Annotated in this window: 56 protein-coding genes (2 of these 56 only partly in view); 27 read left to right on the top strand and 29 right to left on the bottom strand. The window is 68.7% G+C overall.

The annotated features are described in order from the left end of the window. Positions 1-1,604: the 5' portion of a vWA domain-containing protein gene (locus tag JKL49_RS15705; RefSeq protein WP_249778099.1), read on the bottom strand. It extends 100 nt beyond the left edge of the window; only the first 1,604 of its 1,704 coding nucleotides appear in the window; it begins with the start codon at positions 1,602-1,604; its stop codon lies off the left edge, out of view. A gap of 298 nt (positions 1,605-1,902) precedes the next feature. On the opposite strand from JKL49_RS15705, the gene JKL49_RS15700 reads away from it, so the two are divergent. Both JKL49_RS15700 and JKL49_RS15695 read left to right on the top strand, forming a co-directional pair. After that, a complete protein-coding gene (locus tag JKL49_RS15700) occupies positions 1,903-3,360 on the top strand; it encodes a tetratricopeptide repeat protein (protein WP_215341561.1) in 1,458 nt (485 codons plus the stop codon). Continuing rightward, a complete protein-coding gene (locus JKL49_RS15695) occupies positions 3,357-4,862 on the top strand; it encodes a right-handed parallel beta-helix repeat-containing protein (protein WP_215341560.1) in 1,506 nt (501 codons plus the stop codon). The genes JKL49_RS15700 and JKL49_RS15695 overlap by 4 nt, the downstream gene beginning before the upstream one ends. Here the strand turns inward: JKL49_RS15695 and JKL49_RS15690 are convergent. From JKL49_RS15690 to JKL49_RS15680, 3 genes are all read right to left on the bottom strand, one after another. Next, positions 4,856-6,430: an amidase gene (locus tag JKL49_RS15690; protein WP_215341559.1), complete on the bottom strand. Its 1,575-nt coding sequence runs from the start codon at positions 6,428-6,430 to the stop codon at positions 4,856-4,858. The two genes, JKL49_RS15695 and JKL49_RS15690, sit on opposite strands and share 7 nt — an antisense overlap. Positions 6,431-6,588: 158 nt before the next feature. After that, positions 6,589-6,771 (bottom strand): CsbD family protein, encoded by a 183-nt coding sequence (locus JKL49_RS15685; protein ID WP_215341558.1) that lies wholly within the window; start codon positions 6,769-6,771, stop codon positions 6,589-6,591. An 80-nt stretch (positions 6,772-6,851) separates the two neighbouring features. Then, the gene (locus JKL49_RS15680) at positions 6,852-7,439 is read right to left on the bottom strand and encodes a TetR/AcrR family transcriptional regulator (protein WP_215341557.1); all 588 of its coding nucleotides are present in this window, start codon (positions 7,437-7,439) and stop codon (positions 6,852-6,854) included. A gap of 104 nt (positions 7,440-7,543) precedes the next feature. Here JKL49_RS15680 and JKL49_RS15675 point away from each other — a divergent pair, with 104 nt between their 5' ends. The 3 genes from JKL49_RS15675 (at position 7,544) to JKL49_RS15665 (ending at position 11,571) form a co-directional block, all read left to right on the top strand. Next, positions 7,544-7,867 (top strand): DUF8200 family protein, encoded by a 324-nt coding sequence (locus JKL49_RS15675; protein ID WP_215341556.1) that lies wholly within the window; start codon positions 7,544-7,546, stop codon positions 7,865-7,867. Between the two features lie 146 nt (positions 7,868-8,013). Then, positions 8,014-9,681 (top strand): energy-dependent translational throttle protein EttA, encoded by a 1,668-nt coding sequence (ettA, locus tag JKL49_RS15670; protein ID WP_215341555.1) that lies wholly within the window; start codon positions 8,014-8,016, stop codon positions 9,679-9,681. Positions 9,682-9,810: 129 nt separating this feature from the next. Continuing rightward, entirely contained in the window at positions 9,811-11,571 is a 1,761-nt protein-coding gene (locus JKL49_RS15665; RefSeq protein WP_215341554.1) for a calcium-binding protein, read from the top strand. Here the strand turns inward: JKL49_RS15665 and ygiD are convergent. From ygiD to JKL49_RS15650, 3 genes are all read right to left on the bottom strand, one after another. Beyond that, positions 11,568-12,341, bottom strand: a complete 774-nt coding sequence (gene ygiD, locus JKL49_RS15660) for a 4,5-DOPA-extradiol-dioxygenase (protein ID WP_215341553.1) — start codon at positions 12,339-12,341, stop codon at positions 11,568-11,570. The genes JKL49_RS15665 and ygiD overlap by 4 nt on opposite strands. Positions 12,342-12,416: 75 nt before the next feature. Next, positions 12,417-13,940 carry an L-piperidine-6-carboxylate dehydrogenase gene (gene amaB / locus JKL49_RS15655; protein WP_215341552.1) on the bottom strand — a complete coding sequence of 508 codons (1,524 nt, stop codon included), beginning with the start codon at positions 13,938-13,940 and terminating at the stop codon, positions 12,417-12,419. 161 nt (positions 13,941-14,101) lie between these two features. Further along, entirely contained in the window at positions 14,102-15,226 is a 1,125-nt protein-coding gene (locus JKL49_RS15650; protein ID WP_215341551.1) for a saccharopine dehydrogenase family protein, read from the bottom strand. 93 nt (positions 15,227-15,319) lie between these two features. Here JKL49_RS15650 and JKL49_RS15645 point away from each other — a divergent pair, with 93 nt between their 5' ends. Next, a complete protein-coding gene (locus JKL49_RS15645) occupies positions 15,320-15,772 on the top strand; it encodes an Lrp/AsnC family transcriptional regulator (RefSeq protein ID WP_249778098.1) in 453 nt (150 codons plus the stop codon). 75 nt (positions 15,773-15,847) lie between these two features. After that, on the top strand, positions 15,848-17,191 hold the full coding sequence (locus JKL49_RS15640) for a cytochrome P450 (RefSeq protein WP_215341550.1): 1,344 nt from the start codon (positions 15,848-15,850) through the stop codon (positions 17,189-17,191). 157 nt (positions 17,192-17,348) lie between these two features. Here the strand turns inward: JKL49_RS15640 and JKL49_RS15635 are convergent, their stop codons facing one another. The 6 genes from JKL49_RS15635 to JKL49_RS15610 form a co-directional block, all read right to left on the bottom strand. Then, positions 17,349-18,599, bottom strand: coding sequence for an MFS transporter (locus JKL49_RS15635; protein ID WP_215341549.1), 1,251 nt, complete (start codon positions 18,597-18,599; stop codon positions 17,349-17,351). A 312-nt stretch (positions 18,600-18,911) separates the two neighbouring features. Then, positions 18,912-19,349, bottom strand: coding sequence for an NUDIX hydrolase (locus JKL49_RS15630; protein WP_215341548.1), 438 nt, complete (start codon positions 19,347-19,349; stop codon positions 18,912-18,914). Between the two features lie 125 nt (positions 19,350-19,474). After that, a complete protein-coding gene (locus JKL49_RS15625) occupies positions 19,475-20,209 on the bottom strand; it encodes a general stress protein (protein ID WP_215341547.1) in 735 nt (244 codons plus the stop codon). A 22-nt stretch (positions 20,210-20,231) separates the two neighbouring features. Beyond that, complete coding sequence (locus tag JKL49_RS15620; protein ID WP_215341546.1) at positions 20,232-20,621, bottom strand: hypothetical protein; 390 nt, start codon at positions 20,619-20,621, stop codon at positions 20,232-20,234. Positions 20,622-20,710: 89 nt separating this feature from the next. After that, complete coding sequence (locus tag JKL49_RS15615) at positions 20,711-21,505, bottom strand: HAD family hydrolase (RefSeq protein WP_215341545.1); 795 nt, start codon at positions 21,503-21,505, stop codon at positions 20,711-20,713. A gap of 94 nt (positions 21,506-21,599) precedes the next feature. Next, entirely contained in the window at positions 21,600-22,388 is a 789-nt protein-coding gene (locus tag JKL49_RS15610; protein ID WP_215341544.1) for a class I SAM-dependent methyltransferase, read from the bottom strand. Positions 22,389-22,622: 234 nt separating this feature from the next. Here JKL49_RS15610 and JKL49_RS15605 point away from each other — a divergent pair, with 234 nt between their 5' ends. After that, positions 22,623-23,888: a peptidase C69 family protein gene (locus JKL49_RS15605; protein WP_215341543.1), complete on the top strand. Its 1,266-nt coding sequence runs from the start codon at positions 22,623-22,625 to the stop codon at positions 23,886-23,888. Between the two features lie 182 nt (positions 23,889-24,070). On the opposite strand, the gene JKL49_RS15600 is transcribed toward JKL49_RS15605, so the two are convergent. Further along, entirely contained in the window at positions 24,071-25,087 is a 1,017-nt protein-coding gene (locus JKL49_RS15600; RefSeq protein ID WP_215341542.1) for an aldo/keto reductase, read from the bottom strand. Between the two features lie 145 nt (positions 25,088-25,232). On the opposite strand from JKL49_RS15600, the gene aptA reads away from it, so the two are divergent. The 8 genes from aptA to JKL49_RS15560 all read left to right on the top strand — a co-directional run bounded on the left by aptA (position 25,233) and on the right by JKL49_RS15560 (position 34,558). After that, a complete protein-coding gene (gene aptA, locus JKL49_RS15595) occupies positions 25,233-26,558 on the top strand; it encodes an omega-aminotransferase AptA (RefSeq protein WP_215341541.1) in 1,326 nt (441 codons plus the stop codon). 36 nt (positions 26,559-26,594) lie between these two features. Then, the gene (locus JKL49_RS15590; protein WP_215341540.1) at positions 26,595-27,518 is read left to right on the top strand and encodes a 2-hydroxyacid dehydrogenase; all 924 of its coding nucleotides are present in this window, start codon (positions 26,595-26,597) and stop codon (positions 27,516-27,518) included. Between the two features lie 12 nt (positions 27,519-27,530). Beyond that, the gene (locus JKL49_RS15585) at positions 27,531-27,908 is read left to right on the top strand and encodes a VOC family protein (protein WP_215341539.1); all 378 of its coding nucleotides are present in this window, start codon (positions 27,531-27,533) and stop codon (positions 27,906-27,908) included. 31 nt (positions 27,909-27,939) lie between these two features. Beyond that, positions 27,940-28,911: an ArsR/SmtB family transcription factor gene (locus tag JKL49_RS15580; RefSeq protein WP_215341538.1), complete on the top strand. Its 972-nt coding sequence runs from the start codon at positions 27,940-27,942 to the stop codon at positions 28,909-28,911. Beyond that, positions 28,908-29,831 carry a methylenetetrahydrofolate reductase [NAD(P)H] gene (metF, locus tag JKL49_RS15575; protein ID WP_215341537.1) on the top strand — a complete coding sequence of 308 codons (924 nt, stop codon included), beginning with the start codon at positions 28,908-28,910 and terminating at the stop codon, positions 29,829-29,831. Before JKL49_RS15580 ends, metF begins: the two co-directional genes overlap by 4 nt. Then, positions 29,828-30,892: a homocysteine S-methyltransferase family protein gene (locus tag JKL49_RS15570; protein WP_215341536.1), complete on the top strand. Its 1,065-nt coding sequence runs from the start codon at positions 29,828-29,830 to the stop codon at positions 30,890-30,892. Before metF ends, JKL49_RS15570 begins: the two co-directional genes overlap by 4 nt. A 189-nt stretch (positions 30,893-31,081) precedes the next feature. After that, positions 31,082-33,727: a methionine synthase gene (metH, locus tag JKL49_RS15565; RefSeq protein WP_215341535.1), complete on the top strand. Its 2,646-nt coding sequence runs from the start codon at positions 31,082-31,084 to the stop codon at positions 33,725-33,727. Between the two features lie 138 nt (positions 33,728-33,865). Beyond that, positions 33,866-34,558 (top strand): M24 family metallopeptidase, encoded by a 693-nt coding sequence (locus JKL49_RS15560; RefSeq protein ID WP_215341534.1) that lies wholly within the window; start codon positions 33,866-33,868, stop codon positions 34,556-34,558. A 36-nt stretch (positions 34,559-34,594) separates the two neighbouring features. On the opposite strand, the gene JKL49_RS15555 is transcribed toward JKL49_RS15560, so the two are convergent. Next, a complete protein-coding gene (locus tag JKL49_RS15555; RefSeq protein ID WP_215341533.1) occupies positions 34,595-34,993 on the bottom strand; it encodes a PEGA domain-containing protein in 399 nt (132 codons plus the stop codon). A gap of 360 nt (positions 34,994-35,353) precedes the next feature. Between JKL49_RS15555 and JKL49_RS15550 the strand changes: the two genes are divergently transcribed. The 3 genes from JKL49_RS15550 to JKL49_RS15540 all read left to right on the top strand — a co-directional run bounded on the left by JKL49_RS15550 (position 35,354) and on the right by JKL49_RS15540 (position 37,570). Then, positions 35,354-36,013 (top strand): helix-turn-helix domain-containing protein, encoded by a 660-nt coding sequence (locus JKL49_RS15550; RefSeq protein WP_215341532.1) that lies wholly within the window; start codon positions 35,354-35,356, stop codon positions 36,011-36,013. 79 nt (positions 36,014-36,092) lie between these two features. Beyond that, positions 36,093-36,923 carry a CPBP family intramembrane glutamic endopeptidase gene (locus JKL49_RS15545; protein WP_215341531.1) on the top strand — a complete coding sequence of 277 codons (831 nt, stop codon included), beginning with the start codon at positions 36,093-36,095 and terminating at the stop codon, positions 36,921-36,923. After that, positions 36,923-37,570: a DUF2987 domain-containing protein gene (locus JKL49_RS15540; RefSeq protein ID WP_215341530.1), complete on the top strand. Its 648-nt coding sequence runs from the start codon at positions 36,923-36,925 to the stop codon at positions 37,568-37,570. Before JKL49_RS15545 ends, JKL49_RS15540 begins: the two co-directional genes overlap by 1 nt. A 6-nt stretch (positions 37,571-37,576) precedes the next feature. Here the strand turns inward: JKL49_RS15540 and JKL49_RS15535 are convergent, their stop codons facing one another. Continuing rightward, positions 37,577-38,230: a lysoplasmalogenase family protein gene (locus tag JKL49_RS15535; protein WP_215341529.1), complete on the bottom strand. Its 654-nt coding sequence runs from the start codon at positions 38,228-38,230 to the stop codon at positions 37,577-37,579. A gap of 148 nt (positions 38,231-38,378) precedes the next feature. Between JKL49_RS15535 and JKL49_RS21050 the strand changes: the two genes are divergently transcribed. Both JKL49_RS21050 and JKL49_RS15530 read left to right on the top strand, forming a co-directional pair. Continuing rightward, positions 38,379-38,486, top strand: a complete 108-nt coding sequence (locus JKL49_RS21050) for a hypothetical protein (protein ID WP_249778097.1) — start codon at positions 38,379-38,381, stop codon at positions 38,484-38,486. Positions 38,487-38,496: 10 nt separating this feature from the next. Next, entirely contained in the window at positions 38,497-38,745 is a 249-nt protein-coding gene (locus JKL49_RS15530; protein ID WP_215341528.1) for a hypothetical protein, read from the top strand. A 109-nt stretch (positions 38,746-38,854) separates the two neighbouring features. Here JKL49_RS15530 and JKL49_RS15525 read toward each other — a convergent pair whose 3' ends face one another. The 6 genes from JKL49_RS15525 to JKL49_RS15500 all read right to left on the bottom strand — a co-directional run bounded on the left by JKL49_RS15525 (position 38,855) and on the right by JKL49_RS15500 (position 43,144). Then, entirely contained in the window at positions 38,855-39,094 is a 240-nt protein-coding gene (locus JKL49_RS15525) for a hypothetical protein (RefSeq protein ID WP_249778096.1), read from the bottom strand. A 50-nt stretch (positions 39,095-39,144) separates the two neighbouring features. Beyond that, complete coding sequence (locus JKL49_RS15520) at positions 39,145-40,209, bottom strand: beta-N-acetylglucosaminidase domain-containing protein (protein ID WP_215341526.1); 1,065 nt, start codon at positions 40,207-40,209, stop codon at positions 39,145-39,147. Next, positions 40,206-41,012 carry a class I SAM-dependent methyltransferase gene (locus JKL49_RS15515; protein ID WP_215341525.1) on the bottom strand — a complete coding sequence of 269 codons (807 nt, stop codon included), beginning with the start codon at positions 41,010-41,012 and terminating at the stop codon, positions 40,206-40,208. The genes JKL49_RS15520 and JKL49_RS15515 overlap by 4 nt, the downstream gene beginning before the upstream one ends. Further along, positions 41,009-41,893: a LysR substrate-binding domain-containing protein gene (locus JKL49_RS15510; protein WP_215341524.1), complete on the bottom strand. Its 885-nt coding sequence runs from the start codon at positions 41,891-41,893 to the stop codon at positions 41,009-41,011. The genes JKL49_RS15515 and JKL49_RS15510 overlap by 4 nt, the downstream gene beginning before the upstream one ends. A gap of 388 nt (positions 41,894-42,281) precedes the next feature. Next, positions 42,282-42,746, bottom strand: a complete 465-nt coding sequence (locus JKL49_RS15505) for a hypothetical protein (RefSeq protein ID WP_215341523.1) — start codon at positions 42,744-42,746, stop codon at positions 42,282-42,284. A gap of 8 nt (positions 42,747-42,754) precedes the next feature. Then, positions 42,755-43,144, bottom strand: coding sequence for a YMGG-like glycine zipper-containing protein (locus JKL49_RS15500; protein WP_215341522.1), 390 nt, complete (start codon positions 43,142-43,144; stop codon positions 42,755-42,757). A gap of 131 nt (positions 43,145-43,275) precedes the next feature. Here JKL49_RS15500 and JKL49_RS15495 point away from each other — a divergent pair, with 131 nt between their 5' ends. Beyond that, positions 43,276-43,668: a hypothetical protein gene (locus JKL49_RS15495; protein WP_215341521.1), complete on the top strand. Its 393-nt coding sequence runs from the start codon at positions 43,276-43,278 to the stop codon at positions 43,666-43,668. A 105-nt stretch (positions 43,669-43,773) separates the two neighbouring features. Beyond that, entirely contained in the window at positions 43,774-45,267 is a 1,494-nt protein-coding gene (locus JKL49_RS15490) for a sensor histidine kinase (protein ID WP_215341520.1), read from the top strand. Positions 45,268-45,390: 123 nt separating this feature from the next. Here JKL49_RS15490 and JKL49_RS15485 read toward each other — a convergent pair whose 3' ends face one another. Further along, a complete protein-coding gene (locus tag JKL49_RS15485; protein ID WP_347340394.1) occupies positions 45,391-45,777 on the bottom strand; it encodes a response regulator in 387 nt (128 codons plus the stop codon). 142 nt (positions 45,778-45,919) lie between these two features. Here JKL49_RS15485 and JKL49_RS15480 point away from each other — a divergent pair, with 142 nt between their 5' ends. Continuing rightward, the gene (locus tag JKL49_RS15480) at positions 45,920-46,543 is read left to right on the top strand and encodes a nucleotidyltransferase domain-containing protein (protein ID WP_215341519.1); all 624 of its coding nucleotides are present in this window, start codon (positions 45,920-45,922) and stop codon (positions 46,541-46,543) included. Between the two features lie 73 nt (positions 46,544-46,616). Here JKL49_RS15480 and JKL49_RS15475 read toward each other — a convergent pair whose 3' ends face one another. Further along, on the bottom strand, positions 46,617-46,901 hold the full coding sequence (locus tag JKL49_RS15475) for a hypothetical protein (RefSeq protein ID WP_215341518.1): 285 nt from the start codon (positions 46,899-46,901) through the stop codon (positions 46,617-46,619). A 182-nt stretch (positions 46,902-47,083) separates the two neighbouring features. Continuing rightward, positions 47,084-47,854, bottom strand: coding sequence for a TIGR00266 family protein (locus JKL49_RS15470; protein ID WP_215341517.1), 771 nt, complete (start codon positions 47,852-47,854; stop codon positions 47,084-47,086). Between the two features lie 79 nt (positions 47,855-47,933). On the opposite strand from JKL49_RS15470, the gene JKL49_RS15465 reads away from it, so the two are divergent. The 3 genes from JKL49_RS15465 (at position 47,934) to JKL49_RS15455 (ending at position 50,451) form a co-directional block, all read left to right on the top strand. Beyond that, on the top strand, positions 47,934-48,311 hold the full coding sequence (locus tag JKL49_RS15465; protein ID WP_215341516.1) for a VOC family protein: 378 nt from the start codon (positions 47,934-47,936) through the stop codon (positions 48,309-48,311). A gap of 2 nt (positions 48,312-48,313) precedes the next feature. Next, positions 48,314-49,153 carry a 5'-methylthioadenosine/S-adenosylhomocysteine nucleosidase gene (locus JKL49_RS15460; RefSeq protein WP_215341515.1) on the top strand — a complete coding sequence of 280 codons (840 nt, stop codon included), beginning with the start codon at positions 48,314-48,316 and terminating at the stop codon, positions 49,151-49,153. 374 nt (positions 49,154-49,527) lie between these two features. Then, on the top strand, positions 49,528-50,451 hold the full coding sequence (locus JKL49_RS15455; protein WP_215341514.1) for a phytanoyl-CoA dioxygenase family protein: 924 nt from the start codon (positions 49,528-49,530) through the stop codon (positions 50,449-50,451). Positions 50,452-50,560: 109 nt separating this feature from the next. Here JKL49_RS15455 and JKL49_RS15450 read toward each other — a convergent pair whose 3' ends face one another. The 4 genes from JKL49_RS15450 to JKL49_RS15435 all read right to left on the bottom strand — a co-directional run. Next, on the bottom strand, positions 50,561-51,466 hold the full coding sequence (locus tag JKL49_RS15450) for an alpha/beta hydrolase (RefSeq protein ID WP_215341513.1): 906 nt from the start codon (positions 51,464-51,466) through the stop codon (positions 50,561-50,563). Between the two features lie 88 nt (positions 51,467-51,554). Then, positions 51,555-52,733: a pentapeptide repeat-containing protein gene (locus tag JKL49_RS15445; RefSeq protein WP_215341512.1), complete on the bottom strand. Its 1,179-nt coding sequence runs from the start codon at positions 52,731-52,733 to the stop codon at positions 51,555-51,557. Positions 52,734-53,149: 416 nt separating this feature from the next. Continuing rightward, on the bottom strand, positions 53,150-54,322 hold the full coding sequence (locus JKL49_RS15440; RefSeq protein WP_215341511.1) for a pentapeptide repeat-containing protein: 1,173 nt from the start codon (positions 54,320-54,322) through the stop codon (positions 53,150-53,152). A gap of 120 nt (positions 54,323-54,442) precedes the next feature. Continuing rightward, on the bottom strand, positions 54,443-55,283 hold the 3' portion of the coding sequence (locus JKL49_RS15435; RefSeq protein ID WP_215341510.1) for a BaiN/RdsA family NAD(P)/FAD-dependent oxidoreductase. It continues 338 nt past the right edge of the window; only the last 841 of its 1,179 coding nucleotides appear in the window; its start codon lies beyond the right edge, outside the window; its stop codon occupies positions 54,443-54,445.

The raw sequence follows: 55,283 nt of genomic DNA, 5'->3' as shown, positions 1-55,283 counted from the left end.
TGGGCCAGATCGCCCACGGAGGCCCAGCCGAAGCTGGAGGCGACCCACGGATCGCCACGCAGCTTCTGGCCAAAGCCCGCCACCGCCAGCGCCCAGCGGGTGGGCTCGGGCGCCTGGTCGAGACGGGCATAGGTGTCGGCCGGACCAATGGGGCGCTCGATCAGCTTGGAGGCCTGGCCGCCCGGCAGCTTGTAGCGGATCTTCAGGAAGGCGATCTCGCCGCTGGCGGCGACCGCCCGCGGGGCCGGGGCGCTGTAGCGCAGCGGATCGCTGGAGGCCCGTGCGCCGACCGGCGTCACCTCATAGAGGGCGGTGACCGAGGTTCCGGATCCCACTTCGCCGGCGTCCACCTGGTCGTTGTTGAAGTCCTCGCGGTTCAGCAGCCGGGTCTCGTAGCCGATCAGCCGGTACTCGCTGACCGCCTTGGGATTGAACTCCACCTGGATCTTCACGTCGTCGGCGATGGGGAACAGCGAGCCGGAGAAGTCGTCCCGGAAGGATTTCCGCGCCTCGTTGAGGGTGTCGATGTAGCCGGCGGTTCCGTTGCCGTTCTGAGCCAGGGCTTGCATCAGGGTGTCGTTGTAGTTGCCCTCGCCCAGACCGTAGACCGATAGATAGACCCCGGTCTTGCGCTTGGCGGCCACGAAGTCGGTGAGCTTGGACGGGTCGGCGACGCCGACGTTGAAGTCGCCGTCGGTCATCAGGATCACGCGGTTGACCGCCTTCGCATCGAAGTTCTGCACCGCCAGGTCATAGGCGAGCGCCAGACCCTGGCCGCCGGCGGTTGAGCCACCGGATTCCAGAGCGCCCAGGGCGCAGCGCATCTTCAGCTTCTCGCGGCCGCTGGTGGGGGCCAGCACCGCGCCGGCTGAGCCGGCATAGGCCACCATGGAGACCCGGTCCTGGGGCCGCAGCTGATCCACCAAAAGGTTCAGGGCTTTGCGAGCGAGCGGCAGCTTTTTCTCGTCGGACATGGAGCCGGAGGTGTCGATCAGGAACACCAGGTTCAGCGGCGGCTGCTGGGCGCGGGGGATGTCATAGCCCTGCAGGCCGATATGGACGATCTGCCGGTCTGCGGACCAGGGGGAGGGGGTCACCGCGACGAAGGGCTTGAACGGGACCTGGGGGTCGGTGGGCTTGGCGTAGCCGTAGTCGAAATAGTTGATCAGCTCCTCCACCCGGACCGCGTCGCGGGGCGGGCTCTGGCCGTCGTTCAGGAAGCGGCGGACATTGGCATAGGCGGCGGTGTCGACATCAACCGAGAAGGTTGAGACCGGCTCCTGGGCCGTCTGCTTGATGGGGTTGGCCTGGGCGTTGGGATAGCGTTCGGTGTTCACGTCGCCGGCCGCGGGCCCGGGCATGTAGGGCGAGACGCGGGCCATGCCTGTCACCGCCATCTCCTGCATCGGCGCGGCCTTCGGCGCCGGGAAGGGCGCGGGGGGCGGCGCCGGCGGCATGGCCATGGCGGGCGGGGCGTACATCGCGCCGCCGACCCTGCGGCCGCGGCGGCTGTAGACGTCCCGGCCATCATCCGGCTTGGGGAAGCCCAGCGCCTCGCAAGCGGCGGGGGTGGGCGCCCCGTCCCGAATCGCCGGGGCGGCCATCGGAACGGCCGGGGCCGCGCCAGATGCCACAACGGTAAGCAAGCAAAGCGAGACCCGACTTAAGTTTCGTACACCGGCCATGGTTCTCAGCGCTCCGAATAAGTCCCTCAAGGCGCAGCTTGGCGCGTCATCTGAGGCGAAAACGCGACGAACAGGGGGCTTGGCGATGTCGGCGTTGTTCACTCGCCATTCAGGCGAGTCTTTAGAGTTTGAAAGTTCACAGCCCCAAGCTTGACAGGGGGTGGGGGCGGGACGCTAGTGAACAGTTCAAGTATGGTTAACGCTGAAGGGGGAGCGCATGGCCATTTTCCATGAAGTCGCCCTCGGCGCGCGTCGTCTCGTTCGTAGGGGCCTGACCTTGGCGGTCTTGGCCGCCATCATTCCTCTGTCCGGCGGCTGCCAGCCCAAGGACGGTCCTGGGGGCGGCGGTGGCCGCTTCGCCGTGGGCGGTCCGGCCTGTCCGCGTCCGCAGCCGGCGATCGGCGTGCAGCCGCAGTTCAACGCCCAGGAACAGGAAATCCGCGCCCTGCGCCGGCAAGGCTTCCAGGGGGACTTCTTCGCGCAGATCGATCTGGCGCGGCGGTATACCGGTCGCGACGCCACGGAGAAGAACCTGGCCGATCCGGTGGAGTCGGCCGTCTGGTACGAGATGGCGCTGTCCAATCCCGACGGCTACGCCCCGATCATCGCCGGTGTGGACCCCAAGAGGGGCAGCCGCGGCGGCGCGGGCAACAAGCTGAACGACTGCCGCGCGGCCGAACGCCGGGGCGCATATCTCGCCCTCGACCGCATGCTGGACCGCATGAGCTCCGACGAGCGTCAGCAGGTCCGCGACCGGGTGATCTATGTGCTGTCCAGCCAGGGGGCCGCGGGCTTCCGCACCCTGGCGCGCCTGCATGACTCCGCCTTCGGTCCCTTTGGGGATCCTTCGGAGGGCTCGCCGGTGGACTCGCGCGACCTGAACCAGGTCAAGCCGCCGGCCGCCGCGACCCTGTTCACCCGCAATGACGTCGACGTCTATCTCTATAACTACCTGGCCGCCCAGGCCGGGGACGTTGCGGGCTACGTGATGCTGAAGGACTTCGAGAAATCCTCGGTGGAACGCGCCTCGCTCGGCTCCGACGCCGAATCGAAGGCCCGCCGCTGGGTGCCGCCCTACGAGTTCTATCCGCCCCAGGCGCCCGATAGCGGCGTGCCGCACTCCGACGAGGCCGCGACCCTGGGCGAAGCCGAGGGCGTGGCCCTATCGCGCATCGACGAGCTGCCCTTCCAGCACGTCGGCGCGGCCCTGGCCTATCTGCGGGTTATCCCGCAGCCGATAAGCTCGCTGAACCAGCTGTCGCCTGGCGACATCCAGACCTTCCAGGCCATGCTGGGCCGCTCCACGACCGGGGTGTTCACGCCGCTGGAGAAGGTGCGCGCCATCCAGTACGCGGCGGTGAACGGCTCGGCCCGCTCACAGCTGGCCCTGGCGGTGATGTACGCCGAGGGCGTGGGCGTGGCGCGGGACTATGCGCGCGCCTTCCACTGGTTCGCGGAGGCCGACAAGCAGGGCAGCCCCGAGGCCAAGTACGCCATGTCGACCTATTTCTCGCTGGGCGTCTCGGGCATCGCCGACCAGGACAAGGCCTCGGCCGTCTCCTACCAGATCGACGGCGCGCTGGCGGGCTTCAAGCCGTCGGCTCAGCGTCTGCGTGAAGTCCTGGCCCAGGTGGCCCGCACCCCGCGCCGACCCACAGAAGGAAGCTACCGGTGATCGCAAAAGCCCTTCGCCGCCTGGCGGGCCTTGGGGCCGCCGTCGCCTGTGTCCTCAGCCTTGGCGTGGCCGGTGAGGCCCAGGCCTTGCCGGACGCCAAGATCGACCAGCAGATCCGGCCGAACTTCGGTATCCTGCTGGCGCCGCCCCTGCGCCACACCTATCGCCCCGGCCCCTGGAAGCCTCGGCGCGGCGCCGGCGGCTACGGCGGCTACGGCAGCGACGGTTACGGCAGCGGCGGCTACGGCAATGGCGGCTATCCGGGGGGCGGCCGACGCCCCCTGTACTTGGACTCCATCACTGTCGATTGCGCCGACACCCGCGGCGGGCCCCACCAGTTGGCCGACGCGATCTACAATCTGGCCGACAACGGCGTGCTCTATATCCGCTCGCGCGGCGGGGTCTGCCGCGAGACTCTGGAGATCGACCACCCGGTGATCATCGCCGGTGAGGGCACGCCCGCCTTCGGCAATGTCGGCTCCGGCGTCGCCAAGCTGAGCCCACCCGACGGCGCGCCCTGCATCCGCATCGCGCCTGGCGTGAAGGGCGTGGAAATCCGCGACCTGACCATCGAGGCCAGCCAGGGCGGCCGCAGCGCCTGCATTGAGGCGCAGGACGCCGACGTTGCGCTGATCCGCTCGTCGGTCCGCTACCAGGGTGACGCCTCGGCGATCTTCGTCCAGGGCGGCAGCCTGATCATCCGCAACAGCGTGATCGAGGCCCGCACCAATGACGCCGCCATCATGGCCGACAGCGTGGCCGTGGACATTCAGCAGGCTCGGATCAGCGCCGACGTGCGCGGCCTGGACATCACGCCTGCCCCCGGCCAGAGCCGGCTGGTGCAGGTCGGCGTCATCTCGCCAGGCCCCGGCTTGCCGGGTTCCACCGCTATCACCGTGCGCGACCAGCGCAGCGGCGCCGGCAGCCTGCTGATCGCCAACAGCGTCATCCGTAACTGGGTCACCGGGGTCTATGTCGACCGCGGCGCCGACGTGGAGCTGGTCCACAACCGCATTATCCGCGTCCGCCGCGGGGTGCTGTCGGACTACGGCAAGGTGCGCGTGCGCCAGAACGCCATCGCTGCCGACGAGTACGGCGCCTACTTCTCCGGCGGCCGGCCCGAGGTCGGCGGTAACCGCTTCATCGGTTCGGGCATGAGCTATGAGCGCGGCGTCGAGCCGATCACCGAGCCCAACTACGTCTACTCCTCGCAAGGCTGCGGCTATCGCATGCCACCTGGCGCCTATTGCCGGCCGATGAGCGAGGCGCCTCGGGCGATCACCGACGAGACCGGCTTCGACTCCGCGGGCCGCTACGGCTGGGAAGTGGACGGCTACGAGCGCGGCTTCCAGCGGGACGGCATGCCGCAACCGCGCGCCTATGTGCCGCCCCCGGCGCCGCGCCGGTCGATGTTCGGCCCCCGGTCGGCGCCGCAACCGCCCGCCTACCCGCAGGGCGGATACTCCAGCGGCCCGCCGCTGATGGGGTCGTCGGGCTACTGAAGATCGAAGGCCGGTGAGCCGTTGACCGAGGCGGGGAAGGTGGGCGCGCGCCGGACCTTGGTCGCCTGTTCGAAGGCGTAGCCCAGGGACAGCAGGCGGGCCTCCGACCAGGCGGTTCCGATGAAGGACAGCCCCACCGGCAGGCCAGAGACATAGCCCATGGGCACGGTGAGGTGAGGATAGCCCGCCACCGCCGGAAGGCTCGACGGCGAGCCCAGCCCTCTCCCGCCATTTACGCGGTCCACCACCGAGGGTGGCCCGCCGCTTGCGGCGACCAGCACCTCGACCTTGGCGTCCTTCAGCAGCTTGTCGATGCCCTCGGGCCCGGCCAACCGCTTGGCGTCGGCCTTGGCCTTCAGATAGGCGGGGTCGTCGAGGCCGGGCGCGGCTTGCGCCTCCACGAATATCTCCTGGCCAAACAGCACGGTCTCGCGCGGTTCGGCGGCGTTGAAGGCGATCAGCTCGGCCAGGGTGCGGCTCTTCACCTGGGCCGGCGAGGTGGAGGCCAGGTAGGCGTTGAGGCCCGCCTTGAACTCGACCCGCAGCACCACGTCCTCCAGCTCGTCGATGGCCTTGCCGTCGGGGGCGGTCACCTCCACCAGCACGGCGCCGCCGGCCTTAAGGGCGGCGAGGGCAATCTCGAACACCGCGTCGGTCTGGGGCGAACGCCCGGCGGTGGCGCGCATCACGCCGATGCGGACGCCCTTTAGCGCCTTGGCGTCGAGGGCTTTCAGATAGTCGGCCTTGTGGATGTCGGCGTCCGCCGTCGCCGGGTCGGCCGAATCGGAGCCGGCGATGGCGGTCAGCACGGCGGCGGCGTCGGCGACGCTGCGGGTCATCGGCCCCGCGGTGTCCTGGCTCGCGGAGATCGGGATGATGTGGGTGCGGGAGACCAGGCCGACGGTGGGCTTCAAGCCGACGATGCCGTTCATCGCCGCCGGGCAGGTGATGGAGCCGTCCGTTTCGGTGCCGATGGCGGCTACGGCCAGGCCCGCCGCCACCGCCGCGCCGGAGCCGGCGCTGGAGCCGCAGGCGCTGCGGTCCAGGGCGTAGGGGTTGCGCACCAGGCCGCCCATGGCGCTCCAGCCGCTGATGGAATGGGATGAGCGGTAGTTGGCCCACTCCGACAGGTTGGTCTTGCCCAGGATCACCGCGCCCGCGTCGGTCAGGCGCTTCACCAGGGGCGCGTCGCGGCCCGTGACGTTGTCCTTCAGCGCCAGCGATCCAGCGGTGGTTGCGGTGTCGTCGGCGCTCTCGATGTTGTCTTTCAGCAGGATGGGCAGGCCGTGCAGCGGGCCGCGGACCTTGCCCGCCTTGCGTTCGGCGTCCAGCGCACGGGCGTCGGCCAGGGCGTGGGGGTTGAGGACGATGATGCTGTTGAGCTTGGGCCCCTGGCGGTCCAGGGCCGCGATACGGGCGAGATAGGCCTTGGTCAGGCTCTCCGAGGTGGCTGACCCCGTGGCCATGGCCTGGCCAAGGTCCTGAACGCCCCCGAAGGCCGGATCCTCGGCCGCATGGGCCGCGCTGGCCGCTGCCAAGCCCGCAATCAGTCCCGCCGCGCGTTTCATGCTCACCCTCGCCTTTGCGGGCATTGGAGGGCGCCAAATTGCGGTTGACCAGACATGACGAGGGCCGCGCCCGTATCGAGCGCGGCCCTGCCTATTTGTTCCGCTGATCCTGGGGGGAGGAAGAGGAGCGGAACCTGTGTCTCAGATGGGTTGCCGGCCTAGTTCTTCAAGATGTCGCGCGCGGCGTCCTTGAGTTCACCGACGCCCTTTTGAACCTTGCCGGCCGCGCGTTCGCTGACGCCTTCGGCCTCGAGGCGCTCGTTGCCGGTCAGTTTGCCGGCGGCTTCCTTGATCGAGCCGGAGGCATCCTTGGCGGCGCCCTTGGCGATGTCCTTATGCATGGGAACTCCTTGCGAATGTGGGAGGGCGCGGGGGATCGCCCTTCGCCCTTCTCTACGCATGAGACCGGTGGATTGTTCCGTCAGATCTGTTGGGTTCGATCCATCAGGCTGTCGAAGGCGGCCCGCGCCGCGGCCCGCGCGCCTGTGTCGTCCAGCAGGCGGCGCAGTTCGCTGTGGCCCAGGATGAAGCTCTTCATTTGAAAAACGACCCCTTGCGCCTCGGCGTCGCTCATCGGCGGTTCGCGCAGAGCTTTCATCTCGCCGGCCAGACGCTGGCGCCACTTGCGGACGCGGACCTGCAGCAGATCACGCATGGGCCCGGGCTGGTCGTCCAGTTCGGTGCTGGCGGCCATGATCAGGCAGCCACCGGCGGCGTTCTCCACCTCGGTCCAGTCGAGCCAGCGCTCGAAGACGCTCTCCAGCCGGGGACGTCCGGGCGGCAGGTCGTCGGCGGGATCCCAGACGAAGGCGATGAAGCGGTCGAAGCCGGCGTCCAGGGTCGCCAGCTCCATGTCTTCCTTGGAGTCGAAATGCTTGAAGAGGCCGCTCTTGGACAGGCCCACGGCCTCGGCCACATCGCCCAGGCTGACCGCGCCAAATCCCTTGATCGCCGCCTGACGGCCGGTCTCGTCGATGATCCGCGCCCGGGTGGCTTCGCCCTTCTTCAAAGCAGACCTTCCATGGCCAAGCTCCCGACTTGACAAAAAGTGACCGACTGTGCCTTTTTGGCTTAGTAACCGATCGTGCCCTTTTTAGCCGGATGGAGCTTCCAATGCAAACCAAGGCTCTCTCAGCCGCCGTCCTGGTGGTTGCCCTGCTCTGCGCCAATAGCGCCAGCGCCGCCGAGGGCTTCCGCGCCAAGGCCAAGCTGGTCACCCCGGTGACTGCGCCCACCACCCAGGTCATCAGCAGTGTCGAGTGGAAGTGCGACGGCGACGCCTGTCTCGGCGTCTCCAAGTACGCGCCCGGCCTCGACAGCTTCATGAAGCAGTGCCGCAAGGTGCGCGCCGCCCTGGGACCCCTGGCCGCCTATTCCAGCCGTGGAAACAAGATGAGCGACATCGACGTCGCCAACTGCAACGCCGGCCCGCGCTAAGCCTTCCCCCTGCGGCGCGCCGGCCTTTCTCGGGACGGAATGCGCCGCCTTGGCGGCTCCGCGCCGCGCCGCCGTTGCGCAGGACGCCCCTGACCGCTATCTCCGCACCCGAATTCCCTTCTTCGAAGAGCGAGCGCGGACGCCCCATGGCGCAGCAGTACATTTATCAGATGCAGGGCCTGACCAAGGCCTTCCCCGGCGGCAAGAAGGTGTTCGAGAACATCTGGCTGTCGTTCTACTCCGACGCCAAGATCGGCGTGGTCGGGGTCAACGGCTCGGGCAAGTCCACCCTGCTGAAGATCATCGCCGGCGTGGACAAGGAGTTCAACGGCGAGGCCAAGGCCGCCGATGGCGTCAAGATGGGCTATCTGGAACAGGAGCCCCACCTCGACGAGCAGCTCAATGTCTGGGGCAACATCATCTCGTGGTGCGAAGAGAAGAAGATCTTCGACCGCTACAACGAGGTCGCCACCAAGCTGGGGGAGGACTACACCGACGAACTGATGGAGGAGATGACCGCCCTCCAGGAAAAGATCGACGCCGCCGACATCTGGGACATCGACTCCAAGATCGAGATGGCCGCCGACGCCCTGCGCTGCCCGCCCAACGACTGGCCGGTGGACAACCTGTCGGGCGGCGAGAAGCGCCGCATCGCGCTGGCCCGCCTGCTGCTGTCCAAGCCCGACATGCTGCTGCTGGACGAACCCACCAACCACCTGGACGCCGAGTCCGTGGCCTGGCTGCAGCACCACCTCGAGGCCTTCCCGGGCTGCGTCATCCTGGTGACCCACGACCGCTACTTCCTGGATCAGGTGACCAAGTGGACCCTGGAACTCGACCGCGGCAAGGGCCTGCCCTACGAGGGCAACTATTCCGGTTGGCTGGAACAGAAGACCAAGCGGATCGTCCAGGAAAACTCCGAATCCGACGCCCGCCAGCGCGCTATGACCCGCGAACTGGAATGGGTGCGTTCCGGCGCCAAGGCCCGCCAGGCCAAGTCCAAGGCCCGCCTGGCCGCCTATGACGAGATGGTCCGCGAGCAGGAGACTTCGCGCCTGGCCCAGACCACCGCCACCATTCAGATCCCGCCCGGCCCGCGTCTGGGCAATCTGGTGCTCGAGGTTCAGAACCTGGAGAAGGCCTATGGCGAGAAGGTGCTGTTCAAGGACCTGTCCTTCAGCCTGCCGCCCAACGGCATCGTCGGCGTGATCGGGCCCAACGGGGCCGGCAAGTCGACCCTGTTCAAGCTGATCACCGGCCAGGAGACCCCGGACTCCGGGACCTTCCGGGTCGGCGAGACCGTCAAGCTGGCCTATGTGGACCAGAGCCGCGATGCGCTCGATCCCACCAAGACCGTCTGGCAGGAAATCTCCGGCGGCCTGGACGTGATGGCCGTGGGCAAGCGGGAGATCAACACCCGCTCCTATGTCGGCTCGTTCAACTTCCGCGGCGGCGACCAGCAGAAGAAGGTCGGCCAGTTGTCGGGTGGGGAACGCAACCGCGTCCACCTGGCCAAGACCCTGACCACCGGCGGCAACCTCATCCTGCTCGATGAGCCCACCAACGACCTGGACATCGAGACGCTGCAGAACCTGGAAGAGGCGCTGGAGGAGTTCGCCGGCTGCGCCGTGATCATCTCCCACGACCGCTGGTTCCTGGACCGCCTGGCCACCCACATACTGGCCTTCGAGGGCGACAGCCACGTGGAATGGTTCGAGGGCAACTTCGAAGCCTATGAGGACGACAAGAAGCGCCGCCTGGGCGCCGACAGCCTCATCCCCCACCGGCTGAAGTTCCAGAAGTTCGCGCGGTAGGGGCTCGCGTTCGACTGGTGATTGTGGCCATCTTCAATCCAGAATGGGCCCGCCTGGCGATATATGCCTGATGGCGCCTGCGGCGTTAGGGGCGGGTGATTGCATCTCCCTCTGGAGTGGGGATGAGTTTTGACGACGACGATTACTTCCAATTTTCGAATCGCGCCGGGGACGCTCCTCGCGTTTCAGAATGAGAATGCGATCGAACTCCAGCAATGGGGTGCGCCGCTCTTCCCGTCACTGAATATAGCTGGCGAAGTATCTCTTACAGCCGACACCGCTTTTCGAGTCGTTGGACTCTATTTCGGCGTTGGAAACCTACTCAATCCCTCGGTCGTGACCATCGAACACAGCGGTGTCCTCACCGTCCAATCCAGCACGCCGGGCGGATGGGCGTCGGGCATCTGGGGACCCGGTTGGTCTCCCCGAGTCGTCAACAATGGTGTGGTCGATGTGACTGCAAAGATGCAGGCCATGGGAATCGACATCCTTGGTATGTCAAACCCAACCTTCGAGAACAGCGGCACGATCCGGGTCGCAGCTGGCGATCATGCCTTCGGCGTCGTGATTCAGAACGGCTCGCCAGTATTCAATTCGGGTACGATCGAAGCAACCTCTGGCGGAATGCGCGGACCAGTGGGCATTAGCGTTGGCAGCTTTGTGGATGATTACGCCTTCGTGAATACCGGCAGCATTCGCGCGCAAAGCACGCGAGCAGGCTCTGACAGTATCGCGGTCGCCTATGGTGGTACAGGAACGTTCACCAATAGTGGAGCGATCCAAGGCGACTATTCTCTAAAGATATACAATATTAACCAAGTTCTCGACCGAGAATACATGTTCCGAAACTCTGGAACAATGACGGGCGCGGTAGATCTTGGCATCCAGTCGGTTGGAGGCGGTCGCGAGATCTTCCGCAATAGCGGCAGTGTCGTCGGCGCCGTGGACTTTGGACCTCGCAACGATACCTACAATGGGGCGGGTGGTTCGGTCACGGGCGCGGTGCATGGCCATCAGGGAGACGATCTGCTCACAGGAGGCCTAGCCAGCGAAACCCTGTTTGGCGATGAAGGCGATGACACGTTGGACGGTGGCGGCGGAGCGGATTGGCTTGACGGCGGAGCAGGGTCGGATTTGCTATCCTTCCTATCCAGTCCATCTGCTCTCAATTTCGATTTCGCCGCCTCAGGTCCGTTTTCGAGCGCTAACACCCAGAACTTCGAGCGTTTCCTGGGGAGCCCCCACGCTGACACGCTGATGGGAGGCAGTTCTGCCGACAATATTTCCGGCGGTGATGGCGATGACAGTATCGGGGGACGGGCCGGAGCCGACACACTCGACGGAGGCGCGGGGCGCAACTATCTCCGCGGCGATGAGGGGAACGACTCGGTCGCTGGCGGCGCCGATTTCGACGACATCAACGGCAACATGGGCAATGACACCGCCCATGGGAACGAGGGCGACGACTGGGTCGTGGGCGGCAGGGACGACGACCTGCTCTACGGCGACGCCGGCGGCGACATCGTCTACGGCAATCTCGGAAACGACACTCTGTTCGGCGGCGACGGCTTCGACTGGGTGCGGGGCGGCCAGGGGAACGACAGCCTCGACGGCGGGGCCGGCGATGACTGGCTCTGGGGCGACCGGGGTAACGACACGGTGACTGGCGGGGCAGGGGCCGATATCTTCCACATCTTCACCGGCGGCGGCCTCGATCAGGTGACCGACTTCCACTATGCGCAGGGCGACCGGGTGGTGATCGACTACGGGACCTACACGGTCTCCCAGGTCGGGTCCGACACCGTTGTGGACCTGGGCGGCGGCGACCGGATGGTGCTGGTGGGTGTGACGGCCTCAACCTTGCCGGTAGGCTGGATCACGACGCTTTAGCCGATCCGGGCGCCTAGCATGCTGATCGAGCCCAGCTCGATGTGATCGTTGAACAGGGCGACCGGTTCGCCAGGCTCGCTCGCGCCCAGGACGTAGAGCAGGGGCAGGTAGTGCTCGTCGACCGCCATGCCAGCCTCAGGGCCCAGGCCGCCGGGATCGATCAGGGCGGCGTGGTCGCCCGCCGACAGCCGGCCGCGCACCGCGTCGTGGAAGTGCTGGGCCCAGGGCAGGGGCGGGGCGTTCTCACTGCGGACGGCGGCCCTCAGGTTGTGGACCACATCTCCGGAGCCGAGGATCAGCACGCCCTCGTCACGCAGGGGCGCCAGGCGCTTGCCGATATCGTAGTGGGCGGGCATCGGCTGGCTGAGGTCCATGGCCAGCTGCACCACGGGGACGTCGGCGTGGGGATACATGTGGGTCAGGACCGACCAGGTCCCATGGTCCAGGCCCCAGTCCTGGTCGGCGCGCACGGACATTGGCGCGAGCAACGCCGCGGCGCGGGCGGCGAGGTGGGCGTCGCCGGGCGCGGGATACTGCATGTCGAACAACGGCTGCGGGAAGCCGCCGAAGTCGTGGATGGTCTTGGGCGCGGCCATGGCCGTCACGGCGGTCTCGTTGAGACACCAGTGGGCCGAGATCGCCAGGATGGCCTTGGGGCGCGGCAGGCCGGCGGCCAGCTCGCGCCAGACCTGGGCGTTGGGGCCGCCCAAGGCGTTCATGGGGCTACCGTGACCGACGAAGACGACGGGCATGCGGGAGGGCGTGTTCATGTCTTCCATATGGTCTCGGTTCGCATCCGGCCCAAGAGCTGTTCCTGAAACGCAGCGTCGCTCCTGGCGGAACGGTCAGACGTCGAACTTGACCCCTTGGGCGAGGGGCAGGTCGCGGCTGTAGTTCAGGGTGTTGGTGGCGCGGCGCATATAGGCCTTCCAGCTGTCGGAGCCCGCCTCGCGGCCGCCGCCGGTCTCCTTCTCGCCGCCGAAGGCCCCGCCGATCTCGGCGCCCGAGGGCCCGATATTGACGTTGGCTATGCCGCAGTCGGAGCCGATATCGCTGATGAACAGTTCGGTTTCCCGGACATCGTTGGAGAAGATCGAGGAGGCCAGGCCCGCCGCCGTGGCGTTCTGCAGGGCGATGGCCTCGGTCAGGTCCCGGTAGCGGACGACGTAGAGGATCGGCGCGAAGGTCTCGCGCAGCATGGGGCCGGTCTGGCTGGGCATCTCCACCAGGGCGGGGCGGACATAGACGCCGGGGCGGTCGACCCGTTCTCCGCCGTGAACCTTCCCGCCGCAGGCCTGGGCCTCGGTCAGAGCGGCCTTCATGCCGTCATAGGCCGCCTGGTCGATCAGCGGGCCCAGCAGGGTCCCGGCCTCGCGGGGGTCGCCCACGGGAACCGAGGCGTAGGCGGCCTTCAGGCGGCCGATCAGGGCGTCGGCGATGTCCTCGTGGACGAACAGGCGGCGCAGGGTGGTGCAGCGCTGGCCGGCCGTGCCCATGGCGGAGAAGGCGATGCCGCGCAGGGCCAGCTCGAGGTCGGCCGACGGGGCGACGATGGCGGCGTTGTTGCCGCCGAGCTCCAGGATGGCGCGGGCGAAGCGGGCGGCCAGGACCGGGGCCACGGCGCGGCCCATGGCGGTGGAGCCGGTGGCCGAGAGGACGGCGACCTTGGGGTGGGCGACCAGGGCCGCGCCGACCTGCGCCCCGCCCTGGATCACCTGGGACAGGTGGGCGGGGGCGTCGCCGAAGCGGGCCAGGGCCTTCTCGAAGACCGCCTGCACGCCCTGGGCGGTCAGCGGGGTCTTCTCCGACGGCTTCCAGACCACGGGGTCGCCGCAGACCAGGGCGAGCGCCGCGTTCCAGCACCAGACGGCCACCGGGAAGTTGAAGGCCGAGATGACGCCGCAGACGCCGAGCGGGTGCCAGGTCTCCATCATCCGGTGGCCAGGGCGCTCGGTGGCGATGGTCAGGCCGTGCAGCTGGCGCGAAAGACCCGTGGCGAAGTCGCAGATGTCGATCATCTCCTGGACCTCGCCCAGGCCCTCCGACGTGACCTTGCCGGCCTCCAGGGCGACGAGGCGGCCCAGGTGATCCTTGGCGGCCCGCAGTTCTTCGCCGAACAGCCGCACCAGCTCGCCGCGCCGGGGGGCAGGGACTCGTCGCCAGTCGAGAAAGGCCAAGTGCGCGCGCTCGACGGCGGCGTCCACCTGGGCGGGCGTCGTGGCGCGCAGGGTGGCGATGACCTCGCCGTTGATGGGGGAGCGGGCCGGGACATCGGCGCCCGCCAGGGCGGCCAGGTCGACGCCGAGGGCCGACAGCGTGGCCAGAGCATCGTCGCGGACGGCGGGCAGGGGGCGGGCGTGGGCGTTCATAGGAGTCTCCTGAACCTCAACCCCCCTCCCGCTCATCCCGGCGAAGGCCGGGACCCAGATCCTATGGCTCCGCGCTTGCGGATAGGACCGAATGGGGCAGGACGGACGGCAAGGCGCTCTACGATCTGGGTCCCGGCCTTCGCCGGGATGAGCGGATGAGTTTACGCCACCTCGGCGATGTGTCGCGCCTCTTCGGCCACCACGTCACCCGGCTGGCGATAAGCCTTGCCGAAGCGGTTGGAAAGGAAATCGGCGAGCGCGATCTCCTCCTGGCGGACATAGCCTTGGCTCGGCAGGCGGCCCTGGGCCAGCAGGTCCAGGACGGTGCAGATGCCGGCCGCCGTGGTGACCTGGATGGCGCTCCAGAAGCCGGCGCCATGGTGTTCTCCCATCACCTTGCCGGCATAGCTCTCCTGCATCAGGCGGCCGCCCCGCCACCCCGAGGCGGTGACGAAGAACACCACTACGTCCTGCTCGGTGCCGGGGACCGCGCCCTCCAGGACGTCCTTCAGCAGATCGCGGCGGTGGCGCAGGTTGAGGTCGTTCAGCAGGGTGCGCATCAGGGCGCAGTGGCCGGGATAGCGGACAGATTTGTAGTTCAGATTCCGCGCCTTGCCCGCCAGGACCTCAGCCAGGGAGCCGAGCCCTCCGGAGGTGTTGAAGGCCTCGTAGGTGACGCCGTCGAGGCTGAAGGTCTCCAGGCCTTCGAGGGCCGGGACCTCGCGCAGCTCGCCCTCCACCAGGGCCTCGCAGGGTTCGCAGTACTCATTGATCACGCCCTCGGTGGACCAGGTGAGATTGTAGCCCAGGCTGTTGGAGGGATAGCGGGGCAGGGCCCCGACCCGCAGGCGCAGCTCGTCGACGCGGTCGAAGCCGCGGGCCAGGTCGGCGCCGGCGATGGAGATGAAGCCGGGGGCCAGGCCGCACTGGGGGATGAAGGCGCCCTTGGCGCCCTCCGCCAGGGCCTTGACCACGCGGGTGGTGGCGACGTCCTCGGTGAGGTCGAGATAGTGGCAGCCGACCCGGGCGGCGGCCTGCGCCACCACGGCGGTGAGGTGGAAGGGGGCGGCCGAGAGGACGGCGAAGGCGCCGGCCAGGACCCCGTCCAGGGCGGCCTCGTCGGTGACGTCCAGCACACATGGTGACAGCCGCGGATGGAGGACAAGGCCCTTCAGCGCGGCCGACGAACGGTCCACCACGGTCACCGCGTAGTCGCCGCTCTCCACCAGCATCTGGGCGATGACCCCGCCGATCTTGCCGCCGCCGATGACCACGATCCTGCGCATGCGCTCTCTCCCCGGGTTGGAGCTTGACGATCCGGCGATATCGGGGCGATTTGAACAGACAGAGCGTCGGATATGCGTAGTCAGGTGAGCGATATGCCAAGTACTGCAGACGATATGAAGCTGGACGCCCGGGACCTGGCCCTGGTCCGGTTGCTGGAGACCGACTCCCGACTGCCCACCTCGACCCTGGCCAAACGGCTCGGCGTGTCGCGCACGACGGTGCAGACCCGCATTGACCGACTTGTGGCCGCTGAGGTGATCGCGGGGTTCACCATCCGCCTGGGAAAGCCGTTAGAATCCCGCATCGTACGGGGACATGTTCTGGTGACCGCCGCACCCAAGGCCGCCCGACATATAGAGGCCAGTCTGCGCACCATGCCCCAGGTCGAGGCCCTGCACTCGGTGTCGGGACCCTTCGACATGATCGTGCAGGTGGCGGCGGCCTCCATCGAGGAGCTGGATCAGGTGCTGGACGACATCGGCCTGATCGACGGTGTGGAGCGGACGACGTCCTCGATCATCCTCTCGACCCGAATTCGCAGGTGACGTAGGGGCGCCGTTTGCGTTGCGTAACGTCACTGGGCGAAGGTCGATTCCAGGTAAGAAACCGGAGACACCGCCATGCTTCTGATCAGCGACACCGTGGAAGTGGGCGGCGCCAAGGGCCCGGCCCACAAGCCGATCTATCCCGCCAGCCCCGTGGAGCTGTGGAACCCCGAGGCCTTCACCAAGGGCCCGCCGATGGGCGCCTTCGAGGAGATGCGGAAGGCCTCGCCGATCGCCTGGATGTCCGAACCCGAGGATCGGCCGGGCTTCTGGGCCGTGACCCGGCATGAGGACGTCATGCGGGTCAACGCCGACTACGAGACCTTCTCCTCCCAGCGCGGCGGCATCCTGATGAGCCACCAGCGTTCCGAGATGCAGCTGGCCCGCGCCAGCCTCGACGCCATGATCAACATGGACGCGCCGATGCACATGCAGCTGCGCCGCGAGCACATGCCCTATTTCACGCCGGCCTATCTGCGCGGCCTCACCGATCGGGTGGAGGGCGAGGTGACCCGCCTGCTGGACGCCATGGCCAAGCAGGGCCGGGTGGATCTGGTCCAGGCCATGTCGGCCCACCTGCCGCTGTTCACGCTCTGCGAGATCCTCGGCGTGCCGGTAGAAGATCGGCCGAAGTTCCTGACCTGGATGCATTTTCTGGAATTGGCCAACTCCTTCGCCGCCGAGCGCAGCGGCGGGGGCGGTGGGCTGGAATCGGCCGCCGCCGAGGTGCCACCGGAGATGAAGGCCTTCCTCGACGCCTTCACCAACGCCATCCAGGAGATGTTCGACTACGGCCGGCACATGCTGCACAAGCGCCGCCTGGACCCGCAGGCGGACCTGATGAGCGCCATCGCCAAGGCCCAGGTAGACGGCGACCTGCTGGCCGACGAGTACCTCGACGGCTCCTGGCTGCTGATCGTGTTCGCGGGCAATGACACCACCCGCAACACCATCTCCGGCTCGATGAAGCTGCTGAGCGACTTCCCCGAGGAGAAGGCCAAGCTGATCGCCCGGCCCGAGCTGATGCCCGGCGCGGTGAATGAATTCATCCGCATGATCAGCCCGGTGATCTACATGCGCCGCACCGCCACCCGCGACGTGGAGGTGTCGGGCCAGCAGATCGCCGAGGGCGAGAAGGTGATCATGTACTACGGCTCGGCCAACCGCGACGCCGCGGTGTTCGCCGACCCCGACCGTCTGGACGTGACCCGGGCCAACGCCGACAAGCACATCGCCTTCGGCTACGGCCCCCACACCTGCATCGGCAAGCGCGTCGCCCAGCTGCAGCTCGAGGCGGTCTACCGCCAGATGCTGGGCCGCTTCCCCGACATCCAACAGTCGGGCCCGATGGACGTGGCGCCGAACAACTTCGTCTACGCGATCCGGTCCATGCCGGTGGAGTTCACGCCGGAGACATAACCCGGATCGTCATGGCCGGGCTCGTCCCGGCCACCCATCCGCTCATCCCGGCGAAGGCCGGGACCCAGGTCATAGGTCACGATCTGAACCAAAAATCCTGAAAGCAGCGGATGTATCTGGGTCCCGGCCTTCGCCGGGATGAGCGGGGTTGGATCGGCTATTCGGTCTCCAATTCAATCACCTTCACGCCGCGCAGGGCAGGGGAGGCGAGCGCGATCAGCGGGCCGACCGCGAGTCCCGCCGCGGCGATGAACAGGGTTTCGCGAACGCCGATGACGTTGGCGAGGACACCGCTGCCGAGGGCGCCCACCAGCATGGTCCCGCCGCCGGCGGCCTTGAAGGCGCCCGCCGCGCGTCCGAGGGTTTCCTGGGGCAGGACGGTCTGGCGAAGGCTGGCGCCCAGGATGTTGTAGACCGTGCCCAGGGAGTCCCCGAGCAGCTGGGAGACGATCAGCACCGCCATGCCGGCCAGGGGTGCGGCGGGGGCGAGGGGGATCAGCAGGGCGCTGCCGGCCGTGGCCACGGCCGTGACGACGATGGCGGGGCCGGCGCCCATCCGCTTGGCGATGGGGGCGGCCAGGCCCGCACCCATCAGGGCGCCCAGGCCGCCGAAGGCCACGGTGATCCCCAGCATGGCGGGGCTGAGGTGCAGGGTGCGCAGGGCAAACAGCAGGTACAGCGCCGCGAAGCCGCCGCCGAACAGGCCGTTGGTGGCGGTCATCAGCAGCAGGGGCCTCACGCGCGGCTCGGCCCAGGCGACGCGGAAGCCCTGGGTCAGGTCGGCGACCCAGTGCTGGGGCGGCACGGGCTCGGGATCGGGCTCGACCTTCTGGATGCCCATCAGGAAGACGGCCGAGACCAGGTAGGTCACCGCATTGACCGCGATGGCGAAGGGGGCGGTGAGCCACTGGAACAGGAAGCCGGCCAGGGCCGGGCCGCCGAGCTCGGCCACCGACTCCGTGGCCGAGAGCTTGGAATTGCCGTCCACCAGGCGCTCGGTCCCGATCAGGGCGGGCAGGTAGGCGTGGTCGGCCATGTCGAAGAGCACGCTGGCCGCGCCCACCGCGACGGCCGCGGCGAACACCTGCCAGAGGCTGAGCCAGCCCAGCCAGGCGGCGATGGGCACGGTGATCAGCACGCCGGCGCGCACGAGGTCGGCGGCGATGAGGATCGGGCGGCGATGGCGGCGGTCGACGAAGCCGCCGCCGAACAGGCCCACGAAGAAGGCCGGGCCGTAGGACAGCGCGGCCAATACGCCGAGCGTGGCGGGGCTGGCGCCCAGGGTCAGGACCGCCGTCATCGGCAGGCCCTCCCGGGTAATGCGGGCGCCGAAGGTGGAGACCGCCTGGGCGGCCCACAGTTTCATGAAGTCGCGGTCGCGCGTGAGGGCGACAGGCAGGGTGGTCATTGAGAAATTCCGTCGAGGTGGCTCGGCCACGCGAGGCCGCAATCCCGCGTCTTGCTGCGGGCGCTTGGGGCGAGCGCGATATTTGTAAGCCGCCTCGGACGCTTGCCTGCCGGCCTTGTGGCGGGCGCGGGGCTTCAGGTCAAGCTTGGGGGTGCGACCGACCAACTTCCCGCTCATCCCGGCGAAGGCCGGGACCCAGATTCACCCTGAACTGACCGAGTTGATCCGAGATTTAACGGTGACCTTCCAGGCGATGGGGGGCTTCACCTGGGTCCCGGCCTTCGCCGGGATGAGCGGTGGAGGGGTGTGTGACTAGGGCTCGTCCCACCCGAACTCCGAATAGATCTCGCCGGCCAGCACGTGGCCCAGGGCGGCGCGGATGTAGGGGATGGTGTTGTCGGGCAGCTGATCCACTGGGAACCAGCGCAGGTCGTCGCACTTGTCCGGCTCCATGTTCACCGGCTCGCCGGGCCAGGTTTCGGCGCGGAAGAACAGCGAGAGGCGCTCGCTGTCGGACTTGCGGTGCATGGTGTGGACCAGGGCGAGGTCGCAGGGAGCCAGGCGCAGACCAGCCTCTTCGAAGGCCTCGCGGGCCATGGCGGCGGCGAAGGTCTCGCCGCCGTCCACGTGGCCGGCGACGAGGCTGTACTGGCCGTCGGCATAACCGGTGTTGCAGCGGCGCAGCATCAGGACCTCGCCCTCGCGGAGCAGGACCAGATGGACCTCCGGGATGATCTTGAAGCGGGCCACCGGCGATTCTCCTGCGAACGGAGGGGAAAGCTAGCGCACCCACGCCAAAAGGCCCCCCGGTGTAAACCGGAGGGCCTGGCGGTTCTCAGCGCCGTGGGCTTTGGCGGCGCCTCTGACCTGTAGCTCTAGATGTCCGTGCCGGGGATGGGCGCGGAGACGCCCGGAGCGCCGGGGCGGCGATCACGATCGGCGTCGAGGCTGTCGTCGCGGCCGTCCTGGTTGGCGAAGGAGCGGCTCTCGCCGTAGCGCTGGCGCTCGCGGACCACTTCGTCGGCGGTGTAGGGGGCGGCCTCGGCGTCGAAGCGGTCCCAGCCACCGGCGCGGTAGTCAGCGCCCCGCGTCAGGGCGTCGACGCCCTGATGCTGGTTGAGAAGCACGTCGATCCGGGCGGCCTCCTCGTCCTTGGCCTTGACGCTGACCAGGGTTCCGCCGCGTCGAACGCCTTCGGCATAGACGTGGGCGTCCTCGTCGGAGTGGCCGGCGTCCTTCAGGGCGCCCAGCACGCCACCGGCGGCGGCACCGGCGGCGGCGCCCGCGGCGGCTCCAACCACGGTGGAGACCAGCCAGCCGGCGGCGACCACGGGGCCGAGGCCGGGGATGGCGAGCATGCCGAGACCAGCGAGCAGGCCGCCGCCGGCGCCGATCAGGCCCCCGGTGGTCGCGCCCTTGCCGGCGCCTTCAGCGGTGTCGTTGTCACCGTCGACGTCGCCGCCGGGGTGGCGATGGCCGTCGTGCCAGTTGTCGGCGTTGCTGGCGATGATGCTGATGTCATCACGCGAGACGCCTGAGGCCTCCAGGTCGGAGACGGCGGTCATGGCTTGGGTGTGGGTGGTGAACAGGCGGGAAACGGTGCGGCTCATGATGAGCTCCTAAGCTTGAGGGTTAGTGGGCGGTGACGGCGCCCTTGAAGTCGAGCGCGACGTCCAGGGTCTTGCCGTCCTTCTTGGCCTTGGCGGTCCAGATGCCGTCGGCGCCCTTGGCGAGGCCCGTGACCTCGGTGTAGCCGGCGTTCTCGATGTGGCCCTTGGCCTGGTCTTGGGTGAAGGAGTTGGAGGCGGCTTCCGGCGCGCTGTCGGAGGCCGTGGCGCCGGTGTCCACCGCGTCATTGGCGGTGGGCGGGGACACCGCGCCGCCGGGGGCTTCGGCGCTGGCGGTGGCGTCGACCGCCGCGGCCGAGGTGTCGGCGGCGGTCTGTGAGGCGGGCTTGGAACAGGCACCCATCAGGGCCAGGGTCAGAGCGGCGCCCGCAAGGGCCCCCATCGTATTTCGCATCGTGGTTTCTCCGGAGATTGAGGCTCAACAGCGCTCAGAATCCGGTGTCGTTCCGACAGCCCCGCTTAGAAATGTGCGGAGGCCTCAAGCTAAGCCAGCAGCGTCTCGATGATCCTCGCCACGCCGTCGTCCTGGTTGGTGGCGGTGGTCTCGGTGACGGCGGCCAGGACGTGGGGGTGGGCGTTGGCGACGGCGACGCCGCGGCCGGCGGCCCTCAGCATGGGGATGTCGTTGGGCATGTCGCCGAAGGCGATGATCTCGTGGGCCTCGACGCCCAGGTCGGCGGCGAGATGCAGCAGGCCGCTGGCCTTGGAGACGCCGAGCGCGCCGAACTCCACGAAGTCGGCGCCGGAGTGGGTGACGGCCACGCGGTCGCCGGCCAGAGACCGGATCAGGGCGTGGAGGTCGTCGATCTCGTGGACCGGGTGGTGGACCAGGATCTTGATCAGGTCCTCGTCGCAGAGGCTGTGGACCGGCTCCACGCGGGGCTCGTGGTGGTGGACGAAGCCGTCGAACATCGCGACCGGGAAGGCGTCCTCGCGGCCGACCTTGTGGCCGTGTTCGGTGGCGAAGCTGAAGTGCGGATCGGAGCGGCGCAGCTCGCCGATCAGCTCGAGGGCTATCGCCGTGGGCAGGGCCTCCTGGCGCATCACCCGGCTCTCGGCGAGGTCGTAGAGCAGGGCGCCGTTGGAGCAGACCGCCAGCCCGGTGATGGCGAGGTCGTCGGCGATGTGGTGGACATCCCGCGGCGGCCGGGCGGTGACGAAGGCCACGGCGATGCCGGCCTCGCGAGCGTTTCCCAGGGCTTTGCGGGTGCGGGCCGAGATCGAGCCGTCGTGGCGCAGCAGGGTGCCGTCGAGGTCGGTGGCGATGAGGCGGATCATGGGCGTTTCTGATCGCCTCGCCGGAGTCGGTCAAGCGGGGTGAGGAGTCGACATCTTCGTGGTCGGGTGGCGGACGCCTGAACCGGCATCCACTTCAGGCTGCCACGCTCCGTGGTGTTCCCCACCAAAGCGTGGAGCTGATCTCGAACGCCACCTTGCCGTCGATGGCATAGGGGGCGACGACGGCGCGCAGGTCGGCGCCGAAGGCCTGAGCCAGCGGCCCCATCTTGGCCCGGGACCAGGTGGCGCGGGAATGCTCCGCCTCGATGAGGTCGTCGACGGCCTGGGTGATCGGGGCGGTGAACACCTCGGTAGCGGCGACGTCGAACCAGGGCTGGTGGCCGGTGACGCGGGCGGTGTGTCCGGGGTCGTTCCACTGGCCCCCCAGCTTGCCGACCCAGTCGACGATGGTCTGGTTCCAGGCGGCGATCCAGGGCGCGGCGGCAGGGCCGTCACCGCCGAGGATGGCCATCTGGCCTTGCGGCGCCAGGGCGGCGGCGAGCCTCGGGAAAAGGCGCGGAGCGTCCATCCAGTGGATGCTGGCGCCGGCGACGATCAGGTCGAGGTTGGCGGGGAGGGCGACGTCCTCGGCGAAGGCTTCCGTCCAGGCGATGTGCGGATTGGCGCCGGCGTCGAGGTGCTGGGCCAGGCGCAACATGGCGGCGGAAGGATCGACGGCCAGCACCTCCCTGAAGTGCGGGGCGAGGGTGAGGGTCAGCTTGCCGGGGCCGCAGCCGAGATCGAGCAGGCGCTCGCGGCCAGGGGTGAGCTGGAGCAGGCGGTCGAACAGGGCCGGCGGATAGGGAGTGCGGTGGACATAGGCCGCCACGACGCCCTCGTCCTCGAACTCCGCGCCGGTGTTCTGGGCTACTGCTACGGCCATGTTCGCCTCCCCTGGCTTTCAGGCGAGATTGAGCGCTCAGGCGTGGGTGGCAAGGGCTTCCCTCTTGATCGTCATGGCCGGGCTTGTCCCGGCCACCCATGATCTCCGCAGTTCAGTAATTATCTCCGGCACGCGCCGCGCAATCTGCGGCCAGACGGAGATCATGGGTCCCCGGGACAAGCCCGGGGATGACGGTTGTTGTTTGGACGGTCCGCTCCCCGATAAGCTCACCCCATGTGCGACACCCTGGTAGCCCTGGCCTCCGAGACCCCACGCGGGAAGCTGCTGTTCGCCAAGAACAGCGACCGGGAGCGCAATGAGGCACAGGTGCTGGAGATGCATCCGGCTCGGCGCGGTGGTGGCGACCTGAAGCTGACCTACATTTCCATTCCAGATGTCGCGCAGACCCATGCGTGCCTGATCAGCCGGCCCTGCTGGATGTGGGGGGCGGAGATGGGGGCCAATGAGCATGGGGTGGTGATCGGCAACGAGGCGCTGCATGCGCGGGTTCCGGCCCAGAGGCGGCGCGCCCTGACGGGCATGGACCTGGTGCGGCTGGGGCTGGAGCGGGGCGCCACGGCGGCGGGCGCGCTGGCGGTGATCATCGAGCTGCTGGAGCGGCACGGCCAGGGCGGCGACTGCGGACACCTGGGGCGGTTCTACTATCACAACGGCTTCATCGTCGCCGACGCGCGGGAAGCCTATGTTCTGGAGACGATGGGGCGCGACTGGGTGGTGGAGCGCGTGGCCGGTCGGCGGTCGCTGTCCAACGCCTACAGTATTGGGACGGGGTACTCGGACATCAGTCCGGGGCTGGCGGCGCAGGGACAGGGTCGGTTCGATGTCGCCGCTCACCTGATCGACGAGGTCCGCGACGCGGTGAGCTTCGGGCGGGGACGTTGCGCGCGGGGGCAGGGGTTGATGGACCGGGCCGGGGATCAGCTCGATCCGGCGGTGATGATGGCCATCCTGCGCGACCACGGCGACGCGGCCGACTGGAGCCCCGCCAATACCGTGGGGCGGACCATCTGCATGCACGCCGCCTCGGGGGCGCGTCGCAGCCAGTCGGTGGCCTCGATGGTCTCTGAGGTGGGGCCCGAGCGCGCGGTGCACTGGGTGACGGCGACCTCGGCGCCCTGCACGAGCCTGTTCAAGCCGGTGCTGTTTGCGACGGGCGCGCCGCCGGTGGGGCCGGCGCCGTCGGATGGGTATGACAGGAAGAGCCTGTGGTGGCGGCACGAGCGGCTGCACCGGGCGCTGCTGGCCGACCATGCGGCGGGGATAGCGCTGATTGCGGACGAGCGGGACGCCCTGGAAGCGGGGTTCCGGGCGCGGATCGACAGGGCCGATGATCTCGCGGCGGCCGTCGCCGACTGCTGGCGGGAGGCCGCGCAGGCCGAGGCGCGGTGGGCCTCGGCGCTGGAGCCCGCCCGGCCCGGCGGCTCAGCCTACGCCCGCAGCTGGGCGCGGCTGAACGGGGTGGCGGGGTTGGTGCGGTAAGGTTCGCCGCCACCGACGGCTCCCAAACTCCGTCATCCTCGGGCTTGTCCCGAGGACCCATAAACACCGTGGCGCTGATGGCCCGCAGCGGTGACGTTCGCGCCCTCTACGGGCAGGCGGAGATCATGGGTCCTCGGGACAAGCTCGAGGATGACGATCCTGGATGGTTGGAGCGGTTAAAATCACCCCATCGGGTACATGAACTCCTTCGACACGGCGTCGATCTTCGACAGCACCTCGGGCGACAGCGTCACGTCGGCGGCGGCGAAGATGTCGGGGAGCTGGTCTTCCTTGGAGACGCCGACGATGGTGGAGGCGACGAAGTCGTGCTGCTTGCTCCAGGCGGTGGCCAGGGTGACCAGCGACATGCCCGCCTCGGCGGCGACGGCGGCGAAGCGTTCGGTGGCGGCCAGCGACTTGTCGTTGATGAAGCGCTGGGCCATCACCGCCTGGCGGCCGCCTAGCGCGAGATAGCGGGAGAAGCGTGCGCCGTCGGGCCTCGCCCCGCCCTGGTACTTGCCCGACAGCACGCCGCCGGCCAGGGGCGAGTAGGGGATCAGGCTGATCCCTTCCTGGCGGCAGGCCTGGGCCAGCTCGTCCTCGAAGCGGCGGTTGTTGAGGCTGAAGTTGTTCTGGATGGTCTGGTAGCGGGCGACGCCGAGCCGCTCGGAGGTGGCGACGCTCTTCATCAGACCCCAGGTGGTCTCGTTGCTGCAGCCGATGACGCGGACCTTGCCCTCGCGGATCAGGTCGTCGAGGGTCTCCAGGGTCTCGTCATAGGCGACGCCGTGGTCGGGCCAGTGGGTCTGGTAGAGGTCGATATAGTCGGTGCCCAGGCGCGTGAGGCTGGCCTCGACGGCGCGGGTGATGTTGTGGCGGTCCAGCGCCGTCATGCCGGCCCGCACGGCGCCCTTGATCCAGCCGTGGCTGGGGCCGCAGACCTTGGTGGCCAGGATCACCTCGTCGCGGCGCTTGGTCTTCAGCCAGCGGCCGACGATCTCCTCGGTGCGGCCGGCCCATTCCTCGCTCGGCGGCACCGGGTAGTTCTCGGCGGCGTCGAAGAAGTTGATCCCGGCCTCCAGCGACATGTCGAGGATGCGGTGGGAGGCGGCCTCGTCGACCTGGGAGCCGAAGGTCATGGTCCCCATGCAGATCTTGGAGACGACGATGGCGCTCTTGCCGAGGCGATGGGTCTGCATGAATGGCGTCCTTGAAATAGGGCGCCGGCCTGCGGCGGCGCTTCAATGGCTTGGCAGATAGGCCCTTGCCCCACGCCTGCGCAAGGCGGCGGCTGGCGGTTGTTCGCCGAACATGATTGCCTGTGGCGGCCAAGGAGACCCGACCATGAGCGCCGACTTCGGAGACAACCGCCCCGACCTGGCGGCCTGGTGGATGCCCTTCACCGCCAACCGGCAGTTCAAGGCCGATCCGCGCCTCCTGGCGGCGGCGAGCGGCATGTACTACCGCACGGTCGAGGGCCAGGAGGTGCTGGACGGGACCTCGGGGCTCTGGTGCGTCAACGCCGGCCACGGGCGCGCCGAGATCGCTGACGCGGTGCGCCAGCAGCTGATGACCCTCGACTTCGCGCCGTCGTTCCAGATGGGCCATCCGATCGGGTTCGAATTCGCGCAGCGGCTGACGAAGATCGCGCCGGCCGGGATGGACCGGGTGTTCTTCACCAACTCCGGATCGGAGTCGGTCGATACGGCGCTGAAGATCGCCATGGCCTATCACCGGGCGCGCGGGGAGGGGCAGCGCACCAAGCTGATCGGCCGGGAGAAGGGCTATCACGGGGTGGGGTTCGGCGGGCTGTCGGTGGGGGGCCTGGTCAACAATCGGCGGACCTTCGTGACCTTGCCGGGGGTGGATCACCTGCCGTCGACCTATGACCTGACGCGCAACGCGTTTTCGCGCGGCCTGCCGGCGCATGGGGTTGAGAAGGCCGACGCCCTGGAGGGGCTGATCGCCCTGCACGGGCCTGAGACCATCGCCGCGGTGATCGTCGAGCCGGTGGCCGGATCGGCCGGTGTGCTGCCGCCGCCGGTGGGCTATCTGGCGCGCCTGCGGGAGATCTGCGACCGGCACGGGATCCTGCTGATCTTCGACGAGGTGATCACCGGGTTCGGGCGGGTGGGCGCGCCCTTCGCGTCCCAGGCCTTCGGGGTGACGCCGGACCTCATGACCACGGCCAAGGGCCTGACCAACGGGGTCATTCCCATGGGGGCGGTGTTCGTGAAGCGGGGGGTGCACGACGCCATCGTCCAGGGACCCGAGGCCGCGATCGAGTTCTTCCACGGCTACACCTATTCCGGCCATCCGGTCGCCTGCGCGGCGGGTCTGGCGGTGCTGGATATCTATGCCCGCGAGGACCTGTTCGCCCGGGGCGCGGCCATCGCGCCCCTGTGGGAGGCGGCGCTGCACAGCTTGCATGCGCAGCCGCACGTGATCGACATCCGCAATGTCGGCCTGATGGGCGCCGTCGAGCTTTCGCCCCGTGAGGGGGCGCCGGGGGCGCGGGGCTACGAGGTGCTGGTCAAGGCGCTGGCGGCGGGGCTGCTGGTGCGCGCGACAGGAGACATCATCGCGCTGTCGCCGCCGCTGATCATATCGGAGGCGCAGGTCGGCGCGCTGGTGGAGATCCTGGGCGGGGTGCTGGCGGGGATCGACTGAGCGCGGCTATAGAGGTTCGTCCTGCCGGAGCGTCCCATGTCCCACACCCTGCTGATCTCGCACCCGATGCTGTCGCCGATCCAGGCGCCTCTGGAAGGGGCGGGCTACGGGATCGTGCGGCGCTGGGAGATGAAGGACGGGGACACCGAGCGCGTGGAGGCCATCGTCCATGCCGGCGAGATCTACCTGACGCCGGACTTCCTGGAGACCCTGCCGAACCTGAAGCTGATCGCCAATGTCAGCGTCGGCTATGACGGGGTCGACGTGCCCTGGTGCCGGGCGCGGGGGATCGAGGTTTCCCACGCCGACGGGCTGAACGCCGAGGACGTGGCCGACCATGCGCTGGGCCTGCTGATCGGCGGCTGGCGCAACATCGTGGCCGGCGACCGCATGATCCGGTCCGGAGTCTGGAACAACGACCGGATGGAGGTCGGCCCGGGGATGAAGGGCCAGAAGGTGGGCATCATGGGCTTGGGCCACATCGGCGTGGCCGTGGCCAAGCGGGTCGAGGCGTTCGGCATGAGCGTCGCCTGGTGGGGGCCGAACCCGAAGCCGGACGCCGCCTGGCCCCGGGCCGAGAGCCTGCTGGCCCTGGCCCAGGACTGCGACATCCTGGTGGTGGCCTGCCGCGCCGATGTCTCCAACCGCCAGGCGGTAAACGCCGCGGTGATCGACGCCGTTGGCCCCAAGGGCATGATCGTCAATGTCGCGCGCGGTTCGGTGATCGACGAGGACGCCCTGATCGCGGCGCTGAAGGCCGGCCGCCTGGGCCGGGCGGGCCTGGATGTGTTCGCCACCGAGCCGACGCCGCCGGAGCGTTGGGAGGGCGTGCCCAACACGGTGCTGACCCCACACAGCGCCGGTGGGACGGTGGGGTCCCTGCCGTCGATGATCGCCCAGACCTTCGAGAACCTGCGCCGCCATTTCGCCGGCGAAGCGCTGCTCAGCCCCGCTGCCTAGGGATTCAAGATCATGGCCAAAGTCCTTGGAATTGGGGGCGTTTTCTTCAAGACCTCAGACCCGGTGGCCCTCGCGGCCTGGTACGACCGGGTGCTGGGGTTTGGCGGCGGCGAGTGGTCGGGAGCGATGTGGTCGCCCGCCGACCGGGGCTACACCATCTGGTCGCCGTTCAAGGACGACACCACCTATTTCGAACCCTCGACCTCGCCGTTCATGATCAATTTCATTGTTGATGACATCGATGGCGTGCTGGCCCACGCCGCCGCCGAAGGGGTTGAACCCACCGGCCGCGACGACTCCGACGAGAACGGCCGCTTCGCCTGGCTGATGGATCCGGCGGGGCTGAAAATCGAACTCTGGCAGCCGGCGGAGACCCCTCCCGAGGCTTGACATAAAGACATAAAGATATCTTTATGTGCTCATGAGTCTTTCAGCGATCCAGGCTGTGGAAGTGTTGCGTGCGGCGGGGGAACCCTCGCGCCTGCGCATCCTGGCCCTGCTCTCCCATGAGGAGCTGGCGGTGCTGGAACTCTGCAAGGTTCTGGACCAGAGCCAGCCCCGCGTCTCGCGCCATCTGAAGCTGCTGGCCGAGGCCGGCCTCGTGGAGCGCTTTCCGGACGGCGCCTGGGTGTTCTACCGGCTGGTGGCCGGCGGTCTGGCGCGTCGCCTGGCCGACGAGACCCTGGCCGCCGTCGATCCGGCCGACCCCATCCTGGTCCGCGACGCCGAGCGCCTGCAGGCGGTGCGCGACGAACGCTCCACCGAGGCCGGGGCGTATTTCGCCCGCAATGCCGCCCGCTGGGACGAGATCCGCTCGCTCTATGTGTCGGAGACCGATGTCGAGGCCGCCGTGCTGCAGGCCGCGGGGCCTGGCCCCTTCAAGCGTCTGGTGGACCTGGGCAGTGGCACCGGCCGCATGCTGACCCTGCTCGGACCGCACGCCCAGGCGGCCGTCGGGCTCGACCTGTCACAGCAGATGCTGAACATCGCCCGCCGGCATGTGGCCGACGCCGGGCTGGAGCGCTGCGAACTGCGCCACGGCGACATCTTCGGCACTCGTCTGCCGGGCCAGAGCGCCGACCTCGTGGTGGTCCATCAGGTGCTGCACTATCTGGGGGACCCCGCCGCCGCCGTGCGCGAAGCCGCCCGGCTGGTGGCAGAGGACGGCCGCCTGATCATCGTGGACTTCGCGCCCCACAGCCTGGAATTCCTGCGCGAGCAGCACCAGCATCGCCGGCTCGGTTTCGCCGAGAGCGAGATGGAGCGCTGGCTGAACGAGGCGGGCCTGACCAAGGTCCGCGCCGCCGCCCTGCCGCCTGCCCGGGGCGAGGGCCTGACCGTCAAGATCTGGACCGCCGAGCGCGTCCGCCAAGCCGAGAGGAACGCCGCATGAGCCCGCTGGAAACCGCGCTGGGGCCGGTGGCGCGCGCCGGCGCGGGCCTGGCCAAGCGCCCGTCGGTGTCCTTCGAGTTCTCGCCCCCCAAGGGGCCGAAGAGCGAGGAGAGCCTGTGGGAGGCCATCCGCCGCCTTGAGCCCCTGAACCCGTCCTTCGTCTCGGTGACCTACGGCGCCGGCGGGTCGACCCGCGACCGGACCCACCGCACGGTGGTCCGCATGCTCCATGAGACGACCCTGCGGCCCGCCGCCCACCTGACCTGCGTCGAGGCCAGCCGCGCCGAGGTGGACGAGGTGATCCAGGACTACTGGGACGCCGGCATCCGCCACATCGTCGCCCTGCGCGGCGATCCGCCGGGCTCGCTCGGCGGCGCCTATGTGCCCCGCGCCGACGGCTACCAGAACGCCACCGAGCTGACGGCGGGAATCCGCGCGATCGGCGACTTCGACGTCAGCGTTGGTGTCTATCCGCAGATCCATCCGGAAAGTCCGTCGGTGGACCACGACATCGAGGTGCTGAAGGCCAAGATCGACGCCGGGGCCACCCGGGCGATCAGCAACTTCTTCTTCGACATCGACGGCTATCTGCGGTTCGTCGAGAAAATCCGCAAGGCTGGCGTCACCATCCCGATCCTGCCGGGCGTCATGCCGGTGAGCGGCTATGAGGGGCTGAAGAACATGTCCCAGCGCATCGGCGTCACCCTGCCGGGCTGGCTGGGCAATCTGTTCGAGGGGCTCGACGACGACGTCGAGACCCGCAAGCTGCTGGCCTGCTCCGTCGCCGCCGAGATGTGCGCGCGGCTGGTGGAGGAGGGGTTCTCGGACCTGCATTTCTATACCCTGAACAGGGCCGATCTCGTTTACGCCATCTGCCGGGTGCTGGGCGTGCGGGAAGAGCCGACGGAGAAAGCCGCATGAGCCCGCGCTCGGAACGAATTGAAAAGCTGAAGCAAATCTCGCGTGAGCGGGTGCTGATCCTGGACGGCTCCTGGGGGGTGATGTTCCAGAAGCGCAAGCTGGACGAGGCCGCTTACCGCGCCGAGCGGTTCAAGGACCATCCGGGCCAGCTGAAGGGCAATAACGACATCCTGTGCCTGACGCGGCCCGATATCGTCGGCGATCTGCACGACCAGTACTATGCCGCCGGCGCCGACATCAGCGAGACCAACACCTTCTCGGCCACCACCATCGCCCAGGCTGACTACGAACTGGAGAGCGCGGTCCGCGACATCAATTTCGAGGGCGCGCGGATTGCCCGCGAACGGGCCGACGCCTGGACCGCCAAGGAGCCGCACAAGCCGCGCTTCGTGGCGGGCTCCGTGGGCCCCCTGAACAAGATGCTGTCGATGTCCTCGGACGTGAACGATCCCGGCGCGCGGCTGGTGACCTTCGATGAGGTCTACACCGCCTATCGCGAGCAGATGATCGCTCTGCACGACGGCGGGGTGGACCTGTTCCTGATCGAGACGATCACCGACACGCTGAACTGCAAGGCCGCCATCAAGGTGATCCTGGACATGGAGGACGAGGGCTATGAGCCCCTGCCGATCTGGATCTCCGGGACCATCACCGACCGCTCGGGCCGCACGCTGTCGGGCCAGACGGTGGAGGCCTTCTGGAACTCGGTGAAGCACGCCAAGCCCTTCGCCATCGGCCTGAACTGCGCGCTCGGCGCCGACCTAATGCGGCCGCACATCGCCGAGCTTTCCCGCGTGGCCGACACCCTGGTGAGCGCCTATCCCAACGCCGGCCTGCCCAACGCCTTCGGGGAGTACGACGAGGAAGCCCACCAGACGGCGCACGAGCTGCACGAGTGGGCGACGCGCGGCCTGGTCAACATCCTGGGTGGCTGCTGCGGCACCACGCCCGACCACATTCGCCACGTGGCCGAGGCCGTGAAGGGTGTTAAGCCCCGGCAGATTCCGGAGCGGCCCAAGGCGATGCGCCTGGCCGGGCTGGAGCCTTTTGAACTGGCATAAGTGTTTCGCGTCCTTCTCCCCTTGCGGGAGAAGGTGGCCTGCGACAGCAGGTCGGATGAGGGGTCGCGCCGAGCTATTCGGCCAGACCTCGCCAAAAGCGCGGATAGGGGAGCGTGACCCCTCATCCGTCAGCTTCGCTGCCACCTTCTCCCGCAAGGGGAGAAGGGCCGAGTTGAACGAGCGGATTTGATGCGACCTATCTTCATAAATGTCGGCGAGCGGACCAACGTCACCGGCTCGGCCAAATTCCGTAAGCTTGTCGCCGAGGGGGATTACCCTGCGGCGCTCAGCGTGGCGCGCCAGCAGGTGGACGCCGGCGCCTCGGTGATCGACATCAACATGGACGAGGGGCTGCTGGACAGCGTCGCGGCCATGAAGACGTTCCTGAACCTGATCGCCGCCGAGCCCGACATCGCCCGGGTGCCGATCATGATCGACTCATCCAAGTGGGAGGTGATCGAGGCCGGCCTGAAGTGCGTCCAGGGCAAGGCCATCGTCAACTCGATCTCCATGAAGGAGGGCGAGGACAAGTTCCGCGAACAGGCCAAGGCCTGCCTGCGCTATGGCGCCGCCGTGGTGGTGATGGCCTTCGACGAGGTCGGCCAGGCCGACACCGCCCAGCGCAAGATCGAGATCTGTACCCGCGCCTATCGCATCCTGGTGGACGAGGTGGGGTTCCCGGCCGAGGACATCATCTTCGACCCCAACATCTTCGCCGTGGCCACCGGGATCGACGAGCACAACAACTATGCGGTCGACTTCATCGACGCCGTGCGGGTGATCAAGAACACCCTGCCGCTGGCCCGTATCTCGGGCGGCGTCTCCAACGTGTCGTTCAGCTTCCGCGGCAACGAGCCGGTGCGGCGCGCGATCCACGGGGTGTTCCTCTATCACGCCATCAGTGCGGGCATGGACATGGGCATCGTCAACGCCGGCGACCTGCCGGTCTATGACGACATCCCCGAAGAACTGCGCGAGGCCGTGGAGGACGTGATCCTCAACCGTCCGCAGCGGACCAATATCTCCAACACCGAACGGCTGGTGGAGCTGGCGCCCAAGTACAAGGGCGGCAAGTCCGAGGCCAAGGGACCCGACCTCGCCTGGCGCGAACTGCCGGTGGAAAAGCGGCTGGCGCATGCCCTGGTCAACGGCCTGACCGACTTCATCGAGGCCGACACCGAGGAGGTGCGCCTGTCGGTGGCCCGCCCGCTGCACGTCATCGAAGGTCCGCTGATGGACGGGATGAACGTGGTGGGCGACCTGTTCGGCTCGGGGAAGATGTTCCTGCCGCAGGTGGTGAAATCGGCCCGGGTGATGAAGCAGGCCGTGGCCTATCTGATGCCGTTCATGGAGGCCGAGAAGGAGGGCAAGCCCCGCGAGAACGCCGGCAAGATCCTGATGGCCACCGTCAAAGGTGACGTCCACGACATCGGCAAGAACATCGTTGGCGTGGTCCTGCAGTGCAACAACTACGAGGTCATCGACCTGGGCGTCATGGTCGCCTGCGACCGGATCCTGGACGAGGCCATCGCCTACAATGTCGACATCGTCGGCCTGTCGGGCCTGATCACGCCCAGCCTCGACGAGATGGTCTATGTGGCCAGCGAGATGGAGCGGCGCGGGTTCACGATCCCGCTGCTGATCGGCGGCGCCACCACGTCCAAGACCCACACGGCGGTGAAGATCGAGCCCGGCTATCAGGGCGGGTCGACCACCTATGTGCTGGACGCCAGCCGCGCCGTGGGCGTGGTCTCGGGCCTGTTGTCGGCCACCGAGAAGGACCGCATCCAGGCCGAGACCCGGGCCGACTACATCAAGGTCCGCGAGCAGTTCGCCCGCGGCAACACCAACCGGGCCCGCGCCACCCTGGCCGACGCCCGCGCCAACAGCTTCAAGGTCAAGGGCTGGCAGGCGACGCCCCCCAGCTTCCTCGGGACGAAGACGTTCACGGCCTATGACCTGCAGGAGCTGGCCGACCACATCGACTGGACGCCGTTCTTCGCCAGCTGGGAGCTGATCGGCCGCTATCCGCAGATCCTGGAGGACGACGTGGTGGGCACGGCCGCCACCGACCTCTTCAAGGACGCCCAGGTCATGCTGAAGAAGATCGTGGCGGAGAAGTGGTTCGAGGCGCGCGGTGTGGTGGGCTTCTGGCCGGCCAATTCCGACGGCGACGACGTGGTGGTGTGGACCGACGAGACCCGGACCACGGAACTCACCCGCCTGCACACCCTGCGCCAGCAGATGTCCAAGGGGGAGGGCGGCCGAGCCAATGTGGCGCTGGCCGACTTCGTGGCGCCGCTGGGCGAGCGCGACTGGATCGGCGGCTTTGCGGTGACCGCCGGTCACGGCGAGCCGGCCATCGCCAAGGCCTTCAAGGACAAGGGCGACGACTATTCGGCGATCCTGGCCGCGGCCCTGGCCGACCGCCTGGCCGAAGCCTTCGCCGAGGCCATGCACCGCAAGGTGCGCACGCAGCTGTGGGGCTATGCCCCCGACGAGCCCTTCGATATCGAGGCCCTGATCGGCGAGACGTACCGCGGCATCCGCCCGGCGGCCGGCTACCCCGCCCAGCCCGACCATACCGAAAAGGCCGAGCTGTTCCGCATTCTCGACGCGCCCGCCCAGACCGGCATGGAGCTGACCGAGAGCTTCGCCATGAACCCGCCGGCCTCGGTGTCGGGGCTCTATTTCGGCCACCCGGAGGCGCACTATTTTGGCGTCGGCCGGATCGAAAAGGACCAGGTCGAGGACTATGCCCGCCGCAAGGGCTGGGACCTCAAGACGGCTGAGCGTTGGCTCGCGCCGATCCTGAACTACGAGCGGGGGAAGTAGGCGCTTCTCCCTCCCCTTCATGGGGAGGGTGGACGGCGTGGAGCGCCGGACGGGTGCGGCATGCCGCCATACTCCCCCACCCCGATCGCTTCGCGATCTGCCCCTCCCCACAAAGGGGAGGGAGGAAGAGGGGACCGAATGACCACCTTTGACGAACCCGCCCGCCTGGCGAGCCTCTACGCCGCGCAGGCCCAGGCGCAGGCGCTGTTCGCCGGGATCGAGGCCGCCGGCCTGATCCGCGCCGGCGTGCTGGAGAGCGTGCTTTCCAACGAGATCCACGCCCTGGCCGCCGAGCAGTTCGGGGTCCAGGCCCACTGGCATCGCAAGATCGTGCGCACCGGCGCCAACACCGTGGCCACCTTCCACGATCCGACGCCGGACCTGACGATCGCCGCCGACGACATCCTATTCCTCGACTTCGGTCCGGTGTTCGACAACTGGGAGGCCGACTTTGGCCGCACCTTCGTGCTCGGCGACGATCGCGTGAAGCAGGCCCTGCGCCGCGACCTCGGCGTCGTCTGGACCGAGCTGCGGGACGTCTACGAAGCCCATCCCGACATCACCGGCGAGCAGCTCTATGCCGAAGCCCACAGGGCGGCCGAACGGCGCGGCTGGATCTTCGGCGGCCAGATCGCCGGCCACCTGGTGGGGGAGTTCCCGCACACAGCGTTCCCGGGCGAGCGCTCTGTCTCGCTGATCGCGCCGGGCAACGATATGCGCATGCGCGACCGCGACGCCGACGGCCGCGAACGCTACTGGATCCTGGAGGTCCACCTGGTGGAGCCGCAAGGCCGGTTCGGGGCGTTCAGCGAGGAATTGCTGAGCCGGTAGGGCGGCGCCCTCCCCTTCATGGGGAGGGTGAAAGTCCTACTGGCGTTCCATCTTCACCACGAGCGGGTTGGGCTTCAGGTCCATCATGGCGCCGGTGGCGAGATCGACCCCCGCGCCGATGACACCCCCCAGGATGACGTTGCCGGCCATGCCCGCGCCGCCGGCGCCGGAGATTTCGTGGACCACCTGGGTGGTGACGGTCTTATAGCCCGGCTTGGTGAGGGTGACCGTGAACTCGGACTTGCGCGGCATCTTGAAGGTGCAGGGCGTGGCGTCGCAGGCGAAACCCGCGGTGGTGCTCACCTTGGCGCCGATGGGGTCAGTCTCGACGGTCCAGGCTTCGGTGGAACCACGGGTAACCGTGGCGCAGGCGGTGCTGCTGAGCGCGACGCACACGATAGCGGCCGCCCGCAAGGCGTTTGAAAGATTAGACATTTGTGGAACGCCCCCCGGCGCGACTAAAAAAACTGAACAGGCGCGGACCGTCGCGGCAACGGCCTAGCTTGTCAATCCTAAGTTGAAGAACCAGGAGAATGTTCCAGGAGGACCTGAGGAGGCGATCGGGCGTCCCGGCTCTTGGCGGGAGGGTCTCGACCTTGCGCTGGACGGTCGTCCTGCTGGCGCCGAAGACGCACGGAGGGAGCCGCGGGCGAAGGGGGAGCCGGAGAAGGGGCGGATTTGGTGGAGTATGCCCTAGCCGCCGGCCGATCCCCGCGGGCCGCTTGATGGACAAGATGTAACTGCGCCCCCGGGCGGGGGAACCCTAGTCTTTCCGCGCGATAGGGGAGGGCTCCGATGAGCGGGGAGAGAATCAGGCGTGCATCCCTGGCGGCGTCGGCCGCCGATGTGAAGGCGACCCTCACCTACTATCCGGCCGGCTTGGTCCAGCCCGATCATGGCCACGGCGATCCGCACATCTCCCTGGTGCTGACCGGGGGATTTGAGGAGGCGGCGTCCGGCGGACGGACGGAGGCGCGGATGGGCGACCTGCTGCAGCGGCGCGAGGGCCATTCTCACCACGTCACCTATGGCCGGCATGGCGCCCTGATCGTGACGCTGCAGCCCGGGGCGGCCGATCCGCCCCGGCTGGACGCGATCCCGGCGCGCGCCCGATTCGGAGGTTCCTCGGTGGACGAGACCCCGGCATGGCTGCTGACGGCCCGGGCGGCCCTGCTGGAAAATCCCGCCGGCCAGTCGATCTCGCATCTCGCCGCCCGGTTCGGGGTGCATCGGGTCCACTTCTCGCGGGCCTTCTGCGACCATTTCGGAGTGCGTCCGAGCGTCGTGCGCCGCCAAGCCATGGTCAGCCACGCGCTCGCCCTGGCGCTGGGCAAGGGGGAGCCGCTGGCGGCCTGCGCCCAGGCGTCCGGATTCGCCGATCAAGCCCATCTGACCCGCGCCGTGAAGGCCGTCTGCGGCCTGCCCCCGGCGCGGCTTAGGCAGTTGCTGGCCTAGGTCGGGGGGCCGCTTCATTCGTTCAAGACAGTCGGTCCGCGCGCCCCGACAGTGTGTGCGAACCCGAGGATCATGCGGCATGGCGGCGTTGGACGAGGAGGGCTGGGCGGCCCGGCGCCCCTGGCGGGCCTATGCCCTGTACTGGGGACTGGCCTGTCTGATCAGTTGGTCGATCCTGGGCCTGGCCGCTCACCCCAAGACCGCGGCGGACGGGGTCGAAGCCCTGCTGGCCAACCCGGCGCTGTTGATCGCAAAGTTCGGCCCCAGCCTGGCGGGCCTCATCCTGCTGGCGGTCGGGGGGCGGGGTTTGCGCGCCCGGTTCGTGGCGGCCGCGCGCGGGATCGGTCCGGTGACGCTGCTGCTGGCGGTGACGGTTCCAGGCCTGCTGACCGCCGCCGCCCTGGCCCTGGCCGGGGTGCTGGGCGGGCAGGATCCCCGCGCGGTGGCGACGGGTCTGACCCTCGGGGGCGCGGCCTACTGGATCGCCGTCAGGACCTTTCTCGGGGGTGGTCTCGGCGAAGAGCTCGGCTTGCGAGGCGTCGCCCTGCCGCTGCTCCTGTCGCGCACCGGTCCCCGTCGGGCGAGCCTGGCGCTGGGGGTCTGCTGGGCGCTCTGGCATCTGCCTGTGCTGCTGGGCAAGCCACCCCTGGTGTGGCTTGGCCAGTTGATCCTGACGGTCTCGGTCAGCCTGATCCTCACCTTCGTCTGGGTCAGGTTCCGGCCCTCCTTGGCGGCCGCGATCCTGTTCCACGGCGCGCTCAATGGCTGGTCGGTCTATGCCGCCCAGGGCTGGGTGCCGGGCCTCGAGGCCCTGGACGCCTGGCAGATCATCCGGCTCGCCGCCCTGCTGTTGATTGCCCTTGCCCTGCTGCCGCTCCGGTGGTCGCCCGCCCCTAGAGGAGACACGTGATGTCGCCGTTCTTCAACCGCCGCGCCGCCGTCCTGGGCCTCCTCCTTTCCATGGCGGGCGGGTTGGCCCAGGCCGAGGAAAAGCAGCTCCCGGCCGCCAAGGCGTTTCCCTTTCTGGGGGCCTATCTGAGCCTGGCGCCCGGCGCCCGCGATCGCTTCCATCTCGCCTACAGGCTGTACGCCAAGACCGGCCGCCTGGCGGGGACCCAGGTCTGGCTGGTCATGGACGGTCGGCGGACTCCGCTGCCGTTCACCCCCGACGGACAGGTCAATCCGCCGAGTCGCGCCGCCGACCTTGAGCGGGCCCAGATCGCCGTCTCCATCCCGCCGGGGGCAAAGATCGGCATCCGGATGGAGGTCGCGGCCAGTCTCGCGCCGCGCACCGACTATGCCGCCTCGGCCCTGCAGGCCAGCCTGGACCAGGCCAATGCCGGGATGCGGGCGGGCGTGCCTCTGCTGGGTCCGCCGAAGCTGCGACGCGTGACGTTCCAGGGCGCGCAGGCGGGCGAGGCGGCGCCGCGCTCAGGGGCCAGCACCGCCCTGCCGACCGGCCCCGACGGACCCTATTATGAGCCGGACGGCGTCGCAGGGACGACGATACGCCTGCGCCGGGCTCCGACGGTGATCCTGCTGCAGGCGCGGGGCTAGGGACGCCTAGGCCCGCCTCGCTAGCGTCCCCACGACCCCCAGGCAGATCCGCAGCTGGCCGGCGAAGTAGAGCGCCCAGATGGCCAAGCCGATGAGGGGGCTGTGTTCGAGCGGGCCGAGGCGGGCGAAGATCAGCAGGTCCGAGGCCACGAACATCAGGGCGCCGAGGCTGACGCTCATCCTGGGGAAACGACTGATCCAGGCGGACGCCGCCATGGCGGCCAGGCCTGCGGCGTAGAGGGCGATGCCCGGGGCGCCGGCGCGGTCGGCGGGCAGCAGGTAGGCGGTGATCACCGTGGCCGGGATGATGAGCAGGGCCAGCAGCAGCTGGCTGCGCGTCAGGCTGGGGCGGCGGTTGCGCAGGTACAGCGCGATGGCGACAAGGTGGCCGGCCAGGAAGGCCACGGCGCCGGGGATCATGCCGTGGGTCTCCAGCAGCACGTCGCCGGCGGCGCCCAACGCCATGACGGCGGCGATCAGCCAGCCGTCCAGGGCCTTGGCGCGCGTCGCGGCATAGACCGCCAGCAGGGCGACGCCCGAGCCCTTCCAGGCGATCATCGCGGCGCCGGGCAGGGCGAAACGGTTGGCGGCCAGGAAGCTGACCCCGCCGAGGATGGCGAGCGCCAGGATGAGTTTCGGCAGCAGGCCTGGCCGGTCCATGTGATCTCTCCCCCGAGTTGATCCGTAGTCTAGTCGCGTTGCCGCGCGGGCGCCCAGGGCGACGCCGAATTCCCCTTGGGAGGGAAGGCGATGTGCTAGAGTCGCCGCCGCTGCGTCGCCCTGCTTCGGGGCGCGAAAGGACACCGCCATGGCCAAGGGTCAGAAGAAGAGCAACAAGGAAACCCGCAAGCCCAAGGCCGACAAGCCCAAGGCGACCGCGCCGGCCGGCTGGACCCCCAACGTCCTGAAGAAGTAGGGCGTCTCCCATGGCCATGGAGACGGTCCACCTGGTCCAGTCCTACATCGCCGGCAAGGGCAAGGGGCTGAAGGCCGAGCCCGTGGTGATCTGCAAGTCGGCCGAAGAGGCGCGACGCAAGGCCGACCGGCTGTCAGACACCCGGCTTGGCGTCGTGGCGTTCTCGGCCTCGGCCGACGCCGAGCTGGGCGACTATGACGAGAACCCGGTGATCCTGTTCAAGGCCGGGCAGCTCCCGCCGCCGTTCGACGAAGCCTAGGCTTCGTCGAACGAGTCTTTGTTGGCGCGGGATGCGGGCGGAAAACCGCTCCGCACTTTTCCTCATCCCGCTCGTCGACGAGGCCTAGGCTTCGTCAAACGAGCCTAGATCACCGCCCCTCGGCCCACGGGTCGAGCGGCTGGTGCGCCTCGTGGCGGACGACGAACCAATAGCCGAGGACGAAGGCCAGCAGGCCGCAGACTGCGCCGCCCAGGAAGCCGGCCGGCGTGGCGAACCACAGGGTCAGGCCCAGGATGGAGCTCCCCAGGGCGACCATCGCCCAGCGGACCAGCATGTTGAAGACGTGGTAGGTGCGCTCGTGCGCGAGCAGCTCGGACTCAGACGTCATGGATGATCCTCCAAAAACGGTCATATCCCCGGCGCTGAGCTTAGCAGATATCAGTGTTCTTCCGCCATCATCTCCGGCGTGATGACGTAGGCGCCGTCCAGGAAGGCTGTGATCTCGCGGGCTCCCGGATGGTCGAAGGCGGCGTAGCGCTGGCGCAGCACGGGCAGGGCGTCGCCGAGGCGGTCACGGCCGGTGTCGTGCAGCAGGGTCAGGTGGCCCTGGACGCGGCGGGCGAGGTCGGGACCCAGCACCTCGTTGGCGGCGGCGAGGAAGGCCTGGCCGTACTGGTAGTCGTCGCCGAGCCGGTAGCTCTGCGCCAGGCTGATGGCCGGGATGCGGCTGAGGATCGGCTGCAGGGCCGGGTTCACGGCGTGGGCGGCGATGTGGCCTGCGATACTGGCCGGGCGGCCGGTGAAGGCGCGCAGGTGCAGGTGGGGCGACATGCGCGGCCCGTCATTGACCGGATAGTTGTCCCAAAGGAACGGCTTGCGGCCCAGTTGCTGCGTCACGCGCGCCAGGTGGCCTGGGGTGAACTCCCGCGAACAGACCTCCTCGCCGGTCCAGAAGATCTCGATGGCGGGGTCCAGCAGACGCCCGAACGCTTCGAGGTAGTCGGCCGGCCGCGCCCCGAAGGCGCGGTCGAGGCCGGGGTCGTCGGAATAGTAGGTGGGGCAGGCGACGATGCGGGTCGCCGTCGTGCGCTGCGCGATCCAGTGCAGGATCTGCACCTGGGTGGCGGCCAGGTCGGGCAGGTCGCCGCGCATGTCGTCGAACAGGATGCCCAGGTCCTGCACCCCGATGACGTCGAAGAAGGCGAGCTTGCGGGCCAGGGCTTCCTGCGCGTCGGCGTTGAAATCGCGGTAGAGCTCGAAGGGGCTCAAGCCCACCCCGAAGCGGACGCCGTGCTCGCCGCAGGCGTCGGCCAGGCCCATCAGCTCGGCGCCCATCTCGGCGGGATGCTCCTGCTGCCAGGCGCGGCGCAGATAGGGGTCGGCCTTCGGCGCATACATGTAAAACTTGTAGCCGTGGGGCGAGAGCGCGGCGACTTGGTCGCGGCGGTCCTGCCAGCTCCAAGGGGTCCCGTAGTAGCCCTCGATGATGCCGAGTTCGGTCATGGCAGGTCCTTGGGGCGGAGTACGGCGATGGCCCGGCTCGGGAAGTCGGCGCCGCCCTCGACGATCCTGGCCACGGTGAAGCCTGCGGCCGCGGCAAGCTGGCGGAAATAGGCGCGACTTGTCCAGGCCGACATGTAGTTGCTGCCCTCAAGGGCGTTGTTCCAGACCACGTAGTCCTCGTTGGCCAGCCGGGCGCGGACCTCTGGAGGTCCCCAGGCCTGGGCGTAGGTTTCGTCGTGGAAGGTCAGGATGGCGCAGCCGCCGGCCTTCAGCAGGCGGCGCAGTTCGGCCAGCCAGGCGCGCGCGGTGGCCTCGGTCAGGTGGGTCAGGACGGAGTAGGAATAGGCCAGGTCCAGGCTGGCGGCCTCGAAGGGGAGGGGCGGCTGCAGGCCGGTGCGCAGGTAGCGGCCGGGCAGGGCTTGCGCGCACCAAGCCGCCAGCTTGGGATGGATGTCGACACCGAGGAACTGGCCGCCCGCGGCGGTGACGTCCTGGGCCAGCCAGCGGGCGATGCGGCCGCAACCGACGCCCCAGTCGAGGACTGTGCGGGGCGTGGCGAGGTCGATGCCTTGCTCAAGGGCGAGGGCCCGGAACTGGGCGGCGTCCTCGCGGCCGCGTTCGGAATACCAGCGCTGGCCGGAGGTGCTGGCGATCAAGGTGATGAGGGGCGGCGGCGGCATGGGCAGACCGTCGTCCACGCTCTCCGACGCGATGGCCGCCAGCCTGGCCTCGCGCCAGCGGTAATAGGGGCCGATGAGGCCGGTGACCTCCAGGACGCGCCGGATCTTGGTCTTGAGGGTCATGGTGCGACCTGGGCCAGGAGCCAGTCACGGAAGGCTGTGATCTTGGCGGCGCGGCGGCGGTCGGCGGGATAGACCAGCCAGTAGCCGTTTCCGAAGGAGATGCGGGCGTCGAAGGGGCAGACCAGCCGCCCCTGGGCGATGTCGGCCCCGAACAGGACCGGGGAGCCCAGGGCCACGCCGTGACCGGCCAGGGCGGCGGCCACCTCCAGGGACTGGGCGTCGGCGGCCAGGCGCGGTGTGCCCTCGATGGAGGGCGCCTGCACCCCCGCGGCGGCGAACCAGGCATCCCATTCGCTGGCCAGGCCGATCAGGGGCGCCTTCAGCAGGTCGCGGGGTTCGGTGAGGTTCAGGTCGCGGGCCATCTGCGGCGTGCAGAGCGGCGCGCCGTCGGCGGAGAACAGGTAGTGGCTGGCCAGGCCCGGCCATTCGCCGGAGCCGGAGCGGATCGCCACGTCCATGTCCTCGCGGGTCAGATCGACGACCCGGCCGCTGGCCTCCAGGCGTACGGCGATCTGCGGGTGGGCCAGCTGGAAGGCGCCCAGGCGCGGAGCCAGCCAGACGGTGGCCAGGGACTGCAGGGTGGTGATGGCCAGGACGCCTTCCCCGGTGTCGGTGAGGTCGGAGAGCGCGGCGCGCAGGACGGTGACCGCCTCACTGGCCGCCCGGGCCAGGCGTTCGCCCGAGGGGGTCAGCACCACCTCACGGGGCAGGCGGCGGAAAAGGGGCTGATCGAGGCGCTGCTCCAGGGCCTTCACCTGCCAGGAAACGGCGGCCTGGGTGATGTTCAGCTCGGCGGCGGCGCGGGTGAAGCTGCCAAGCCGGGCCGCGGCCTCGAAGACCCGGATGGCGCTGAGCGGCAGGGTGGCGAGCGGGTCTGACATAAGCTGACCTAATGCTTAGAGCAGGAGGATCGCTTTGTCACCAGGGGTCGAAGGGCCGAAAACCCGGTCATCAGATAAGGAGACTGGTGATGGACGAGTTGGACAGGAAGGACGTGCCGTTCGGCTGGGTCCTGTGGATTCAGCAGGTCGTGGCGGCGCGGAAGTCGAGGCGGCGGGCGCGGCCCTGGGGTGATCCGCCGCGGGGAAATGCGGGAGACCTGCATTGGCTGGCTGGCCCGCACTAGCAAACCGTCATCCCCGGGCTTGTCCCGGGGACCCATGGTCACAGCGTCTGTCCAGGGCGCGCGACGCGGCCGCTGACGCTTACGGAACATCGGAGAACATGGGTGGCCGGGACAAGCCCGGCCATGACGATCCTGATTTGAGCTTAGCCCTTCACGGGCGGCGGCGGGGCGCAGCGGCCGGCGCGGGCCTGGACCACGAAGAACAGGGCCCGAGACGCCGCGAAGTTGCGATGTTCGGTGATCGCGCTGGTGGGCTCGCCCGTTACCAGGCTGATCGCGTCGGACGGACCGGCGGGACCTGAGAGCGAGGCCTGGTTCCACTTGGAGAGCGCCGAGTTGCAGGCCGCGACGGTGGCGTCGGCCACCACGTCGGCACTGTCCTTGGCGCCGGCCAGGCTATAGGCCCAGCGGTGCAGGCAGTCCTCCACCGGCGCGGCGACGTCGGCTGACACGGCCGGCGCCAGGGCCGGAACCCCGGCGGTGGTGGCCGGGGCGGCGGGCGTGGTGGCGAAGGGCGTGCAGATACCCTTGGCCACCTTCACGCCGTCATTGTCGCTACAGGCGGTGAGCGACAGAGCCGCGATCGCCGCCAGGCTCACGGCTCTCATCGGGGCGATCACTGGTCACACACGCGGGTCTGATAGTAGCTGACCTGGCCACGGTCGTCATAATACGGCTTGCTCACCATGCGGCAGCTGTAGGCGGCCTGCCGATAGTTGGAGTTGCGATAGGCGCCGCGGTTGCTGGTGCGCGTGTAGCTGCGGCTGGTGTCGCACTTGGTGCGGGCGAGCTGGTTGCCCACCACCGCGCCGCCGACGCCGCCGATGACAGCGCCCTTGCCGTTACCCACCGCATTGCCGATCAGGGCGCCGCCGAGGGCGCCCAGCACGGTGCCGGTCACCTTGCGGTCGTGGGCGCGCTGGTCACAGGCGGTGCGCGCGCTGGCCAGGGTGGGCGCGGTGACGGCAGCCGCCACCAAACCGGTAATCAAAAGCATACGACGCATAGCCAAGCCTCCTCGAATCCTAAAGTCCCTCAGCCGACACAACGCCTCGCGCGTTGGATGGATGCGCCTGCCTTGCTGGCGCCTCGATTGACCGGAAAAAGCCCCGGCCCGAACCTCAAGCGGAGAAGCGCGTGCGTAGAGTCTGGATCCTGGCCGCCGCGGCGGTGCTGGCGAGCTGCAGTCCCAAGGCCAAGACCGGGGCCGAGGCCAAGTACGCGGGCCTGGATGAGGCGATCCTGGCCTGGCGCCAGCAGATCGTGAAGACCGACAAGGCCTGCAGCGCCAAGGCCGATGGCTGCCAGTCCTTCGAGGTAGGCTGCAAGGGTGAGCGCGAGATCACCCCCATCGACCAAGCCAAGGGGGTCAGCGCCAAGCTGGTGGTGGCCATGAGCTGGGAAGGCTGGGACGCCGTGCGCAGCGAGTACCGGCCGGAGTCCGGGTTCTCAGAGTTCACCAAGGTGGACGGTGGCTGGTTGCGCGGGGCGACAGCGCCGGTCAATCTGAGCACCTGCGTCAGTTCGTAAGGACGCCAATTTCGGAACCCGACCGAATCCCAGGCGTACTCCGGCCATGTTTGCTATCAGACATTCCCGCCAGATTGTGGCGCAGAAGACGAAGAAGCTGAGCCGGTGACCGAAGCCGAGAGTAAGGACGCCCGGGTCCGGTCGCTGATGGCGACGGGGATCCTGGACACCGAGGCCGAGACCGCCTTCGATGATGTCGTCCGGCTGGCCGCCCTGGTGTGCAAGACACCGATCGCGGTGGTGAGCTTCGTCGACGCCGAGCGTCAATGGTTCAAGGCCAAGGTCGGTCTGGAGGTCAGCGAGACGCCGGTGGAGATGGCGATCTGTCGCCACGTCCTGGTCTGCGAGGATATCGAGGTCTTCCCTGACCTGACCAAGGATACGCGGACAGTCGGTAACGTCCTGGTGACCGAGACCCCGTCTCTGCGGTTCTACGCCGGGGCGCGGGTGGACAGTCCCGACGGCGTCCCCATCGGATCGGTCGCGGTGATCGACACCGTGCCGCGGCCAGAGGGCCTGACCGCCGAACAGACCGAAACCCTGCTGGCCCTGGCCCGCCAGGTGATGGCGCAGCTGGCCATGCGGGCCCAGGCGGTCAAGCTGAAGGATGGTGAGGACCGGTTTCGGGCCATCGCCGACTCCATGCCGCAGATGGTCTGGTCGACCCTGCCGGACGGCTATCACGACTACTACAACGCCCGCTGGTACGAGTTCACCGGCATGGAGCCTGGCGCCACCGACGGCGAGGCCTGGAACGACATGTTCCACCCGGACGACCGGGAGCGGGCCTGGGCGCTGTGGAGCCACAGCCTGGAAACCGGCGTGCCCTACGAGATCGAATACCGGCTGCGTCGCCACGACGGCGCCTATCGCTGGACCCTGGGCCGGGCCCTGCCGATCCGTGACGAGGCCGGCTATATCACCCGCTGGTTCGGCACCTGCACCGACATCGACGACGCCAAGCGGCTGGCCGAGGAGCGCGAGCTGGTCAGCCAGGAGCTGAGCCACCGGATCAAGAACATCTTCGCGGTGATCTCGGGACTGATCTCACTGTCGGCGCGGACCCATCCGGAGTCCAAGGCCTATGCGATGGCCCTGCGCGACCGGGTGATGGCCCTGGGCCGGGCCCACGACTTCGTGCGGCCCCATAGCAAGGTCTCGCAGCCCAACGCCCGGGCGGCGACAGCCTTCGCGCTGCTGAGCGAGCTGTTCTCCCCCTATGACGGGGCCGGCGGCCTGCGGATCAGCCTGGAGGGCGACGACATCGGCATCGACGACCGGGCCGCGACACCCCTGGCCCTGATCTTCCACGAGCTGGCCACCAATGCGGCCAAGTACGGGGCGCTGTCGGCGGCGGGCGGACATGTCTCGATCACCGCCAACCGGATGGGCGACGACTACCGGCTGATCTGGCGTGAGACCGGCGGCCCGGCCGTGGCGGGACCGCCGGCGGTGGAGGGCTTCGGCTCGACGCTTTCGAAGGTGTCGGTGGAGGGGCAGCTGGGCGGGACGCTGGTCCGCGAGTGGCTGCCGCAGGGATTGCAGGTGACGATGGTTGCGCCCGCCAAGTCCTACACGCGGCCGAGCCGGGTGAACTGACAACATTCCCGCTCATCCCGGCGAAGGCCGGGACCCAGGTCGTAGGTCGTGGCCGGCGTCAGGAATCCTGAGAGCGGGAGATGAATCTGGGTCCCGGCCTTCGCCGGGATGAGCGGATTTTCGCTACGCAAACAGCCGCAGCTCGCCCGGGGGCGAGAGCAGGGGGCTGCGGCGGCCGGCGTATTCGACGACGTCGGCGACGGCCTTGCGCGAGGCGGGCTTGGGCAGCACGCCGATCGTGCCGGCGACGCCGTCCCGCAGCAGGCCGGGATTGGCGGTGACGAAGACCACGGCGGCGCGGCGGTCAGCCAGGGCGCGGCCGATGCCGACGCCGGTCTCGCCGTCGCGGAGGTTCAGGTCCACCAGGGCGACGTCGATGTCCTCGTCGGCGAAGGCCTCGAAGCTGCGGCGGTCGGGTGCGATGCCCACGACGGTATGGCCCAGGTCGTTGAGGGTTTCCTCAAGTTCCATGGCGACCAGGATCTCGTCTTCGACAATCAGTACCCGCACAATCCAACTCCGTACTCAGGCGTTCTCGCCCTGCAGGGGGAATGCGGCCAGCGACGGATGGTTGCGAGGAGAAGTGTCAGGAAGCCGACTTTCAGTTTCGTGTGGATTCCAAGGTACAGTCGTGGGCGAGCAGGAGGCCCAGATGCCTGACGACCCTAAGACGCAGCGATGGGACGGACCGCCGCTGGGGGCCTGGAAAGCCTGGACGCCGGAGCAGACGGCCGCGCGGCTGGCGGGGGTGGCCGCGCCCTGGTGCGTGGTGGGGGGCTGGGCGCTGGATGTGTGGTTGGGACGTGAGAGCCGGGTCCATGAGGACCTGGAGATCGCTGTCCCCAAGCCGTTCCTCCCGCAGATGCGGGCGCAGCTGGCGGGACTTGATCTCTATTCCGTGGGGGATGGCGATGTTCTCACCTTGCCGCCCTACGCCGAGCCGCCGGAAGACAAGTACCAAATCTGGGTGGCGGAGGGTGGCGCCTGGCGTCTGGACGTGATGGCCGAGCCGGGTGACGCCGCGACCTGGGTGTTCCGGCGCGACGAGAGCGTGACAGCGCCAAGGGCGCAGCTGATGGGGCTGTCGCCGACAGGCGTGCCCTATCTGAAGCCGCAGGGGGCGTTGCTCTATAAGGCCGCCAAGCTCCGGCCGAAGGACCAGGCGGACTTCGCGCTGTTCGCGCCCATGCTGGATGCGGCCGCGAGGGCCTGGCTGCGGGCCATGATCGATCGGCTCTACCCCGGCCATGCCTGGCTGGGCGCCCTGGCCAAATAGAAAAAGGCCCCGACCGCCTGGAGAGGCGATCAGGGCCTGATCTAGCTCGACCTATGCCCGAAGGCGCTAAGTCTTACTTCTTGGGTTCGGCAGCGGCGTCGACCTTGGCTTCGGTCGCGGCGGCGGCGGCGTCGCCCGAGGCCTTCATGGCGTCGCCAGCCTTGTCGCCGGCTTCCTTGGCGGCGTCGGTGGCGGTGTCGGCGGCGTCCTTCGCGGTGGCGGAGGCGTCCATGGCGGCGGCGGCGGCTTGGTCGGCGGTGGCGTCAGCGGCGACCGGGGCCGGGGCTTCTTCCTTCTTGGTGCAGGCGGCGGCGGCGAGGCCGAGGGCGGCAACAGTCATCAGGGTGGCAAAACGCATGGTGGTCTCCGAATTTTTGGGGGCTATGGCTTGAGCTGGACGCCACCCCCGCGTGGCGTTCAGTGCTCCCGCCAAGGCCGGAGCATCATCTCAACGCAGCGATCACGATCCCGTTCCCGGTTCCATCACGAATTCGTGCCGTGCCTGTGGATAAGGTGACGCTGCCTCTTCGCGCCGCGCAGTCAGGCGTCGCCGTCGCCGCCCAGGACGCCGCCGATGATGCTGCCCAGGATGCCCGCGCCGGCGAGGCCGGCCACAGTGCGGCCGCCGGAGCCTTCACCCGAAGGCAGGTATTGGGCGATCGCCTCGGCCAGGTTGAGGATCGGCATGGACTGCAGGTGGACCTCGCCCGGGCCGGTCAGGCTGGCCAGGAACAGGCCCTCGCCGCCGAACAGGATGTTGCGGAAGCCCGGCACCATCTGGATGTCGAAGCTGACGCTGGGCTCGTGGACGCCGACGTGGCCGGCATGGACCAGCAGACGCTCACCGGGGGCCAGGGTCTTGGTGACCACCTCGCCGGAGAGATCCAGGAACACCACGCCGGGGCCGGTGACCTTTTGCAAAATGAAGCCCGCGCCGCCGAAGAAGCCCGAGCCGATGCGCTGCTGCCAGGCCAGTTCCAGGGAGACGCTGGTCTCGGCGCAGAGGAAGGTCTCGCGGCGGCATATCAGGCTTTCGCCAGGGGCGAGATGGCGCGCCAGGATCGAGCCCGGGAAGCGCGGGGCGAAGGCCACGTGGCCCTCGCCGCGGTCGGCGCTGAACTCGGTGATGAAGAAGCTGCCGCCGGTCAGGCTGCGCTTGAGTCCCGCGAACAGGCCGCCGCCGGTATTGGTGTGCATGCGGATGCCGTCGGTCATCCAGGCCATGGCGGCGGTCTGGCTGTAGATGGTTTCGCCAGGCGCCAGGTCGATGCCGACCGTCTGCATGACAGTGCCGGAAATCTCGTAGCGCATGGGCGGCCTCTGGGCTGGATGAGGCCCGAACATAGGGCCGCGCCGCAGGACAGGCTAGGATGGGGTTAGGAGGCGCGACATGGCCCGGATCCGCGAGATCGTCATCGACAGCCGCCATCCCGCGTCGCTGGCCCGGTTCTGGGCCGGGGTGCTGGCGGGCTATGAGGTGCGAGCCTACGACGCCGCGGAGATCGCGCGTCTGGCGGGGCTGGGCCTGACGCCGGAAACCGATCCCTCTGTGATGGTGGACGGGCCGGGGCCGATGCTCTGCTTCCAGCAGGTGGCGGAGCTCGCGCCGGGCCGGCGGATGCATCTGGACATCGTAGGCGGGCCCCGCGCGGACGAGGTCGCTCGGATTGTCGCCCTCGGCGGGACGGTGCGTGATACCCATGGCGATCACACGGTGATGCTCGATCCGGAGGGCGCGGCCTTCTGCGTGCAGGACCCTCGGGAGTAGGCATGCTGGACGACACCCCCCGGATCGCGGTGCTCGGCGCCATGGCGAGCGAACTGACCGCCCTGCGCAAAGAGCTCACCGAGACGACTGAGCACACGGTGGTGGGCGCCGCCTTCACGACGGGGGTGCTGGCCGGTAAGGCGGTGGTGCTGGTCCGCTGCGGCGTGTCGATGGTCAATGCGGCCATGGTCGCCCAGCGGACCCTGGACCTGTTCAACGTCACGCACCTGATGGTCAGCGGCTGCGCCGGCGGGGTCGAGCCGGAGCTGAAGGTCGGCGACGTGTTCGTGGCCTCCCAGTGGGGCCACTACCTCGACGTGGTGATGGGGCGCGAGGGGCCCTCCGGGTTCGAACCGGCCTCGGGCATCCCCAGCGGCTACGGCAATTTCGGGATGATGTTCCCCAAGGCCGCCGTGGTGACGGGACCGGACGGCGAGACGGAGCGCCGGTTCTGGTTCCCCGTGGCGCCGGCCATGCTGGCGGCGGCCCGCAAGCTGGCGGTGACGGTGGTGCTGTCCAAGGGCGCCGGCGCGGCGCAGCTGGACAAGACGCCGCGCGTGGTGGCCGGCGGAAATGGCGTCTCGGGCTCGGCCTTCGTCAACAACACCGAACTGCGGGACTATGTGTATGCGACCTTCGAGGCGGGCGTGCTGGACTGCGAGAGCGCGGCGGTGGCCCAGGTGGCCTGGTGCAACGGCAAGCCCTTCGTGGCGGTGCGCGGGCTGTCGAGCCTGGCGGGCGCTGGCGACGGGGACAAGCTCTACACCGCCTTCAACCAGCTGGCGTCGGACAACGCCGCGGCGGTGACCCTGGGGCTGATCCGCGCGCTCCAGATGGGGTAAAGGCCCGGCCCGAGACCCTCATCCGATTGAGTTGGATTGCGCTCTAGACCCTTTCCGGATCAGGTTGAATCAACCTGACCGGACAATACGGGTCTACCGCCTTGACGTTAGAGCGTGTCCGGGCGGCGAACCGGTTCCCACTTGCGCCTGACATGCTCTAGGAGCCTGTCCCGGTCATCGCCTCTGCGGCGTCGAACAGCTTGCGGCGCGAGGCGTTTGGCGGCGCGCATGGCCCCAGCAGATGACCCTCCACACCGCCTGGCAGATCACTTCAGGCGGGAACCGGTGGCGCTTGTAGGAAATCGGTTTCAATCTGATCCCCTCCGGCGGCCGTCACGCCACGACCGGAGACTGACAGCACCGGAGGAAGCGCCTTGGCCGAACGATTTGGACCGGAACATGTCGAGGCCTGGCGCCGGGACGGCGGCCTGGTGATTGAGAGGTTCTTCACCGAGGCAGAGGTGGCGGCCGTGGTCGCCGACTTCGAGAAGGTCTGGGGGCCGCCGCCGACCGACGCCCAGGCCCTGGACAAAAAGAAGGAAGGTGAGGTCGGGCGGTTTAATCCGGCGCAGTTCACCATGATCCAACCGGTGCCGATCGACTGTTCGCCGGCGCTGAACCTGATTGGCGTCCATCCGGCTATCGTCGCCTTCGCCAAGGCGGCGCTGAAGACCGACAAGGTGCATGTCTACCAGTGTCAGGCCTGGGCCAAGTTCACCGGAGAGGCTGACTATGACCAGCCGTTCCACTGCGACTTCGTCAATCACACGCTCACGGCGCCGTCGGAAGACTCCCACCTGAACTCGATCACCATCCTCTGCTATTTCAGCGACGTGACCGACGCTCACGGTCCGGCCCACTTCGTCACCCGGCCTGACGCCCAGGCGGCGGCCGCGCCGGAAGAGACCTTGTCCCAGGATCCCGACGTCCAGGCCCGGATCCAGGCCGGGCTGCTGGCCAGGTCGCGCTCCTCGGCCGGGCCGGCCGGCAGCATCTTTCCCTACACGATCGACGTCTATCATCGGGGGACCAACCTGACAGCGCCGGGCGGCCACCGCTATGCGCTGATGACCTGCTTCAAGGCCGCGGGGAACGAGGCCATCGCCTTCACACCCTGGGCGCACACTCACATGAAGCCCTGGCGCAATATCTTCGACAACGCCACGCCCGAGCAGCTCGCCTGTTTCGGGGTGCCGGAGCCGGGCGACCCGTTCTGGACGGAGGTCACGTTGCAGAGGACGCAGGCCCGCTATCCGGGCTGGAACTCGGCGGCCTACCGCGCGGCGATCACTGCCTAGAGCACGATGCGATCAGTCGGAATCGACTGATCGTTGAATCGTGCTCTAAATTCAACTGTGTAGAGCCGGATTCAGGCTTCGAGAGAAGCCATCCGGCTCTAGGGGGGCGTCAGTCCCGCCAGATCCAACGCAGGGTGTCGGCGAAGATCGCGCCGCCGTGGCGGAGGGAATGGCCGCCGACCCCGAACTCGAAGCGGTAGTCGTAGCCGGCCCAGTCCAGGGCCTTGGCCATGGCCTGGTTGCCCTGGGGCCAGTCGCCGGTGAAGTGGACCCCGTCGCCGGTCCCGCTCTGCAGGAAGACCCGCAGTGGCTTGCGCGGGGTGGCGCGCAGGATGAAGGGCCAGTTGTGGCCGCCGCGGATGTTCACGAACGAGCCGCAGTGGCTGATCACCCGGCCGAACTGTTCCGGAAAATGCCAGGCGGCGGTGAAGGCGCAGATGCCGCCGCTGGAGATGCCGCAGAGGGTGCGGCGGGCGGGGTCTTCGGTGATCGCCACCTCGCCCCTTACGAACGGCAGCAGGTCCTGGATCAGGAACCGGCCATAGTCGGCGGTCAGGGAGTCGTATTCGCGGCTGCGCTGCTCGGTCGGCGGCTCGTCGGACGCGGTCAGCCGGCCCGGATTGACGAACACCGCCACGGTCGGGCCGATTTCCCCCCTGGCGTGGAGGGTGTCCAGCACCTGGGTGACCCGGATCTGGCCCTCAGCCGGCAGGTAGAACGAAACCCCGTCCTGAAGGACGATCAGGCTGGCGGCCTGGGTGCGGTCGAGGCCCGGGGTCGTGTAGACCGCCACGTCGCGGACCGTGCCCGGGAAGACCCGCGCCCCGTCCCAATCGGCCCAACGCCGCAGATCGCCCTCCGGCGTACCGGGCCGCGGATAGGCCTCCCGGCAGGGATTGTAGTTGGCGTCGCCCGGCGCGGTCAGGGTTTCCACGAAAGAGGCGCGGGTTCGGCCGTTCATCTCGGTGGGCGCGGGCTGGTCGAGGCCCAGCAGCCGGTAGGTCTCGAAATCCATGCCCATGGGGTCTCCACCTCGTCCTGCGCAGCCGGAGTCTAGACCCTTTCCGGATCAGGTTGAATCAACCTGACCGGACAAAAACGATCTAGGCGGCGACGTCGAACCGCGCATCGGTGGCGTCAGCGCTCGCCAGGCTTTCCTGCGGCAGGTTGGCGCCCCGGCAGTCGGCGAACCGCAGCTGAGCGCCGGTCAGGTCGGTGGGCGTCCTGCGGGTCCCCACGACCAGATCCTGCAGCAGGGCGCCGCGCAGGTCAGCCTGGACCAGATTGGCGCCGCTCAGGCGCGCGCCGCGCAGGTCGGCGCCGCGCAGGTCGGCGGACCTCAGATCGGCCCCCTCCAGATTGGCGGCCTGCAGATCGGCGCCCTGGAGGTTGAGCCGGATCAGGATGGCGCCGGGCGCCTGCAGGCCGGTGAGCTGGGCCTTCAGCAGGGCGTCGCCGACCACTCGCAGATCCGCGCCGGCGAGCTGGGCGGCGCGGCCCTGCTTGCCCATGGTGAGGCACCAGACCTGATGGCCGGCCAGGGCCTCCATCAGGGCCGGGCGGCGGGCCATGGCCTCGGCGTTCGGCGCCTGGAGCGCGCCCATCAGGCAGGCGCCGGTGAGCATGGCGCCCACCAACTGCGCCCCGTCCATCACCGCGCCCGACAGGTCGGCGCCCTCCAGATTGACGTTTCGGAAATCGGCGTCCTCCAGCAGCGCGCCGCGCAGGTTGGCGGACTTGAGCTTGGCGCCCCTCAGATTGGCGCCGCGCATGGAACAGTCGGAAAAGTCGGCGGCGAAGGCGCTGGCGTCATCGAAACGGGCGCGGTTGAGATTGGCGCCGGACAGGTTGACGCCGTCGGCCACTGTCGCGCGCTTCTGGCGGCGGGACGTGGAGGCGAACCCGTCGGCGGTGTGGATGGCCAGCTGGCCCGGACGCAGGTCGGCGTCCTGCAGATCGGCGCCCGAGAGATCGGCGCCGTTGAGCACCGCCCCGCGCAGGTCTGCCCGGGCGAGCACGGCGTTGGTCAGGACCGCGCTGGTGAGGTCGCAGCCAAACAGCACGGCCCGGTTAAGCCGCGCGCCGGAGAGCTTGCAGTTGCTGAGGTCGGAGCCGCTGAGATCGGCGTCGGCGAGATCGCGGCCCGGAGCGGCCAGACCCGACAGGTCGGCGAAGCGCAGGATCAGCCTGGCCCCGCCCGCCTTACGCGCGAGGAACATCTCGTGGGCGACGACCTGCTTGGCGAATTCGACCTGGGTCGGCTTTTCGCGAAAGACGGCCAATGTGTTTCCCCTCTGACAGCGCGCAGGCTCGGGACCAGGTCCGGAAGACGCGACCATGCCCGTTGAGCCTTCAAGCAAAGATGAAGTCGAGGTCAGGAGCTGTCGGTCAAATTGACGCAGTTCAGGTGCAGATTTCCGGATAATCGAGCCTCCGGGAGTGCAGACTTGAGTAATCGGGACTCCGATCGCTTCGGTGACCTGGAGCGCGACCAAGCGATCAAGCGGAATCTCTGACCGCTTGATCGTGGTGTAGATTCAAGGTCATAGGGCCGGATTCAGGCTTCAGGATGCGGCCAAACCGCTCTCGGAAATGCCGTCCGGACTCGGACGATAGGGGGGTTCGACCTGCCCCGACGCATCCGCGGCGTTCTTGCGGGCCCGGTTTACTGGGGGCGGCAAGTTTACTCAGCGCGACGTCAGGCGGCCTTGTCGAACCTGGCTTCGGCGGCGTCGGCCAGGTCGAGCTGGCCGGGCGAGAGCAGGGCGCCGCGGCAGTCGGCGTAGCTGAAGCGGGCGCCGGTGAGGTCGGTGTTGGTGGTGCGCCCGTCGATCTCCAGGTGCAGCAGCGTGGCCCCGCGCAGGTCGGCCCGCGCCAGGTTGGCGCCGGCCAGCCGCGCGCCCCGGAGATCCGCGCCGCGCAGGTTGGCGCCGCGCAGATCGGCGCCCTCGAGGTTGGCGGCCTGCAGGAAGGCGCCCCCTAGGTTGAGGCCCACGAAACAGGCGCCCGGGGCCTGCAGGCACGTCAACTGGCCGGCGGCCAGGGCGTCGCCGACAACCCGGAGATCAGCGCCTTCGACCTGGGCGGCTGAGCCTTGCCTGCCGTTGGTCAGGCACCAGACCTGATGGCCGGCCAGGGAGTCCAGCAGGGCCGGGCGCCGCGCGAGGGCCTCGGCCGAAGGGGCGTGCACCACGCGGTCCATGATGGCCTCGTGGGTGGTCGAGCCCATCAGCTGGACGCCGGACATCACCGCATTGGTGAAGTCGGCGTTCTCCAGGTTGGCGCTGGTGAAGTCGGCTGCCTCGAGCAGGGCGCTGGTGAACTTGGCGGACTTCATCTTGGCGCCGTTCATCTTGGCGCCGCGCAGGGTGGCGTCGGAGAAGTCGGTGGCATAGGCGGTGTTCACGTCGGCGCGGATGCGGCTGGAGATCCCATCGGGCATACCGGCGCGCTGGCGCTGCGAGACCGAGATGAACCCTTGCGCCGAATGGGCGGCGATCTGGCCGGGACGGAAGTCGGCGTCGGTCAGGTCGGCCCCCGAGAGGTCGGCGCCGCAGAGCACCGCGCCGCGCAGGTCGGCGCGCAGCAGGCTGGCGCCGGCGAGATTGGAGCCGCGCAGGTCACTGCCGAACAGCATGGCGCGGTCGAGGATGGTCCCGGAGAGGTCGCAGCCGCGCATGCTGGCGCCGCTCAAATCCGCGTCGGCAAGGTTGCGACGGGGCATGGCCAGGCCGGTGAGATCGGCCATGGGCAGGATCATCCGGCGGCCGCCCGGACTGCCGGCCAGGAACTTCTCATGGCTGAGCACATGGCCCACCAGTTCGGCCTGGGTAAAACGTTCGATGGCTTTCTGCACCAGGACCCCACGCACGTTCGGCCATTCGGGCCGTCGGGTTGAAACCCAACGTTGCGTGAGAGACGTGAAGAAACGTGAATCGGGCTTGGTGAATAACGAGCGCGTTTTGACGCACCGAGGCCGAGCTTGGGCCCGTCAGACGGCCTGTCCGGCGCACCATCCCGAGGACCAGGCCCATTGGAAGTTGTACCCGCCGAGCCAGCCGGTGACGTCCACCACCTCGCCGATGAAATAGAGGCCCGAAACGTCGCGCGCCTGCATCGTGCCCGGATCGAGGCTTTCGGTGTCCACCCCGCCCAGGGTGACCTCGGCTGTGCGGTAGCCTTCCGACCCCACCGGCTTGACGGTCCAGCGGTTCACAGCGGCGTCGACGCGGGTCAGCACCTTGTCTGGCAGGTCGGCGATATTGCCCAGCGCGCCCTCGTCCTCGGCCACCATCTGGGCCAGGCGCTTGGGAATGTGGTCGGCGAGCACGGTGGCCACAGCCTGGCGGCCGCGGGTGGTCTTGGCGAGCTTCATGGCGGCCATCAGGTCGACGCTGGGCGCCATGCTCAGCGTGATCTCCTGACCCTCGCGCCAGTAGGAGGAGATCTGCAGGATGGCGGGGCCTGAGAGCCCGCGGTGGGTGAACAGCATGGCTTCCGTGAACCTGGTCTTGCCGCAGGCGACGACGGCGTCGACGGCGACGCCGGCCAGGGGCTTCAGCTTCTCCAGGGCGCCGACCTCGAAGGTCAGGGGCACGAGGGCGGGACGGGTCTCCACCAGGGGAAGGCCGAACTGGGCGGCGATCTCGTAGCCCCAGCCGGTGGCGCCCATCTTCGGGATCGACTTGCCGCCGGTGGCGACGACGAGCGAGGCGCAACTGACCGCGCCGCCGGGCAGGGCAAGGTCAAAGCCGGTGGCGGTCTTGGTCACGCCTGCCACGGCGGTGGCCAGGCGCAGCTGGACCTTTGCGGCCTTCATCTCCGCCAGCAGC

Source organism: Phenylobacterium glaciei, from assembly GCF_016772415.1.
Lineage (GTDB): Bacteria > Pseudomonadota > Alphaproteobacteria > Caulobacterales > Caulobacteraceae > Phenylobacterium > Phenylobacterium glaciei.
Note: the sequence above shows the minus strand (reverse complement) of the source record. Positions and strands in the feature narration are given on the sequence as shown.

Excerpts from the sequence above, each read along its gene's own strand:
- JKL49_RS15625 (WP_215341547.1), bottom strand. The coding sequence starts at position 20,209 with ATGAGCCGCACCGTTTCCCGCCTGTTCACCACCCACACCCAAGCCATG.
- JKL49_RS15515 (WP_215341525.1), bottom strand. The coding sequence starts at position 41,012 with ATGACCCTCAAGACCAAGATCCGGCGCGTCCTGGAGGTCACCGGCCTC.
- JKL49_RS15580 (WP_215341538.1), top strand. The coding sequence starts at position 27,940 with ATGAGTCTTTCAGCGATCCAGGCTGTGGAAGTGTTGCGTGCGGCGGGG.
- JKL49_RS15525 (WP_249778096.1), bottom strand. The coding sequence starts at position 39,094 with ATGACGTCTGAGTCCGAGCTGCTCGCGCACGAGCGCACCTACCACGTC.
- JKL49_RS15650 (WP_215341551.1), bottom strand. The coding sequence starts at position 15,226 with ATGCGCAGGATCGTGGTCATCGGCGGCGGCAAGATCGGCGGGGTCATC.
- JKL49_RS15510 (WP_215341524.1), bottom strand. The coding sequence starts at position 41,893 with ATGTCAGACCCGCTCGCCACCCTGCCGCTCAGCGCCATCCGGGTCTTC.
- ygiD (WP_215341553.1), bottom strand. The coding sequence starts at position 12,341 with ATGAACACGCCCTCCCGCATGCCCGTCGTCTTCGTCGGTCACGGTAGC.
- JKL49_RS15570 (WP_215341536.1), top strand. The coding sequence starts at position 29,828 with ATGAGCCCGCGCTCGGAACGAATTGAAAAGCTGAAGCAAATCTCGCGT.
- ettA (WP_215341555.1), top strand. The coding sequence starts at position 8,014 with ATGGCGCAGCAGTACATTTATCAGATGCAGGGCCTGACCAAGGCCTTC.
- JKL49_RS15615 (WP_215341545.1), bottom strand. The coding sequence starts at position 21,505 with ATGATCCGCCTCATCGCCACCGACCTCGACGGCACCCTGCTGCGCCAC.
- JKL49_RS15505 (WP_215341523.1), bottom strand. The coding sequence starts at position 42,746 with ATGAGAGCCGTGAGCCTGGCGGCGATCGCGGCTCTGTCGCTCACCGCC.
- JKL49_RS15540 (WP_215341530.1), top strand. The coding sequence starts at position 36,923 with ATGTCGCCGTTCTTCAACCGCCGCGCCGCCGTCCTGGGCCTCCTCCTT.
- JKL49_RS15550 (WP_215341532.1), top strand. The coding sequence starts at position 35,354 with ATGAGCGGGGAGAGAATCAGGCGTGCATCCCTGGCGGCGTCGGCCGCC.
- JKL49_RS15530 (WP_215341528.1), top strand. The coding sequence starts at position 38,497 with ATGGCCATGGAGACGGTCCACCTGGTCCAGTCCTACATCGCCGGCAAG.
- JKL49_RS15500 (WP_215341522.1), bottom strand. The coding sequence starts at position 43,144 with ATGCGTCGTATGCTTTTGATTACCGGTTTGGTGGCGGCTGCCGTCACC.
- JKL49_RS15590 (WP_215341540.1), top strand. The coding sequence starts at position 26,595 with ATGTCCCACACCCTGCTGATCTCGCACCCGATGCTGTCGCCGATCCAG.
- JKL49_RS15635 (WP_215341549.1), bottom strand. The coding sequence starts at position 18,599 with ATGACCACCCTGCCTGTCGCCCTCACGCGCGACCGCGACTTCATGAAA.
- JKL49_RS15585 (WP_215341539.1), top strand. The coding sequence starts at position 27,531 with ATGGCCAAAGTCCTTGGAATTGGGGGCGTTTTCTTCAAGACCTCAGAC.
- JKL49_RS15475 (WP_215341518.1), bottom strand. The coding sequence starts at position 46,901 with ATGCGTTTTGCCACCCTGATGACTGTTGCCGCCCTCGGCCTCGCCGCC.
- JKL49_RS15640 (WP_215341550.1), top strand. The coding sequence starts at position 15,848 with ATGCTTCTGATCAGCGACACCGTGGAAGTGGGCGGCGCCAAGGGCCCG.
- JKL49_RS15700 (WP_215341561.1), top strand. The coding sequence starts at position 1,903 with ATGGCCATTTTCCATGAAGTCGCCCTCGGCGCGCGTCGTCTCGTTCGT.
- JKL49_RS15560 (WP_215341534.1), top strand. The coding sequence starts at position 33,866 with ATGACCACCTTTGACGAACCCGCCCGCCTGGCGAGCCTCTACGCCGCG.
- JKL49_RS15620 (WP_215341546.1), bottom strand. The coding sequence starts at position 20,621 with ATGCGAAATACGATGGGGGCCCTTGCGGGCGCCGCTCTGACCCTGGCC.
- JKL49_RS15645 (WP_249778098.1), top strand. The coding sequence starts at position 15,320 with ATGCCAAGTACTGCAGACGATATGAAGCTGGACGCCCGGGACCTGGCC.
- JKL49_RS15450 (WP_215341513.1), bottom strand. The coding sequence starts at position 51,466 with ATGGATTTCGAGACCTACCGGCTGCTGGGCCTCGACCAGCCCGCGCCC.
- metF (WP_215341537.1), top strand. The coding sequence starts at position 28,908 with ATGAGCCCGCTGGAAACCGCGCTGGGGCCGGTGGCGCGCGCCGGCGCG.
- amaB (WP_215341552.1), bottom strand. The coding sequence starts at position 13,940 with ATGAACGCCCACGCCCGCCCCCTGCCCGCCGTCCGCGACGATGCTCTG.
- JKL49_RS15555 (WP_215341533.1), bottom strand. The coding sequence starts at position 34,993 with ATGTCTAATCTTTCAAACGCCTTGCGGGCGGCCGCTATCGTGTGCGTC.
- JKL49_RS15480 (WP_215341519.1), top strand. The coding sequence starts at position 45,920 with ATGCCTGACGACCCTAAGACGCAGCGATGGGACGGACCGCCGCTGGGG.
- JKL49_RS15545 (WP_215341531.1), top strand. The coding sequence starts at position 36,093 with ATGGCGGCGTTGGACGAGGAGGGCTGGGCGGCCCGGCGCCCCTGGCGG.
- JKL49_RS15520 (WP_215341526.1), bottom strand. The coding sequence starts at position 40,209 with ATGACCGAACTCGGCATCATCGAGGGCTACTACGGGACCCCTTGGAGC.
- JKL49_RS15685 (WP_215341558.1), bottom strand. The coding sequence starts at position 6,771 with ATGCATAAGGACATCGCCAAGGGCGCCGCCAAGGATGCCTCCGGCTCG.
- JKL49_RS15535 (WP_215341529.1), bottom strand. The coding sequence starts at position 38,230 with ATGGACCGGCCAGGCCTGCTGCCGAAACTCATCCTGGCGCTCGCCATC.
- JKL49_RS21050 (WP_249778097.1), top strand. The coding sequence starts at position 38,379 with ATGGCCAAGGGTCAGAAGAAGAGCAACAAGGAAACCCGCAAGCCCAAG.
- JKL49_RS15465 (WP_215341516.1), top strand. The coding sequence starts at position 47,934 with ATGGCCCGGATCCGCGAGATCGTCATCGACAGCCGCCATCCCGCGTCG.
- JKL49_RS15470 (WP_215341517.1), bottom strand. The coding sequence starts at position 47,854 with ATGCGCTACGAGATTTCCGGCACTGTCATGCAGACGGTCGGCATCGAC.
- JKL49_RS15605 (WP_215341543.1), top strand. The coding sequence starts at position 22,623 with ATGTGCGACACCCTGGTAGCCCTGGCCTCCGAGACCCCACGCGGGAAG.
- JKL49_RS15675 (WP_215341556.1), top strand. The coding sequence starts at position 7,544 with ATGCAAACCAAGGCTCTCTCAGCCGCCGTCCTGGTGGTTGCCCTGCTC.
- aptA (WP_215341541.1), top strand. The coding sequence starts at position 25,233 with ATGAGCGCCGACTTCGGAGACAACCGCCCCGACCTGGCGGCCTGGTGG.
- metH (WP_215341535.1), top strand. The coding sequence starts at position 31,082 with ATGCGACCTATCTTCATAAATGTCGGCGAGCGGACCAACGTCACCGGC.
- JKL49_RS15600 (WP_215341542.1), bottom strand. The coding sequence starts at position 25,087 with ATGCAGACCCATCGCCTCGGCAAGAGCGCCATCGTCGTCTCCAAGATC.
- JKL49_RS15460 (WP_215341515.1), top strand. The coding sequence starts at position 48,314 with ATGCTGGACGACACCCCCCGGATCGCGGTGCTCGGCGCCATGGCGAGC.
- JKL49_RS15610 (WP_215341544.1), bottom strand. The coding sequence starts at position 22,388 with ATGGCCGTAGCAGTAGCCCAGAACACCGGCGCGGAGTTCGAGGACGAG.
- JKL49_RS15690 (WP_215341559.1), bottom strand. The coding sequence starts at position 6,430 with ATGAAACGCGCGGCGGGACTGATTGCGGGCTTGGCAGCGGCCAGCGCG.